Genomic DNA, 57,671 nt, shown 5'->3' with positions numbered 1-57,671 from the left:
GATAGCCATCGAGGATGGCAAACAGGATATCCTCTTTGCTGCCGTAATAGTGATAGATATTCGCCTTAGAAATATCGCACGCACCCGCCAACTGGTTAAGCGAGGCCCGGTCGTACCCGTGTTCGGCAAACACCTGTGCGGCGGTCTTAAGAATAAGCGCGCGTTTTGCGTTATAATCTGGCGCAATTTTGCGGGCCATTACGCATCCTTCATCCTGTTATCGACAACGCGCTTTGCCTTCCCTTCGGAGCGCGCGATGCCGCCCGGATCAGCCACGATGATTTCCGTGCTGATGCCCACTGTCTCTTTTATCTGGCGCGCCAAACGCGCGGCGGCGGCGGCCCTGCTTTCGGCATCTGCGGCGGCGGGCGTGGCCTCTACGTGGACGCGCATCGCATCCATTCGCCCGGCCTGCAACAGCTCTATCTGGAAATGAGGCGAAAGGCCGGGCACAGACAGAAGCTGCTCTTCGATCTGGGTGGGAAAGACGTTGACGCCCCGCAGGATGATCATGTCATCGCACCGACCGGTGATCTTTTCCATCCGCCGCATGCTGCGCGCAGTGCCGGGCAGCAAACGGGTCAGATCGCGGGTACGATAGCGGATCATCGGCAGCCCTTCTTTGGTCAGGGTGGTGAACACCAGTTCACCCTGTTCGCCGTCCGCAACGGGTTCGCCTGTGTCGGGGTTTATCACCTCGGGGTAGAAATGGTCTTCCCAGATGTGCAGGCCATCTTTGGTTTCAACGCATTCATTGGCGACGCCGGGGCCCATGATTTCGCTTAGCCCATAGATATCGACCGCGTGCATATCGAACGCCTCTTCGACCTCGGCGCGCATGGCGTTGGTCCACGGCTCTGCCCCGAACACCCCCACCTGCAACGAGCTTTCGCGCGGGTCCACACCTTGGGCCCGAAACTCATCAAGGATGTTCAGCATATAGGACGGCGTGACCATGATCGCGTCCGGTTTGAAGTCGTCGATCAGGGTCACTTGGCGCGGGGTCATGCCCCCCGAAACCGGCACCACCGTCGCGCCAAGCCGTTCGATGCCGTAATGCGCGCCAAGCCCCCCGGTAAACAGGCCATAGCCATAGGCGTTGTGGACCATCTGGCCGGGGCGAATGCCCGACGCACGCAGGCTGCGCGCCACCATGTTGGCAAACATGTCGATGTCGTTTCGGGTGTACCCCACCACTGTCGCCTTGCCCGTGGTGCCCGATGACGCGTGCAACCGCACGATCTGATCGCGCGGCACCGCAAACAAGCCGAACGGATAATTGTCGCGCAAGTCGTTTTTTTCCGTGAAGGGAAACTTGGCCAGATCAGCCAGCGATTTCAGATCATCGGGGTGGACGCCAACGTCATCGAACCGCTTTTTATACATTGGCACGTTTTCATACGCATGGCGCAACGACCATTTCAGGCGCTCAAGCTGGAGCGCTTGAATTTCATCCCTCGAAGCAACTTCGATCGGGTCCAGTTCCGATTTTCGCGGCGTCAAATCTTTCATCTTATCCTCCCTCCCGGCCTACTCTTCGAACAGAGCGCCGCCGATTGTGCGTGAAAGCCCACGAAAGCTTGCAATAAGCTTTTCCTCGGGGTCGTGGACGGACACGTCGTAAATACCGCTGCGCCCTGTGCGCGAAACTTCGGTTGCCGTGGCGATCAACCTGTCACCGACGCGGCCGGGCGCGATATAGGTGATCGAATTGTGCTGGGCGACGGTCACCTGATTGTAGCTGTTACAGGCAAAGGCGAACGCGCTGTCGGCAAGGGTGAAAATCACGCCGCCGTGGCACATCCCGTGGCCATTCGCGTGATGCGCCTGAACGACGAGTGCGATACGCGCGAACCCTTCGTCCACCCCCAGTAATTCCAACCCAACCCATTGCGATGCCCCGTCATCACGCCACATCGCTTCGGCACTGCGTTCGGCGCGTTCCTTTGCAGAAATCCCCATCACGCTTTCCCCGTGAACACAGGCGCGCGTTTTTCCAGAAACGCGCTTACCCCTTCGGCGTAATCCGGTGTTTCACCACAGAGCTTTTGCACAGCGGCCTCCCGCTCCAAATGCGTATCCAGGGGTTCGCCCCCCGCCGCCTGAATAAGCTGTTTGGTTTGCCCAAGGCCCACGGTTGGGCCAACTGAAAGGCGCGACGCCAAGGCCCGCGCCTCCTCCATCAACGCGTCATCTGGCACTGCTTTCCAGATCAGACCCCAATCCGCCGCTTTTTGTGCGCCAAGCGGTTCAGCAGTCAGGGCAAGCGCCTTTGCCCGCGCTTCGCCCAACAGCCGGGTCAGCATCCAGCTGCCTCCAGCGTCGGGGATCAAGCCCACCTTGGCAAACGATTGAATGAACTTGGCACTTTCACCCGCCAGCACGATGTCACACGCCAGCGCAAGGTTGGCCCCCGCCCCCGCAGCCACACCGTTCACGGCACAGACAACTGGAATGTTCAGCGCACGGATCTGGCGGACCAGCGGGTTATAGAACTCTGCCAGCGTGCGACCCAAATTAGGCGGGCCATCCATTTTCGAAGGGTCACGGTCGCCCAAATCCTGCCCCGCGCAAAACCCACGCCCTGCGCCCGTCAACAGGATCGCCCGCGCGCCATTTTTTTCAGCCTCTGAAATCGCATCACGCAGCAACAGGTGCATCGCATCCGTAAAGCTGTTCAACCGGTCGGGGCGGTTCAGCGTAAGTTCCACCCAGGTTTCGTGCGTTTGCACCCTAATCGTGTTTTCCAAGATGCCCTCCCACAGCCATCGTAAAAAATTGTTGCATAGACCGCCCGGTCGGTCAATTAATTGTAAAGATAATTTCCGCTGCAAGGATCATCGCCATGACTGTCCAACAAATCAAATCCTTTGCTGCGGGCCAGTGGATTGAACCGGGCACCGGCGCGCGCGCAATCGCTAGTGCGATAAACGGCCAGATCATTGCCCAAGCTGGCAACACTGCGCTGGACGTTGACGCGATGCTGGACAATGCCCGCACCGTTGGCGGGCCAAACCTGCGAAAGATGACCTTCCATGACCGCGCCCGCATGATAAAGGTGCTGGCGGCCCATCTGAACAGTCACAAACAAGCGCTTTACGATCTGTCTTTTGACACGGGAGCCACGCAATCCGACCACCTGATCGATATTGATGGGGGTATAGGCACGATGTTCGTCTATGCCTCTAAGGGGCGGCGCGAAATGCCTGATGCGCATGTTTATCTGGACGCAGAGGTTGAACAGCTAAGCCGCAACGGCACCTTTCTGGGGCAGCATATCTGCTCCCCCCTGCTGGGGGTCGCGGTTCATATCAATGCCTTCAACTTTCCCGTCTGGGGCATGTTGGAAAAGCTGGCCCCCACGCTGTTGGCGGGCGTGCCCGCCATCGTAAAACCCGCCACGGCATCGTGTTATGTGACCGAAGCCTGCGTGCGCTTAATGCTGGACAGTGGGCTCTTGCCAAAAGGCGCGCTGCAGCTCGTTTCGGGCGGTTTGGGCGATATGCTTGATCGGTTGGACGCGCAGGATGTGGTCAGCTTCACCGGGTCCGCCGACACCGCGCTTAAGCTGAGATCTGCGCCGCATATCCAGCGAAACTCCATCCGGTTTATCGCGGAACAAGACAGCCTTAACGCCTCTGTCCTTGGGCCTGACGCCGCCCCCGGCACGCCAGAATTTAACCTGTTCGTCAAAGAGGTTCACCGCGAAATGACGACCAAAGCGGGCCAGAAATGCACCGCAATTCGGCGGATTCTGGTTCCCGAAAATCACGTGCAACCCGTGATCGAAGCGCTAAACGCCCGGCTGGAAAAAACCGTGATCGGCGATCCCCGGCTTGAAACCACGCGCATGGGGGCGCTGGTTTCGGCCGCGCAGAAACAGGATGTGCTGGAAAAGGCCGCGATCCTTGGCCAACAGGCCGAACGCGTTTACGGCGACCCCGATAATTTCACCCTAAACGGCGCGGGGTTAGAGGCGGGCGCATTTGTGCCCCCTATGCTGTTCCACTGCGCCGACCCCGACACCGCCACCCGTATCCACGATACCGAAGCCTTTGGGCCAATCAGCACCATCATGGGGTACCAAGATCTGGACCATGCCATCGCCCTGACCAACAAAGGACGGGGCAGCCTTGTTGCGTCGGTCTTTACCCATGATGGCGATGTCGCGCGGCAGGTGGCCTTGGGCGCTGCGGCGTGGCACGGGCGGCTTTATTTCAACAACCGTGACAGCGCGACGGAAAGCACCGGGCACGGATCCCCCCTGCCCCACATGGTGCATGGCGGTCCGGGTCGCGCGGGCGGCGGCGAGGAACTGGGCGGCATTCGCGGCGTGATGCATTACATGCAGCGCACAGCCATTCAGGGCAGCCCCGACATTCTAACAGCGATTGGCGGTCGCTGGGTGCCCGGCGCGCGCGAAATCACCGCCCCCGCGCACCCATTCACACGCAGTTTTAACGCGTTAGAGATTGGTGAAACGATCCACACCGAAACCCGCCAAGTAACGGTCGAAGACATCGAACATTTCGCGGAATTCACCGGCGACACGTTCTATGCCCATATGGATGAAGACGCTGCCGCCGCGAACCCGTTCTTTCCGGGGCGCGTCGCGCATGGCTATCTGTTGCTGTCCTTTGCCGCCGGCCTGTTTGTTGAACCCAACCCCGGCCCCGTTCTGGCCAACACCGGCTTGGATAACTTACGTTTCATGGCCCCGCTATCACCCGGCGAAACCCTTGGCGTGCGGCTGACCGTAAAGCAGAAAACCAAACGCAATGATGAGTACGGAGAGGTCCGCTGGCACGTCACCCTGACCAACCAGAACGACGAACGTGTGGCGGAATATGAGCTGCTGACGATGAACGCCTATTAACGTGGCGGTGCGGCCCGCGCTTTAGTATACCGCCTGTATGGATGCGCAAACGACGACGGATACCGACCACCTGATCGCGACCTTTTTCGGTGGCAGCGAAATAAAGGTCTGGTCCTACCTGACAACGATCCTTGGCGACATGGCCCCCAATCCCGGCGACGAGGTCAGCGGGCTTGTCCTTTCAGCGTTGACGGAACGGATCGGTATCAAACCTCAGGCGATGCGGGTGGCGTTGCACCGGCTTAAGAACGACGGCTGGATCACGGCCCGCCGCGAAGGGCGGCAAAGCCGGTACAGCCTAAGTGAAACCGGGCTGCGCCAAACCCATGCAGCCAGTCACAGAATTTACGCCCCGCAGATTGATCCGGTATCACGGTGGCATGTGATCATCGCCAAACAGCCGGGCATACCATCCCAAGATCAGCTGCCGCTGGCCCCGAACATATTTCTTGGCTCGGGCCATGCGCCACAGGGTGACGCGACCTTCTGTATTGAGTTCAACCGTGACACCATCCCCCCGTGGGTCGTGGATGCCACAGAACTTGACGGGCTGAAACAGGCCTACGCGAACCTGAAACGCTTCCTTTCTGCGATGCAGCCTCTGCTGGAAAACGCAGACAGGTTACCGCCGCTAGACGCAGCCACGATAAGGTTGTTGACGGTCCATGAATGGCGCCGCGTTTTGCTGCGCCACGCGCCATTGGTCGAAACCCTGTTCGGTCAGGACTGGGGCATCACCCAATGCCGCAACGAATGCGCCGCAGTGTTCAAGCATCTGCCCCGGCACACCGGAGCAGAGCTGGCACAAGCAATCAGCACCTAACCTTATCGGCCAAACCCAGCCGCATACGGCAGCCACGTGGCAAGGCCGGGCACCATCAAAAGCGCAAGCAAGCCGATCAACATCAACACCACATAAGGCGCGGCCCCTTGGATGACCTCGGACAGGGGGGCGGGCGTTATGCCCTTGATGACAAACAGGTTCATACCGACGGGCGGCGTGATCATCGCCAATTCTAGGTTGATCATCAGCAATACGCCGTACCAGACCAGATCAATGTCCATCGCATGCATCGTGGGCAGCAAAATCGGTGTCGTGATCAGGATAATCGCGATGGATTCAAAGAACATCCCCATCACAAAAATCATGGCCATAACCGCCAGCATAAAGCCCATCGGGCCCCAGCCCAGTTGGCTAACCATTTCCGTTACACCCACGGGCAATCGGATGATTGTAATCGCGTGGCCGAACATTGCGGCACCCGCGATAATCATAAACACCATCATCGACGTACGCATCGCGGCATAGGTGCAATCCCACAAGTCGCGCAGGCCGAAATTTCGATAAACAACGACCGCAACCACCAAGGCATAGGCCGACCCAACGGCCGCGGCCTCGGACGCGGTGAAAACACCGAAATAGATCCCGCCCATCACCACAGGCGGGGCCATCACCGCCCAGATGGATTTGCGGATCGCGGCAAAGACCTGATTAGACCCCGCAAACGGGGGCCTGTCGCCACCACGCAATGACGCGCTGACAATCGAATAACCTGCAAAGATCAGCGCCAGTAAAAGGCCCGGGATGATGCCCGCCAAGAACAACGCCCCGATCGAGGCTTCGGACACGATCGCATAAAGGATCATCGGCCCGGACGGCGGAATAAGGATGCCCAATGTGCCACCTGCGGCAACCACGCCAAGCGCTTCGCGCCGGGGGAAGCCGTACTTTTCCATCTGCGGTATCGCGCTTGACCCGATGGACAAGGCAGTCGCCACGGAAGACCCTGAAATGGCCGCGAAAATGGTGCAGGCCAGAACCGTCGCCACCCCCAGCCCGCCGCGAATGTGCCCGATCAACGTATGGGCCATTGCGTAAAGGTCATCGATGACTTTGGCACGGATCATGACCTGTGCCATGAACACAAACAGCGGGATTGTGGCCAGGATCGGTTTGTTCAGATGCGAAAAAACCGTATCCGCAACAGAGCCTATTCCGCCTTCAAACAGCAACAATATGACCGTCGCACTAAGCCCCAACGCCGCAAAAATCGGCACGCCTGTCAGCAGCAACAAGATCAGCCCGGAAAACACCAAGAACGCAGTCATGTTTGCCGCTCCTTTGAAAAGCGGCCAATCAGGCGGGCAATCGCAAACGCACCAAGCAAGGTTGCGGCAATCAGCATCGGCACCTGCGGAATCCATGTTTGAATCTCGATCGCGCCAGAGGAGTAAGAACCGAACATGTGCGCAAATTCGATCGCCTCCCAACTGCTGACCCCCAGCACCAGCGCAAAGGCAAACACGCAAATGTCGCTCCAGACACCTTTTGCGAAACGCCCGCGGCGCCCAAGTTTGGCAGTGACCAGGTCAATCGCGATATGATCGCGTTGGCGGTAGGCTTCGGCCACGCCACACATGATCAACGCGACCAGAAGGTAGCCGATGAATTCGTCGATCCAAACCGGCGGGCGCGAAAAGACATAGCGCATAACGATGGAATAAAGCGTCAAAAACAGAGTTGTTAGGATCAACAGCGAACTCACCGCGCCGAACACTCTGACAACTGGCGACACCAATCGCTCTGAGCGGGGGGCGACAATCGCCGCCCCCGTCTGTTCATCATTTTGGATCATGCTTAAGACTCGCTGCGCTGCAGGTCGATCAGTTCCAACAACTTCTTGCTGTCGGCATCATCAGACCCGAATACCGCATCGAATGCGGGGCGCATCACACCTTCTAATGCTGCGTTTTCTTCGGCTGTCAAAGTGTAAACATTGACGCCCTTCGCGGCCAATTCTTCGGGCGCGGATTTCGCGTTTTCCTCGGCTGCGTCAATCGCCCAAAGCGCGGCTTTGCGCCCGGCATCGTCAAGCGCCGCCTTCGCTGTATCCGACAGGCCGGCGTAAAATTTCGGGTTCAGGTATCCGTGGAAATAAACCGAAATCACCGGAACGACGGAAAAATGATCCTGTACCTCGTAATATTTGCGCGAAATAGCCGCGTCCACGCCCGTTAGGCCGCCATCAATCACGCCAGTCGCCAAGCCCTGATACACTTCGGATCCCGACATCGAAACCGGCGCGGCCCCAAGCGCATCAAGCGAAGCGTTGAAAGCAGGCACAAGGCCACGAATTTTCATGCCCTTAAAATCGTCCGGGGTTTTCAGGAATTTGTCATTGGACGTGAAAACAGAACTGTTGGTTTGGAACATCCATACAACGTTCTTCACACCCTTCTGTTCCAGCTTTTCACCCAAGAACGCTGCAGCCTCGGAATCGTGCCAATTGCGCCAGATGTTCATATCAGCAAACGCATAGGGCGCGGTTGTGACCGTCATGATCGGAAGCGTCTTACCCCACTGAAACTGTACCGAAAACGCGCATTCGACATCACCTTTGGCCGTGGCGATGATGTTTTCCTTGGCGCCGACCAAACTGTCTGCCCCAAAATCTGAACGTCGATCTCGTTATTCGAAAGCGTCTCTACTTCTGCGGCCCAGCGGTCAACGACCTGAGCGATGGCATGTGACGGCGGCAGTTGGTGACTGCATCGCATTGGCGTTGCCGCCGCCGCGCCGGATACGGACAGAACAGTCGCAAGCGCTGCGGACATTACTGTGTGTTTCATTGGTTTCCTCCCATTGGTATCGCGTGTTTCGTGGCGCGTTAAGCGCGCCAGCCAGAGGTTCTTGGCACCCCTGATTGGGCAATCGCCCCGTGCAGCGCTTCGTCCGGCATCTCCTCTTGCAGGATGGCGCGCGCTTTGACGACCGTGTTCAGGTCGATCCCCGTGGCGAACCCCTTGGTTTCCGCCAAAAATATCAAATCTTCTAAAACGATGTTTCCGGTCGCACCCGGCGCAAAGGGGCACCCGCCCAAACCCGCAAGCGAGGCGTCGAACACCCGGCACCCCGCATCCAACGCCGCCGACGCATTGGCCAAGCCAAGCCCGCGCGTGTCGTGCAAATGCATCACATAGGGCGCATCCCCGAACCGGGAGGCCATGCGTTTACACAGCCTCTCTATCTGGCGCGGCCCTGCGTATCCCACCGTATCGGCAAGCCCCACCATATCAGCGCCTGCGCCCATACATTGATCGACCAAACGCATCACGTCGTCTTCGGCCACATCACCGGAAATCGAACAGCCAAACGCCATCGCAATCCCGACGTTGATAATCGGGTCACGGTCGCTTTCATCGCGCAGGCGCACAACATTCGCGATTTCGTGCAAACTTTGTTCCTGCGACCGGCGCACGTTGGCTTCGTTATGGGCCGCAGAGGCCGAGATCACGACCGTGATTTCCTGCACCTCCGTAGCCAAGGCATCCGTTGCGCCCCGTTCGTTCAGCGCCAGTGCAACACCGTGTGCTTGGGGGTGTGAATTCACCGCATCGATGACGTCGCGCACATCAGCGAACTGAGGCGTCCGGGATGGCGGAAGGAACGAGCCCACCTCAAAATGGCGCAAACCCGCGGCGTATTCTTGTGCGATCCAGTCCCTTTTTGCCGCCGTCGAAGGATAAGACTTTGTCAGCTGCAACCCGTCACGCAGGCCGACCTCTCGCAACGCGATTGTGCCGGTCGGGTATGGCTTAAACACACCGCCCATCGTCACACCGCCTTTGTCAGCAATGCGCCAAGTATTTCATCCGTGTGCTGGCCAACACTGGGCAGATCCACGTTTTCCGCCACCATCGGACGGCCATTCATTTCGATGGGAAGCCCCGGTGCGCGGAAATCCTTCTTATCCGCGTAATGCGAGGTGAACAGCCCGCCTTCGCGGTTCACATGCGGGTCGTCATACATCTCTTTCGGGCGGGCGATGGGGGAAAACGGAATGCCGGTTTGTTCAAACGCGTCAAGCAGGTCGTCATAACCACGCCCAGCGACCGCTTTTTCAATGATTGGAAGGGTCCAATCGCGCGCCGCAATCTGATCAACTCGCGTCTGAAGGCGCGCATCAGCCAACAATTGATCCAAGCCCAACACATCGCAAAGCTTGGCCCACTGCCCCTCTGTCACCGCGCCAATAAAAATTGGGCGACCTTCAGCGGTTTTGAAGATGTCATAGACGGGCCAGGAAAATTCACGCTCTGGCATGGGAGGCGCTTCGGTTCCTTCGATATCAAACTGCACCATGTGCTGCGCAACCAGCAGCAGACAGTTCTCAAACAGGCCAACCCTAAGGGCCGCGCCTTCGCGTGTGCGCTGTCGCTGTATCAACGCCGCCAAAACCGAAAACGCACCGAACAGGCCGCCCATGATGTCATTTGCAGATGACCCAATGCGCAGCGGTCGCCCCGTTGGGCCCGTCATATGCGCCATACCGGTCATCATCTGGACGACCTCGTCCATTGCTGTCCGGTTTTCATATGGGCCGTGAAGGAACCCCTTGCAGGACGCCACAATCAAACTTGGAAATGCTTGGCGCAGCTTGTCCGGGGCAAAGCCCATCTTCGCCAACGAAATGTCGCGGAAGTTTTCAACAAACACGTCTGCCGTCGCCAACAATGCCTTCAGCGTGTCGCGCCCTTCGTCGGCTTTCAAATCAAGCGTGACGGATTTTTTGCCCCGGTTGAAAGTCGGAAAAAACCCCGCGCCCATGCCGGTTAAGTTACGCGTTTTGTCACCCTCTGGCGGTTCTACCTTGATCACCTCGGCGCCCAGAAACCCAAGGAACATCCCACAAGACGGCCCCATGATCATATGGCTCATCTCAACCACACGGACACCGGAAAGCGGTAAATCAACGGGCATGTTTTCCCCCTCAGAATTCTTGTTGGGGCGATCCTGCTTGATTCACAGCGGACATAAAATTACAACATATTGAAAATATCATTCTAAAATTTCGAAAGCAAAATGGACGCCAGACAGCTTAGATATTTCGCGACCGTTTGCCGGTTCAAAAACCTGTCGCACGCGGCTGATCACTGTAACGTCGCGACGTCAGCAATCAGTCATCACATCGCCAATCTGGAAGCAGAGTTAGAGACAAAACTCTTTGTACGAAAACCGCGCGGGATGGTGCCAACGGCGGCCGGGATCAAGCTGTTGGATCATGCGAACGGGATACTAAGTGCCGTGGATGCCGCGATCAGCGATGTCAAATATGGGCAATCTGAAATCTCGGGTCATTTTGCAATCGGGATGCCCTATTCCGTGATCAAGGTCATCGGCGCCAGCCTGATGCGCAGCGTGTCAGAGCAATATCCAAAGGTTCGCCTGTTGTTGCGCGAAGGGCTTTCAGGTGTCACCTATGCCACCCTGACCAATCGTGAAATCCAACTCGCGCTTATCTTTAACCCACCCCAAGACCCCCGCACAGAACGCGTAGCCCTGTTAGAGGAAGAGCTGTTTTGCATGGGCCATCAGTCGATCATCGGGGCCACTCAGTCGCCAATCACGTGGGATGAGATGACCCAGCTACCGCTCTTTATTCTGCAAAGTGGCGTGCTGTCGCGGGCCTTGGTCGACAAGCCCGGCATTTTGGCAACGTTAGAGGAAAAGGCGCAAATCCAAGTGGCATCAATCGCCGCCACGCAAAGCGCGCTGACCGAACGGCTGGGGTGCACCTTGGCACCCAAAGTATTGGTATCGGAACTGTTGGAAAGCGGCCAATTGAACGCCCGCCCTATTCTAGACCCGCGCCCCTTGCGCACCTTGTACATGGTCACCCCCGCAGGGGCAGAGCCAACCCAGCTAAGCGAAACGATAACCGAGCTGACCCAAAGGCTGGTGACCGATGCCGTAAACAACGGCCAGTGGCACGCCGCCAAGACAATCAACAGCCGCTAAGCGATGACCACCTGATCATCGACCACCGCAACCGGCACCGCGTCCAGCCCACAATCGGCCCCCGCGACGGGCGCGCCATCCTCTTTGTCGAACACCGCGCCATGAGCGGTACACAACAGTTTCGTTCCATCCGCCGAAAGAAGCTGATTACCCCGGTAATCCAGCGGCAGATATTGGTGGGGGCAAGCGTTGACATAGGCCTTTATCCCCTGCCCCACGCGCACCAACAGAACGGGAAATTCACCGCGCGGCGTTGTGACGGTCCGGGTGATCGCGCCGTTCACGTCGTCCGCGCTGCAAACCACGGTCCCTGCAGGAGGGGCCGTGGAATAATCTGTCCAACTCATTCTGCGGGTTCGGCTTTCAGCACGCCGCGCCTGATCTGATCTTCTTCGATCGATTCAAACAGCGCGCGGAAGTTACCTTCGCCAAAACCATCATCGCCTTTGCGCTGAATGAATTCGAAAAAGATCGGGCCGATGACGGTTTTAGAGAATATCTGAAGCAGAATCCGCGTTTCACCACCACCAACGACGCCTTCGCCATCAATCAGGATGCCCCGCTTTTTCATGCGGTCGATAGGCTCTTCATGGCCCTTCACGCGCTTATGGCTCATCTCGTAATAGGTGGCGGGAGGGCCGGGCATAAATTCCATGCCCGCATCCGCAATCCGGTCGGTTGAGCCATAGATGTCATTGGAGGCCACCGCGATATGCTGAATCCCCTCGCCCTTATATTCGCGCAGGTACTCTTCGATCTGGCTGTGATCGTCGGTGCTTTCGTTGATCGGAATACGGATTTTCCCATCCGGCGAGGTCAGCGCACGTGACACAAGGCCGGTCTGTTTGCCCTTGATGTCGAAATACTTGATCTCGCGGAAATTGAAGGTTTCGGAATAGAACTTGTACCAGGTGTCCATGTTCCCGCGGATCACGTTATGCGTCAGGTGATCGAGGTAATAGAACCCAAAGCCAACCGGGCGGGGGTTCGGTTCGCCCAGCCACTCAAAATCATTTTCATAGCAGGACTCGTCACCGCCATAGGTGTCGATGAAATACAAAAGCGACCCGCCGATCCCGACCACCGCAGGGGCGTCGATGGATTTGCCGGGGCCGGTGTATTCCGTCGCGCCCAGATCGACCGCGCGTTTCAGTGCAACCTGTGCATCCACCACACGCCACGCCATCGCCGGGGCGCAGGGGCCGTGATCTTCGACAAATTGCGCACCGTGAGAGTCAGGCTCGGCATTCAGCAAATAGTTGATGTCGCCCTGCCGATACAGCGTGATGTCTTTGGACTTGTGCTTGGCCACGGGAACATAACCCATCTGGCGGAATAGCGTATCCAAGACCCTGGGGTCGGGATGCGCGAATTCGACAAATTCGAAGCCGTCGGTGCCGGCGGGGTTCGCGTCGCTGATCTGCGCCTTTGGGGCGTTGTGCGGGAACGGGCCCATGTCTTTCCTCCGTGTTCGTGCGTTTTTTGCTTTATCGCAGTAAAGGACTGCACGGGGGTTGCAAAGCAAGGCGCGCGGGCCGCATATTTGCACGATATTTTCAGCAAACACCCACAGGATGCACAAAATGCGCATAGATAGCTTTGACCACGCGATTCTGGACGCACTTCAACGTGACGGGTCAATGACCAACGCCGCCTTGGCCGAGGTGGTGAACCTGTCCGCCTCTCAATGCTCGCGCCGTCGGACCGCGCTTGAGGACGCCGGGCTGATCGAAGGGTACTCTGCCCGATTAAGCGCCACCAAACTGGGCTTTGGCCTGCGCGCAATCACCCGCGTGAACCTGCGCAGCCATGGGCAAGAAGATGACTTTTCCCAGTTCATCCAAGCCCACCCGCAAGTCAGGTCCGCGTTTTCGGTGGCGGGGGATGCCGACTATGTGTTGGACATCCGTGTCCGTGATTTGGAGGCTTTCGCCGACTTCATCCACAAAAAACTGCTGCCCCACCCGCAGGTCGCGCATGTCCGGTCTGAAATCGTCCTGCAAACCCTTAAGGATCGTAAGGGGCTGGATTTGATGGCGTAACCGGCGCCCGACCACCCAGGGTATCGGTCAATTCCTGCGCCGCTTGGGCCACGTGCAGACCGATGGCGTCAATGCGATCATCCGTAAGCCGCGCGGTCAGGCCCGACACGGAAATCGCGCACGCCGCCTCTGCCTGCGCAGACCAGACGACCGCCGCGATACAGCGCAGGCCGATCACGTGTTCCTCGTCATCAATGGCGTAGCCCCGGCTGCGGGTCAGGGCGATATCGGCCAGCGCATCGTCCACCGTCCGCAGGCTTTTTGACGTCATCGCGGGCATGCCAACGCGGCTGGCCAACGCGCGAATATCCGCATCCTCCCACGTGGCCAGAATGGCCTTGCCCATGCCCGAACAGAACACCGGAACCCGCCCCCCGGGCGGCGAGATGGCACGCATAATCTCGCGGCTTTCCACCTGGCTTATGGTGACAAGCTGATCGTGATCCAAGATTCCAAGGTTCGCGGTTTCGCGGGTCACATCCCGCAATCGGCGCAGGAATGGCAGGGCGGGTGCCACGAAATTGCGCCGCCGCCCGAAAGCCGCGCCAACGGCAAATGCCTCGCGCCCGACATGCCACAGGGCGGTGTCGGGCTCAAACTGCGCAAAACCATGCATTTCCAACGTGGTAAGCAACCGATGCGCCGTCGAAACCGCAAGCCCCGAGGATCGCGCAATATCACTGACCCGCATCCCATCATCGGCCTGCGACAGCATCTTTAACAGGGTTAGCGCCCGCGCAACGGATTGTACGCCTTCGGTTTGTGCCATGGTGCCTCAGCTTTCCACATCGTGAAAAACATTTTTCCAAAAGTGACGTTCCTTGTGCCATCACGCTAAGACACCGTCAAATGAAGGAGGATTCCATGACCCAATATGTGAATCGCAGCGGCCTGTCAGTGGCCGCCCCGCTGGCCGCGTTGATCGAAAACGAGATGCTGATTGATGTCAGCCCCGATGCATTCTGGGATGGCTACGCCGCGCTGTTGCGCGACCTGATGCCGGTGAACGCAGCGCTGCTGAAAAAGCGTGAAACCCTTCAGGGCCAAATTGATGCTTGGCATCTGGACCGTAAGGGCCAACCGTTCGACGCCGCCGCCTACCGCAGTTTCCTGACGGAAATTGGCTATCTGGTACCCGATCCGGCCCCATTCACAATCGACACCCAAAACGTAGATGCCGAGATTGCCACCATCGCCGGCCCGCAGCTTGTTGTGCCCGTGATGAACGCGCGCTTTGCGTTGAACGCGACCAACGCGCGGTGGGGTTCCCTTTACGACGCGCTATACGGCACCGACGCGATCGAGGGCAGCGCAACCGGCCCCGGCTATGACGCCGCGCGCGGCGCAAAAGTTATCGCATGGGCGCGCGCGCATCTGGATAAGGTCGCTCCTTTGGCCGGTGGCAGCTGGTCCGGCGTTACCGAAATGGCTGTACGCAACGGTGCGCTATTCGTCACCACCGCCGGGTTAGAGACTGGTTTGGCCAACCCCGCGCAGCTTGCCGGCTATACCGAGGGCGGCAACATCATGCTGCGCGTCCACGATCTGTTGATTGAGGTTGTGGTTGACCGCAGCTCGGCAATTGGCAAGGACGATCCGGCGGGCATTTCCGACATTCGCCTGGAAAGCGCACTGACCGCGATCCAAGACTGCGAAGATTCCGTAGCTGCCGTCGATGCCGAAGACAAATGCACGGTTTATGCCAACTGGCTTGGCCTGATGAAAGGCGACCTGACAGAGACATTCATCAAGGGCGGCAAGACCATGACCCGCCGCCTGAACCCCGATGTCAGCTATCTTGACCCACAGGGGCAGCCTGTTACCCACCCCGGCCGCGCCGTTCTGTTGGCCCGCAATGTTGGCCACCTGATGACGACAGACGCCGTGCTGTTGGACGGTCAGGAAACGCCCGAAGGGATGCTGGACGCCGCCGTCACGGTCGCCGCCGCGATGCATGATCTGAAACGGGCTGAAAACCGCAACTCCCGTGCGGGGTCGATCTATATCGTGAAGCCAAAGATGCACGGCCCCGAAGAAGTCGCCTTCGCTGACACGCTTTATGGCCGGGTCGAAGATATTCTTGGCCTGCCTCGTTATACCGTCAAACTTGGCGTGATGGACGAAGAGCGTCGCACCTCGGCCAACCTGTTGGCTTGTATCGCCGCCGTTAAGAACCGCTGTGTGTTCATCAACACCGGCTTCCTTGATCGCACGGGGGATGAAATCCACACTTCGATGCAAGCAGGCCCGGTGAACCCGAAGGGAGAGATGAAGGACGCCGTGTGGCTGTCTGCCTATGAGGATGGCAATGTCGATGCCGGTCTTGCCGCCGGGATGGCGGGCAAGGGGCAGATCGGCAAAGGCATGTGGGCCAAACCCGATGACATGGCCGAAATGCTGGACGTTAAGATCGGCCACCCGAACGCTGGTGCGAACACGGCTTGGGTCCCTTCTCCTACGGCCGCCACGCTGCACGCCACGCATTACCACCACGTTGATGTGCCCGCCCTGCAGGAAAAGCTGAAAACCCGCGAGGTGGCATCGCGTGATGCGCTGTTGACCCCGCCCCTGATGTTCGGGCGCAACCTGTCGGATGAGGAGGTGCAGCGAGAGTTGGATAACTCTTGCCAATCCATCCTTGGCTATGTGGTGCGTTGGGTCGATCAAGGCGTCGGCTGTTCCAAGGTACCTGACATCAATGATGTCGCCCTGATGGAAGACCGCGCCACCCTGCGCATTTCATCGCAATATCTGGCGAACTGGTTGCTTCACGGCATCTGTTCCGCCGACGAGATCGAGGCAAGCCTGCGCCGCATGGCCCCCAAGGTCGATGCGCAAAACGCCGGTGATCCGGAATACACGCCCATGGCCCCCGGCTTTGATGGCGTTGCGTTTCAGGCCGCGCGGGATCTGATCTTCAAGGGGGCCGAACAGCCCTCGGGCTATACCGAACCATTGCTGCACGCCGCACGCCGCGCCGCCAAAGCATCTTAAGGAGACGACAGTGATTACAATCAAACGGCTCGACGTCGCGGATGCCCGTGTTCTGATCGCAGGGGCCCGCGTGAAGGCCGATGAGATTGGCGTGCCGATGTGCATCGCCATCACCGACGAGGGCGGCAACCTGATTGCATTTGAACGGATGGACGGGGGCAAAGTCACCTCTTCCACCATCGCGATTGATAAAAGCTTCACCGCGTCGGGCGCGAAAAAGGCGACCCACGAATATGGTGCCGCCAGCCAGCCGGGCGCGCCCGCCTATGGCATTGCCGCGGCCATTGGCGGGCGGCTGATGGTGGTGGGCGGTGGCCTGCCTGTGATCGTTGAGGGCGACGTCGTGGGCGGCATCGGCGTCAGTTCTGGCACACCGGGGCAGGATCAAGAGGTCGCGCAAGCGGGCATTGATGCGTTTCTTGGGGGGCTTTGATGGCGCTCTATGAACTTGGCGACAAAGTCCCGAACACACCCCAAAACGGCGATTTCTGGGTGGCACCGGCGGCGCATGTCGTCGGTGATGTTCATCTGGGCGAAGGTGTCGGCATATGGTTTGGCGCCGTCCTTCGTGGCGACAATGAACGTTTAACGATCGGCGCGCGTACCAATGTGCAGGAACACGCGATGGTACACGCCGATCCCGGCTTTCCAGCCCAGATCGGCGAAAACGTCACCATTGGGCATCGTGCCATCGTCCACGGCTGCACGATTGGCGACAATACATTGATCGGCATGGGCGCAACCGTTCTGAACGGCGCAAAGATCGGGCGGAACTGCCTGATCGGCGCGGGCGCGTTGGTGACCGAAGGGAAAGAGATTCCCGACGGCTCGCTTGTTATCGGCTCTCCGGCCAAGGTTGTGCGGGCACTTGATGACGCAGCGATTGCCGGGCTGAAAGCATCCGCCACAAATTATGTGGCGAATGCAAAGCGGTTCACGAACGAACTTAAGCGGATCGACTAGTCACAGGCGTCGGCATGGATTTGAGGGATTAAAAATCCAGACCCAAGTCGATGCAGCCCGCCGAATGGGTCAACGCCCCGGACGAGATATAGCTGACCCCCGTCGCCGCGACTTCGGCAATGCGGGTTAGGGTGATGTTGCCCGACGCTTCCAGCACCACGCTGCCGTCGTTCATCGCGACGGCCTCGCGCATCTGATCGCAGCTCATGTTGTCCAACAGCACCACGTCGGCACCGCCGATTTTCAGAACCTCGGCCAATTGGTCCAGCCGATCGACCTCAATCTCGACCCGCATCATGTGCGAGGCTTTGGCCTTCACCGCAGCCAGTGCAGGGGCAATGCCGCCCGCCGCCGCGATGTGGTTGTCTTTGATCATGATCGCGTCAGACAGCGAAAAGCGGTGATTGAACCCACCGCCATGCAGCACAGCCTGTTTTTCCACGATCCGCAGCCCCGGCGTCGTTTTGCGGGTGCAGGTCACGCGGGCATCGGTGCCCTTGGTCAGTTCCACGTATTGGGCCGTCAGGCTGGCGATACCCGTCAAACGCCCGGCAAAGTTCAACGCCACCCGTTCGGCCGACAGGATCGAGGCGGCGGAGCCTTCGATCGTCATCAACACATCACCGGGCTTGCAGGGTTCGCCATCGTCGATAAGCGTTTCCAGCTTTAGCGACGCATCCATCAAATGAAACGCAATCCGCGCGATTTGCATGCCCGATACAACGCCAGCCTCGCGCGCGTTGATGCGGGCCTTGTATTGCGTGTCACCGGGAATAACCGTGCGGGTCGTGATGTCACCATAGGTGCCCAGATCCTCGGCCAAGGCGTTGCGAACCATAGGTTCCAGCACCAGATCAGGAAGACGAGAGTTCATGGATTACTCCTGTGCAAATCGTGTGCGGATGGCCAGCGCTTCGTCCAAGGTCAGGCGCGAACGTTCGCCTTCTTCGCCGTTCAGGTCGGGAAAATCAGCGCGGTAATGGGCGCCACGGCTTTCTTCGCGCACCAAGGCGGCGGCGGTGATCAGCGTTGCGGTGGCCGTCATGTTCAACAGGTTCTGGCAATCAGGCTGTGCGGCCTCAATCGCCGTGATCCGGGCCAGTGCTTTTTTCAGGCCGGTTGCATCCCGCACAACGCCAACGCAGTTGGTCATCGTCTGGCGCAGCTCTGCCACCAGATCGGCACGCGGAGCGATACCGCCGGGCGCGTCGGTATAGGCAACCATTGCCGCGTCCGTTATCGGGCCCAAACCTTCCGCAATCGAAATCGCCGCGCGGCGGGCATAGACCAGCGCCTCTAGCAGGCCGTTCGACGCAAGCCGGTTCGCCCCATGCAACCCGGTCGAGGCTGCCTCGCCACAGACCCAAAGATTGCCAAGGCTCGCACGCCCTTCGCCATCGGTAGCAATGCCGCCCATGTGGTAATGCGCAGCCGCTGCAACCGGGATCGTCTGTGTCACCGGGTCGATCCCCGCTTTGGCGCACGACTGCGCCACAGATGGGAAATCTGTCAAAATCGCCGCGCCGATTGCGTCGCGCGTATCAAGCGCTGGCGCATTGCCAGCCTGCGTTTGGGCATAGATGCTGCGCGCAACGATATCGCGTGGGGCAAGTTCGGCGTCGGGGTGGACCTCTGTCATGAAGCGCACGCCATCGCCGTTGACCAAGGTCGCGCCTTCGCCGCGCAATGCTTCGGTCGCCAAGGGGGCCGGGTCATCGCCGGTGGCCATGGCTGTCGGGTGAAACTGTACAAATTCGGCATCGGCAATCACAGCACCGGCGCGCGCGGCCATGCCGATCACCTGACCGCGTATCCGCAACGGGTTCGTGGTCAGCGCGTAAAGCCCCCCAGAACCACCACCGGCCAGCAGATATGCCGCCCCGCGCAGCATAAAGGGGGCTGATCGTTCGTCGCCGGAACTGGCAACCTTCACCCCGGTGATCTTACCGTCCGCAACATCCAGCCCAACGGCCATCGTGCCTTCCAGCACTTGGATCGAAGGCGTTTCGCGCACTTGGGCAATCAACGCCCGCATGATTTCAGCACCGGCCTGATCGCCCTGCACCCGCACGACACGGGCAAAGCTGTGCGCCGCTTCGCGCGACATCACGTATTGCCCATCATCGGTACGATCAAACGGGGTGCCAAGCGTCGTCAGATTAAGGATATGCGCGCGCGCTTCGGATGTGACTGCTTCGGCCACGACGGGATTAACCGTTCCGGCCCCGGCGATCACTGTGTCACGGGCGTGCGCCTCATGGCTGTCGCGTTCATCCATCGCGGCTGCAACGCCACCTTGTGCCCAAGCGGAGCTTGCCCCTTCGCCCAGCAATTCGGGCGAGATCATAACGACGGGACGTGGCGCAAGCGACAGCGCCGCATAAAGCGCGCCAAGGCCCGCGCCAACAATCACCACCCGGTCGGTGGTCTGTTCTTGCATGATGCTCTTACAGCCCCAGCTTTTTGGAAAGGTCGATCATACGCCGCACGGAAAGCCGGGCTTTTTCGGCAACCGCCGCGTCCACTTCGACCTGACCGGTCATGGTGTGCAGGGAATACAGCACCTTTTCCAGCGTGATCTTTTTCATGTACGGGCACATGTTGCATGGACCGACAAAATCGACCTGCGGCAAAGCATCCGCGATATTTGAGGCCATCGAACATTCGGTCACCAACATCGCCTTTTCAGGCAGTTCGTCGGTTACGTATTTGATGATCCCACTGGTAGAGCCGGAAAAGTCAGCCTCGGCCACGACATCGGGCGGGCATTCGGGGTGTGCGATGATACGCGTGCCGGGGTTCCATTCGCGGAATTCGCGCAAATCTTGGGGGGTGTATTGTTCGTGCACGATGCACGAGCCTTCCCACCAAACCACGCGCTTTTGCGGAACGTCCTTGGCCACGTTTTGCGCCAGATACTGATCCGGGGTCATGATCACGGTATCGCTTTCCTGCGCCGCAACGATCTGCGCCGCGTTGGACGACGTGCAACAAATGTCAGACGCGGCTTTCACCTCGGCCGTGGTGTTCACATAGGACACAACCGGCGCGCCGGGGTATTTCGCGCGCATCTCGGCGATCCCGTCGGCGGTGATGCTTTCAGCCAGCGAACAGCCCGCATCCATATCTGGCATCAGAACTGTTTTCGACGGGTTCAGAATCTTGGAGGTTTCGGCCATGAAATGCACACCGCATTGCACGATGATGTCCGCCTCGACCTCGGTCGCTTTGATGGCCAGCTGCAAGCTGTCGCCGGCGACATCCGAAATCCCGTGATAGATTTCCGGCGTCATGTAGTTATGCGCCAGAATGGCCGCGCCACGTTCTTTCTTCAGCTTATTGATCGCAGCAATATAGGGGGCATACAGGGCAAAATCCGGTGGCGTCACCACACGGTTCATGCGCGCATATATATCCGACATGCTTTCAGCCAACTTTGTGGATGGCGTAAGGTCATACGCGTCTTCCAACGCAGAGCGAACAAGTGTCAAATCAAGCAAGAAGGGTCCTCCCCCATGGCTGCAAGGGCCGTACACTGAATACGATGCCCGTATCAGAGTTCATCGTTCTACATCCTAAAGATCAGGGGTCAATGGCGGGAATTCAACGCTGACATTCCCCATAAGGGCCACAAACGACGCCAGAGCCGCCTTTTGCGACACTTACAAGGCCGATAAGAAATGCGCGAATATCGCCACCATTGGGCACGGTCATAACCTTCTAATAATCTGTTTTCATTGAAATTATTTCGCCCAACAACAGCCTTTGACTGTGTGGCCCTGCACGAAAAATCCAAGTCGCTAGGTATTCAAACGGCCGTTTCAACGGTCAAGCACACGCGATCATTTTCCTTAAAAAACCGCGACATATCGGCTTGTTATCCATCGATAAGCTGCCGTGGGCAGCGCCTTTTAGCTCTGGCCGCAGCTCTAGGCGACCCCTTTGATCAGCTCCTGCATCATCTCAACCTCTTCGTCAGTCAGATCAGTCAGCGGGCTGCGCACTGGACCAGTTTCAAAGCCTCGCAACCGAACGCCCGCCTTAATCGCGGAAACGGCATAACCCGTTTTGCGGTCGCGAATTTCCGCGAATGGATAATAGAAATCTGCCAGCATTTTTTCGCAGGTTGCATCATCGCTTTCGGTGAAAGCCTTGTGAAACTTCAACGCCGTTTCGGGCACAAAGTTGAACACCGCCGACGAATAGGTGGGCATCCCTGCCCCGCGATACGCCTGAGCGAACAATTCGTGCGTCGGCATTCCGCCGATATACGACAACCGATCACCCATCTTCAGCGTCACCCGGCGCACGGTATCGATGTCACCTGTGCCATCCTTAAACCCGATCAGGTTCGGGCAATCGTCGGCCAAACGCGCGATGGTCTGTGCCGAAACCCGGGACTGGCCACGGTTATAAACGATCACGCCCATCCGGGTGGCGTTACAGACGGCGCGGATGTGCGCCTCTATTCCGTCTTGGGGCGCACCGACCAGATAGTGGGGAAGCAACAAGATACCGTCACCGCCTGCTGCCTCAATCTCTTGGGCCAACTCGCACGCCATTTGGGTGCCATAGCCACAGCCCGAGATTATCGGCTGACCAGGGCAGGCCGCTTTGGCAGTTTTCACGACATCAACGATTTCTGAAGGGGTAAGCGAAAACATCTCGCCGGTTCCGCCTGCGACGATCAACCCGGCGACAGGATAGGCAGACAACCACTCTAGATGTGCGGCAAACGGGCCGGGTGCAAAGCGGCCATCGGAACCGAATGGTGTCACCGGAAAAGACAAAAGCCCGTTACGAATACGCGCCTGCAGGTCGTTATTTTCGATCATCTATGGTGTCCCTTTTTGAGCTGGCCTGATCAGCCGGATGCCCTCGCCCTTACATCTTATACGCTAATATATTAGATTACCGATGCTTGCAACTTTTCCCGCCAATGGTCAAAATAAGCCTTGCCCAAAAAGGATGCGTACCAAGATGCCGATCCAAGAAAACTTCGCGGATGTCCTTAACCGTTTGGGCGCGCCGGTCGCTTCGGGCAATCAATCGGCTTCTGCACGCACGTTGGATTCACTGCGCCGACGCATCATTTCACTAGAGCTACCACCAGAAACGGTCTTGTCACGTAGTGAACTGGCCCGTGAATACAAAATCAGCCAAACGCCACTGCGCGACGCCCTGCAAAAGCTAGAGGCCGAAGGGCTGGTTGATATCTATCCGCAATCCAAAACGCTGGTCACGCGTATCGACTCCGGGCAAATCCACGAAGCACATTTCCTGCGCCTCGCGGTTGAGGTTGAGGTTGTGCGCATTCTGGCGAAAACCGCTGACGACGCGACGATTGCCCGCCTTCGTACCATCGTGGCCATGCAAGAAGCCCTTGCCGAAAACCCCGACGAAATGGGCGCCTTCCAAGATCTTGATGAGGTGTTCCACCAAGCCATGATGTCGGCCGCAGGTCAGGCGGGGCTGCATGGGTTGATCCGCGCGCAATCGGGCCACCTGAACCGGGTTCGTCGGCTTGATATGCCAGACAACCAAAAGATCAGGCGCATTCTGGACGGCCACAAACGCATCATCGCCGCGCTAGAGGCCCATGACCCCGACGAAGCTGTGGCAGCGATACGCGAACACCTAAGCCAGACCGTCAGCCGCATCGAGATATTGCGCGCGCAATACCCTGAATATTTCCGCCCCGTTGCACAGGCAGACTAAAGGCGCGTTTTGGGCTGGTGGGCACCGGGCCCCAGCTGACTCTCTAAATACGCATAAATTACGTGCGTATATTTCGGATTGCTCTTGCAGGCGTATCCCGTACCCAGTGCTCAGGTTTTAGAGGATACCCACAATGCCCCTTTCCAACACCAATGAGCGGTTCGGCTCTGTCTCCAAGGCATTTCATTGGCTGACTGCACTGTTGATCATCACGCTGATCCCGCTGGGGATCATTGCCAACGATATGGGCTTTGACACATCCGAAGCACTTGCACGCAAGGCGTTCCTCTTTTCCCTGCACAAGACGCTTGGTGTCACCGTATTTTTTGTCGCGCTGCTGCGCATTCTCTGGGCTTTTACGCAGACGCGCCCGGGGTTTTTAAACACCGACAAACCCGCAGAAACCTTTATGGCAGAGATGGTGCATTGGCTGCTTTATGCGGCGTTGGTTCTGGTTCCGCTGACTGGATGGATACACCACGCCGCCACAACGGGGTTCGCGCCGATTTGGTGGCCCTTCGGCCAAGAATTACCTTTTGTCCCCAAATCCGAAAACCTTGCCGAAACGTTTTCGGCGCTGCACATCATCTTTGAACGCGTGCTTTTGGTGTCTATCCTGCTGCATGTGGCAGGGGCACTTAAGCATCATTTTGTTGATCGTGACGCGACACTGAAACGTATGTGGTTCGCCACCAAAGAAGCGCCGCAGACATCACCCCACACCACGCATCACGCCCCGCGTATCGCCGCCGTTTTTGTCTATGTTCTGGCAATTGGGATCGGCGCCGCGATGGGCCTCCTCTCGCACCATGATGATCCAGTTACCGCACAGCCACAACTGGCAAGCGTTGACAGCGGATGGACGGTTCAGGACGGCACGCTGGGCATTCAGATACACCAATTCGGAAGCACCGTTGACGGGTCGTTCACCGACTGGACCGCCGCGATCAATTTTACCGAACAGGCCACCAACGGCGTGCACGGCGATGTAACGGTGGAAATTTCGATCCCAAGCCTGACACTGGGGTCTGTCACCTCGCAGGCGCTTGGCCCCGATTTCTTTGATGCGGCCACCTTCGCCACAGCCACCTTTAACGCAACAATAGAACCGCACGAGGCGGGCTATGCCGCCGATGGAACGCTTACCCTGAAAGGGCAAGAAATGCCTGTGACCTTGCTGTTTGACTTAACCATCGAAGGTGACACCGCAACCATGTCAGGGAAAACCACGCTGGATCGGCGCGACTTTGCTATCGGTAATAACTATGCCGACGAAAGCTCGCTCGCTTTCCCGGTAGAGGTAACCGTGAACCTTACCGCAGTGCGCACCCAATAGGCCGCACCTAACAAAAAAAGCCGCCCGTAATGGGCGGCTTTCATGCTGTTTGGTTACTGCGGGTTTAGTCGGCCAGACCAGCTTCGATCGAAATCATCACCTCAACTTCGTCGCTTACCGCTGGTGCAAATGCGCCAAGGTTGAAATCTGAACGCTTCAGCGTCGTCGTCGCGTCAAAGCCAGCCCAAGGTTTTTGCTGCATTGGGTGATCGGCGCTGCCGTTCAGCTTGGCGTCCAGAACGACCGATTTCACCACATCGTTCATCGACAGATCGCCGGTGATTTTGGCGGTATTGTCGCCTGTCACTTCGATGCTGGTCGATGTGAAAGTAACCAGATCAGTATCTTCCGCGCCGAAAAAGTCTTCGGACATAAAGTGACCGTCGCGCTGTTCCCAACCGGTAAACATGGATTTCACAGGCATGGAAACCGTAACGGACGATGCCGCTGGATCTTCCTGATCGAACATGATTTCGCCCTCAAAGCCCGAGAACATGCCGTGAGTGGTCGAAAACCCAAAGTGATTGTAAGAAAAGATCACTTGGCTGTGGCTTGCGTCCAGAACGTATTTCTGAGGCGCTGCAAGGGCGGAAGTGGCCGTCGCGGCGACAAGCGCTGCGGCAAGGGCGAGGTGTTTCATAACGTTAAACTCCGTAAGGGGATAATTTCATGGCCTTAAAGTGCTTAAATTCCCCCAATCGGCAACTGGGGAAAAATGAACATATTGTGTTCGCAAACACCTAAGCCCCCTCTTTGGTGCGCCTTATTCTTCTGTCAGGAGCCCCAATAAGGTCGTGGCGGTATAGTCGCGGCGGAACAATCCCAGATCGCTTAGGGCGGGTATGACCTCGTCCAGCGACAGGTGCATTGATGTCACTGACCCGCCGGGCACACAGACAAACCCGTCAATCGCGCCTGCCTCGGCCCATTGGCGGATCGCATCGACAGCATCACCAACAGTCCCGATAACCTGCCAATGGGCCGAACCGATGACCTCTGGCCGTTCCAACAGTGCATCGGGCGTGGGCGCGTCACGCTCTATCATCCGGCGCAGCAGGTTCGAATGGGTCCGGCTGCGCGGGTTTTCCGGGGCGGGCGGCAGGTCCTTGGCGGTGATCGGGCGATCACCCGGCCATTCGGTTAGATCAAGCCCCGTCATTGCCAACACATTCGCAATCCGCTGTGCACGGGTGTTGCGCGCATGCGTGTCCAGAAACAATTCGCGCGCCTCTTTCCGGGTGGGGGCCAGATACAGGCTAAGGCCGGGTAACAGCCGAATATCCCCTGCACTTCGGCCAATGCCCGCGGCGCGGTCGCGCAAATCTTTGCGCAGATCAATGGCGGCCTGCATATCAGGGGTCGACGCAAAGATCGCATCCGAAACTGAGGCCGCGAAATCACGCCCAGGCCCGGATGCCCCTGCCTGAACCAACGGAACGCGCGCGTCTTTATAGCTGGGCAAGTTCAGCGGCCCTTCGACGGTGAAATGGGCGCCCTGATGGTTGATCGGCTGAACTTGCGCTGGGTCGGCAAAACGCCCCGCCGCGCGATCAATCCGCAGCGCATCGTTGGGGAAACTGTCCCACAGGGCGCGCACCACTTCGGTGAATTCTGCCGCGCGGGCATATCGCTGATCGGCGGGCGGCATGTGTTGTTGTCCGAAATTGCGATTACCGTCCAGCGCGGTGACAATATTCCACCCCGCGCGCCCGCCGCTAAGCCAATGCAGCGACATCAACTGCCGCGCCACCACGTAAGGCGGCAAAAAGGTCGTAGAGACGGTCGAAAGCAGCCCGATATGCGATGTTTCTTTCGCGATGGCGGCCAACAGCAGCGTCGGGTCAAGGCTGGCAAATCCGGGACCCGTTTCCAGCGCGGCCGGGTTCAGGAACAGCGTGTCTGGCCGAAACACGAAATCTAATTTCGCCGCCTCTGCCCGTTGGGCGATATCCACGTAAAACTCTGGTGAAAACAGATTGTTGACCCCGCTATCGGGGCGGCGCCATGCCTCTCCGCTTAGCCAAGTTGGCGACAGGGACATACCGATCCGAAGTTTGCCAGTCATTAGGGCACCTTTTCACCTGTCATGGGGCCGCAGCGGCTCATTTTCGAATTGCTGACCTTTTTACTATGATTTACCGTGCAGGCAAGTTTTAACGTAGGGAACGCGCGGTGTTGGATGTAAACGAAGTCACCGTCTCGTACGGAGCGACCCCGGTTCTGGACGGCGTGTCGGCGCGGTTTAAGGCCGGACGTTTCACCGCCATCGCAGGCCCCAACGGCTGTGGGAAATCAACGCTGCTAAGCGCGGTCATGGGTTTGATCCCCGTTGACGGCGGAATCGTAAATTTGGACGGCACGCCGATACATACACTTCCTCGGCGCACCTTGGCGCGGCGCGCGGCCTACTTGCCGCAGGAAAACCATTGCCCTGATTACATGACCGTGGGCGAGGTCATCGAACTTGCCGGGCACGCCCGATATGGCCTGATGGGCGGCCCTTCGGACGATGACCGCAGCCTGTTTCAAGACGCGTTAAAGGCCGTGGGTCTGGAAGACATGGCCCATCGCCGGATGAGCGTGCTGTCTGGCGGCCAGCGTCAGCGGGCGTGGATCGCGATGTTGCTGGCGCAGGATGCCCCCTGCATCTTGATGGACGAGCCAGTGAACCACATCGACATGACCCACCAATACGCCGTGCTTTCGTTGATGTCCGATCTGGCACGCCAACAAGGGCGCACCGTCATCTGCGTCCTGCACGACCTGAATTTGGCGGCAACCTTTGCCGATGACATTGTGCTGATGCGCGACGGGCGCGTGTCCGCGTCGGGGCCTGTGGACGAGACGATCACCCCCGACAACGTGGCGCGGGTTTTCGGCATGCAGGCCGACATTTTCACACGCAACGGACGGCTTGTTTGCCTTCCTGACTCGGCTCCCGCGCAGCCATGAACCGACCGCTCCCCATGCGATTTGTCGGTTTGGCCGCCGCAATGCTGGCCTTGTTCGGCGCATTGGCCGCGCATCTTGCCATTGGGGTCAGCTTGATCCCCCTGCCGGATATTGCCGCCGCCCTGTTTCGGTTTGATCCGGACTCTTACGACCACACAGTGCTGCGGCTGCAACGACTGCCGCGCGCGCTGATTGCGGCATACGCTGGCGCGGCGATGGCTGTGGCGGGTGTCGTGCTGCAAGGGCTAACACGAAATCCGCTGGCCGCACCTGCAACACTGGGTATCAATGCTGGCGCCGCGCTGGCCGTCGTTCTGGGCAGTCAACTGTTTGGGCTTGGCCTTTGGGCGCAGGGCCTGGCGGCCTTTGCTGGTGGGGCGGCTGGGTTTTGGCTTAGCTTTGGCGTGGCCCGCCTGACCGGTTTGTCACGCGATCCGCGCGGGCTGGCATTGATCCTGTCGGGGGCCTTGGTTTCAATGCTGTTGGTGGGTGTTACCAACGCCGTGCTTCTGGCCGATCCGCAACGTCGGTCGGACCTGCTGGGATGGATCGCGGGCAATATCAACCACGTTTATGCCGACAGGCTGTATGCGTTTTGGTGGGCTGGCGCGTTTGCATTTTTGCTGCTTATGGTGCTGGCGCGCCCCCTGACGCTGATCCAGCTTGGCCATGACAAGGCGGCCTCGGCCGGGGTGCGTGTGGCGTTGGTCACACGTGCCGCACTTGGGGCGGTTGCGCTGGCGGCGGCTTCGGCGGTGGCGATCTGCGGGCCGGTGGGTTTTGTCGGATTGGTGGTGCCCCATATCGCCCGCCCGCTGGTGGGCGCATCAATGCGGATGTTGTTGCCAGTCTGCGCGCTGATGGGTGCAACGCTTTGCCTGTTGGCTGACCTTGGCGCGCGGACGTTGTTCCTCCCTTATATCCTTCACACAGGTATTGTGCTGGACCTGCTGGGCGGCGTGGTCTTTGCGGTGATCGTAAAGCGGGTCTATCTGCGCCCCGGCGCGGAGCGGCCAGTATGAAGGCCGCACGCGCCCTTGATGGTCGCCGTATCCTGCGGCTGAACAGCGGGTTGCAAATACGGCTGGGCAACCTAATCGCGGCGGTTGGTTTGGCTGTCACGGCGGCGATGCTGGCAATTGCCGCGCTGATGCTGGGCCATGCGCAGATTTCCACTGGCGATCTGGTCCGCGCACTTTCCGGTGGCGAGTTATCGGGGGACCAACTGTTTGCGATAATTGAGGTCCGCGCCCCACGCATTGCGATCGGGTTCATGGCCGGGTGGTGCGTGGCGGTGACCGGCGCGATGTTGCAATCGCTGGCCCGCAATCCGCTGGCCGATCCCGGGCTGCTGGGGCTAAGTCAGGGCGCGATGGTCACGATCATGCTGGTGCTGGTCTTTGCCCCCAATGCCCCAACGGGATTCATCCCACTGGCCGCGTTGGTCGGCGGGTTGGGCGTTGCAGCCATTCTTGGCCTGCTTGCCGGAACTGACAGATCCGGCGGCTTGGCCATCCTGTTGATCGGGATTGCGGTGGAAACCGTCCTGTCGTCGGTGTCGTCAATCCTGATCCTTTATGCGCCGCCCGAAACCTCTTACGCGCTCGCAAGCTGGATGTCGGGATCGCTGTTCAGCGCAAGTTGGCCGCGCACCGCTGCCATCCTGCCATGGTGCGCGCTTAGCTTGCCGGTGATCTGGCTGGCCGGGCCGGTTTTGCGGGCGCTGGATCTGGGGGCGCCGCGGGCCTTATCGCTTGGCGTGGGTCTGTCGCGGGCACAGCCTGCAATTTTGGTGGCCGCCGTGCTGCTGAATTCAGCTGCGGTTACGGCGGTGGGGCCGCTGATCTTTCTGGGCGTCATGGCCCCGCATCTGGCCAGCTTTCTGTCACCGGCCAGCGGCCGCGCGCGGTTGCTGCTATCGGGTATGACCGGCGGGTTGCTTGTTATAAGCGCCGATATCCTGACCCGCGCCGGGCTGGTGCAGGCCGCGCTGCCAATCGGGCTAAGCCTAACAATCCTTGGCGTTCCCCTGTTCATCATCGCCCTGCGCCTAAGGGCGCTGCGCATCCATTCCTTGTCGACATGAAAGGCACCGCAATGCGACTTTTCCCCTTGCTCTGCGCCTTGCTAATGGCGCTTCCCGCCGCAGCTGATCCTCAACAGCACGACGTGACCGATGCCACTGGCCGGACGGTCACAATCCCCGATACGTCCACGCGGATCGTGGTGTTGCACGAACCAATGCTGGGCCTACCCTTGTTCGATCTGGGGATTGAGGTTCTGGGCAGCTATGGGCGAAGCGACGATGGCCAAGTGATGACAGCAGTGAATTTTCCGCAAACCGTTCTGGGGGAACGTGCCCCCGCGCATCCGCCCGCCGGGATCGGGCCGTTCGGCAATATCGACCTTGAAAAGCTGCGCGCCCTGAAGCCCGATCTTATTCTTGGCACCGAATACGATGCCGACAAGGCAGCGCGCCTGTCTTCGGTCGCGCCGGTGTACCTTCAAAATACTGGCACCGGACGGGTGCGCGGCATCGAAACCCAAGCGGCGCTGGCGGCACTTTTGGGCCATCAGGATGCGTTTGAGACCCGTCGGTCGCAATACGACGCGCGGCTGGAACGCACCCGCGAAGCACTCCCATTCGACCCAAAGGGCAAATCCTATCTGGCGGTCATCATCCACGACCAGATCAACCTTGTCGGAGAGATGTCGGGCATGGTCCAAGCGATCGAAGATCTGGGCCTGCACCGCGATACCCTGACAGGCGCGGGGGCGATCAACGGGTTGGGCTCTAACTTCGCCGCACCCATCAGTGCCGAGTCTTTTATGCGATTGAACCCCGACGTGCTGATCGTGATGAACAGCTATATGAACGAAGCCCGCGACGCCCCCGCGATCCGCGACCGGTTGGATAAAATCGCGCCGGGGTGGGCGCGTTTCCTGAAACCCGCGCGCGAAGGTCGTGTGCTGTTCCTTGATTCCGCGCGGGTGACCACGCCCACATTGGCCAGCGCCGAACACACGCTGGATGCTGTGGCCGATTGGGTCGCCCAGAAATGAAAACAGCGGGCCGTTTCTGGCCCGCCGTCATTTGCTTCATGGCTGTTAAGGTCAGAAGTTGACCTTAAGCCCAAGACCGAATTCACGCGGGGTCACGGTGGTCGCTTCGTAATAGCTTGCCGGGCGTGCGCGTGTCAGACGAATATAGGTTTCGGAATGATCGTCGAAAATGTTGTTCACATACCCGAACAGTTCCAAATTATCGCGCGGTGAATAGGCAATCCGCGCATTGGCGACAGTGAACGCATCGATCTGCGTCGTCTCGTCATTCGTGTCGTCGGAATAGTACCCGTCCGTATGTTTCACCTGAGCGCTGAACCGCAGATCCGGCGTGATGTCCCATTCGGCGCCAACACTTAGCGTAAAGTCCGGGGAACGCCCGAATTCGTTACCCTGATAATCGGCGGCGGCACTGCGGAACTTGTTAATCTCGGTCTTCAACAGACCCAAACCACCCGTCAGACGCAGATTATCGCGCGCCATGTAATCCGCGCTGAATTCCATCCCATAGGCACGGGCCTTTTCAGCGTTAACCGTAACCGCATAACCAAGGTTTTCAGGAAGGTTTGTGACGACATACCGCTGCGCGTCGGAATAGTCCGTGTAGAAAAGGTTGGCATTCAGGAACAGCCGATCCTCTAGCAAATGCGCCCGGCCGAACAGCTCATAGTTCAACGCGGTTTCTTTCTCAAAGGTCACGTATTCCATCGACGCAATATTGAGGGTAACGCCGCCCGGGGTATAACCCTTGCTGACCTGCGCACCGATGGTGGTGTTGTCAGACAGTTCATATGCAAGCGCCAGTTTCGGCAGCCATTCTTCGAACGTCTGGTCATAGTTCAGATCATTGTTCGCAAGGCTAGAGACACCGTCGCGTTGAATCCGGTCACGCTGATACCGCAGACCACCTGTCAGGGTCCAACGATCGGCAAAGCGCCAGTTCATTTCTGTAAACAGGCCCAGGCTGGTCTTGGTGTCGTCATAGATAGACATCGCACCCAGATTCAGCATTTCGTCCGACTCTGTCTCAGACATGTACAGACCGGCAACCCCACTAAACACCGACACGTCATCACCAAAGGTCACGCGGGTTTCGTTGGACAAATTGGTCTGATCGATCTGCGCTGTGCCACTGGTTACCGGTTCGGTCACGCGGTCGGTCAGCATCTCGGAATATTGCAGCTTGTTGGTGATCGTCACGGCACCGGTCAGGTCATAGCTGACATCGGCAATCGCGGTGTCGGTACGCTGCCGCCAGCTGGGGTTCGCGCTTGCGATACTTTCCAGATCTTCGAACGGTTCGGTCGCGGCCTCCCATGTGGGGCGGTTTGTGTCGGTGTGCGAAAAGGTCAGCTTGGCTTCCAGCTCTGGCATGTCGGTCGGCTGCCACAGCAGCTTAAACCGCGCTGTCTTGGCCTCTTGGTCCAGATTGGTCGCGCCTTCGACGAAGCTTGGGTTGGTATAGTCGATGTAATTCGAGCGGCCGTAATAATCCAACGACAGGCGTGCAGCGACCTGATCCGACAGCGGGCCCGAAACGGCCAATGACGCACGTTTCATGTCGTTAGAGCCGAACTGAAGCTGCGCCGCACCTTCGCGCACGAAGGTCGGGTCTTTGGTGTTCACCACGATGGCACCCGCGATGCTGTTCGCACCCTGCGCACTATTCTGCGGGCCGCGGAACACCTCTATGCTGTCGACATCCCATGCCGAGGTCGAGCTGAAGACCAGCTCGTTATAGCTGAGGTAGTGACCATCCACGTTAACCGCCGCGCGGGGCGAGGTGCCGCCCAAAAACGCGTTGGCACCCGAATTCGGCCCCTCTGCGTCTTGACCACGGATCGTTGGCGCACCCCCCTGCCCGCCAGTGGCGGAATACAGCACGTTGGGCACGTCCAAAATCGCATCTGCTATAGAGTCGTTTTCAACCTCGTTCTCAAGCTCGTCTTCCGTCACCACGGTGACCGACGTCGCCGTCTTATCCAGATTGCGCGTGAAAACTTCGCCCGTCACGACGATCGGGGCAAGTTCGATTGTTTCGGGGTTTTCGACGGCTTGTGCAAAAGCCAGTGGCGCAAGTGTTGATGCGATGCAGGCACCGCCCAACAGCTTCGCGATTGCACGCTTTTTCATTTTCTCACCTAACCAGTTTTAAAGGCTGGCTGGCGTGTTCCGCTTGCTGCCGGTGTTTGTCCCACCATCACAGAAAAAGGAACGTGTTCCGATGCCTGTTGGCGGCGCGATTCCACTATACAGAATGCTTTCCACTTTACAACCAGTCAGCGGGTTTCTTAGGTTACTGTGACCCTATTATTCAGTGACTTGCTCGTTAGCAGCGCATAGCCGTCCCCAATCCTCAACCCGAGGCTGCACATGAACGCCAAGAAGACCACGCCAGACCACAGCCAGCCGGCCGAAAAACGCACTGGTATGATCCAGTCGGTCGCCATCGCGGCGCGCTTCTTGAACGTCCTCGCCAATGCAGAAGAACCGCTGGCCCTTGGTGTGATCGCGCGCCGGACCGATACCGGTGCCTCCAGCGCGCACCGCTATCTGCAAAGTTTGGTGAAGGAACAGCTGGCCGCGCAAGATCCTGTTAGCGGGCTGTACGATCTAGGCCCCGCCGCCCTAAACGTTGGGATCGCCGCCCTGCGCCGCATCGACCCCGTTGAAATTGCTGCCGCCCATATGAAAAGCTTGACGGGCAACAGTGCTGCCAGTGGCGGCGTCGCTATCTGGACAGAGCGCGGCCCCACGCTGGTCCGCTGGTATCGCAGCGCCTTTTTCTCGGTCAACTCTGTCGCGCTGGGGGATGTTCTGCCGCTGGACAACACCGCATGCGGGCTGGTGTTTCAGGCCTTTTTGCCAGCCGCTCGCGTGGATGCGGCGCGGCAAATGCAGCCGGAACATTTTCGCGGAGCGCCCCCGCATGACGACGTGCTGGCTAACATCCGCGCCACTGGCCACGCCGAAATGTCGAACCACCTGTTGCCCCATGTGACCGGGCAGGCTGTCCCGGTATTCGACGCCCAGCAAGAGATTGCGTGCGTGATGACCACCGTCGCCAATCTGGGCCAAAACGCTGGCGACCAGAAGGCGCTCCTTCAGGCCGCGTTAGCGGTGGCACAAGAAACCGGCGGAACGACCCCGTTTCAAGGTTTTGATGCCAACTGACCACCCGGCCTTCTTCTGCATGGCTGATGCCTTAATGGCGGCTTGATGTCAGGGGGGCACCAATGCATTATCCGACAAAAATATTCAGGAAAGGGCTGCCGTGTACGCCGCTAAGTCAGTTTACAAGACATCGAATGGGTCCAAATACCTACAACAACTGTGCAAACATTTCTCTCACAAGGTGGATGTCACCTATGACGCACAGCAGGGCGAATGCGAATTGTCATCGGGTCCTGCGCTGATAAAGGCTGACGCTGAAGGCATTTCTTTTCACCTGACTGGACAAGACCCCGAAGGAATAATCTTGGCCAAATACGTCATCGACTCTCACCTTGTGACCTTCGCCCACCGCGAGAACTTTACCGGCCTAAGCTGGACTGTCACCCAGGAAAACACCTGAGGTCTGGATTGAAAGCCGCCATGCCTTGTCACCAAGTTGGCTGAGGCTGTCGCCGACGTTGGCGAAGCCGTGGCTTACCCACGGAACCCATAAATTGGAGCCGTTATTTATGAGAAATACGCGCAATCCATTGGGTGTGTTCCCGAGAGAACGCAGATTCTGCTTCGGCTACGAACTCCGCAAGCTCCCGTGCGTTGGAAACTTCTTCGAACTGGCTCTTTAGCTTTTGAATCTCTAGGGCGGTCAAACTGTAAGACGCTGAAAGCTCTGAATACCGCTTTGCCTGCGCATAGCCCAAAAGGCTTGCAGCAAGAACAAGGAGTGGCTCGGACGCCCATAAGATGGTTTTGCCCACAACCGGAAAGGCCAATTGTCCGACTGCCGAAAGGATGGCCAAGCCATAACCAGTGCCGATCATTACAACAAAAATGCGCGAAACGCTTTTGTTGCTTCGTGCCTTATAGGCATACCAGCTTAGCTGGTTGTCGATCCTTTCGTTCAGGTAAATTTTTTGTCGTACTAAACAACGCTCTACCCCCAGAGGATCAAGCGGCACATCATCTACCGGCAGCGGTCCCTCTCCTGACAAAAACACGACGCAATCAAACGCTTGCCCCCCGAGGGGTGATCCGACGCCGCAATCGGTTGGTGCCCAAAGTTTCCCGCAGTTTTGGCGGTCGTATTCGCGCGAACTCCGCCAAACACTAGCGGCGCTTGTGAGTAAATATAGGCGTATAACCGCCGCACATATCTGCAGATATTTATGTCCAATAACTTTGCATTATCGGACGCAACAGGATTATATATGAAGATATGGCCCAAAAGACCGACAAGTCACACCCTGACACCTCCCACGTTGCCACGGAAGGCGACAACGCCGTAACAGTTCCCGCAGACCTAGCGGGCTCCGGCACGCTGGACCGCCTTGTGGAAACCGCCCGTGATTATGCTCAACAATCGACGGCCGAAAACACCAACAAAGCCTACAAGAAAGACTGGGCTCATTTTGCCAGTTGGTGCCGCAGGCGCGGCGCAAATGCTCTGCCACCCTCGCCCGAACTGATCGGGCTTTATATTGCCAACTGTGCGGCGCCGGCCGATGGCTCTGCTGCTCTTTCAGTTGCGACAATCGAGCGGCGACTGTCCGGCCTTTCTTGGCATTATCAACAGCGCGGGTTCACTCTGAACCGCAAGGATCGCCACATCGCCACGATACTTGCCGGTATTCGTCGCAAGCATGCCCGCCCGCCCCTGCAAAAAGAGGCCGTGATGACCGAAGACATTCTTGCGATGGTGGCCACCCTGACCTTCGACCTACGCGGATTGCGCGACCGAGCTATTTTGTTGGTTGGCTACGCAGGGGGGCTGCGCCGTTCGGAAATTGTCAGCTTGGATCATGGGCGCGACGACACGCCAGAGAGCGGCGGTTGGATGGCGATCGAAGACAACGGAGCGCTGCTTACGTTGCGGGGTAAAACCGGCTGGCGCGAGGTTGAAATCGGGCGGGGCAGCAGCGACCAATCTTGCCCGGTGCGTGCATTGGAACAATGGCTGCACTTTTCCAAAATCGACTTTGGCCCGATATTCCGCCGCACATCACGCGACAACAAACACGTGCTGGACGCCCGCCTGTCGGACAAGCACGTCGCGCGGCTTATCAAACAAACGGTCTTGGACGCGGGCCTACGGCCTGATCTGCCCGAAAAAGAACGCCTTGCACTGTATTCGGGGCATTCTTTGCGCGCCGGTCTGGCAAGCAGCGCGGAAGTAGACGAACGTTACGTTCAGAAACAGCTTGGCCATGCGTCCGCCGAAATGACCCGGAAATATCAACGCCGCCGCGACAAGTTTCGCGTAAACCTGACCAAAGCAGCCGGGTTATAGCGCGGCTAGTCAAATGCTCCGGGGATAAGCTCTTCCCAGAACGCGAAGATTGCTGAGGCATTCAATGCAGATGTCCAGCCAAAGGTGCGAAACTCTGCCCGCGAAAGCTCGTCATCTAACGAGGCGACAAACAGGCGCTTGTCGGCATCCCTTTGCGTTGGGTTTCGCTGCGCGACCAGATCAGCAACGATAGCAAACTTGCGGGCGCGTTCGACACGTTCGGCTTGGCGCGCGTCGAACTCTTGATCTTCGATTTGCTGCTCTACCCACCGCTTTTCAGCCTGTTCAATCGCCTCTGGGCTGGGTTCCGGGTCCACACGCGGTTTATAATCCTCACGGATTGCCACCGACAGGTAATTTGCGGGCGATTTCACGTCTTTTTGCTGAGACACATAAGTCAGCTTTTCGGCGACATAGTCTTCGCCATGCTCGGCAATCCACTGCCGTACAAGCCGGTCCGACACCCCCTGCCCTATCAACGATTTGTAGACATCGGAATTCCGCAACCCGTCGCTGTCATCAATGTTGAACATGGCCAGCTGCGGGTTTTCAGATATCAGAAAGCGGATGTCAGACACCGCCCTGCCCTTCTTGCGCACCTCTGGTGTGATCAGAATGTCGGAGTTCTTGTTAACCTCGGCCACCGCTGGCTTAATGATCTTGGCGTTAAGTTGCTTGTAGCTTTCGTAATAGCTGCTGCCCTCAACACCCATCAGCTTGCGAAACACCTCTAAGGTCCACCAGCCCGTCGAACCAGTCCGCACAAAGCGATAGCAGTTCTCATACAGCGCCAGCCCGTGGCCCGAGGTAAAATTGCGCTGAATATGCACATTGATCAGCGCGTAAATCTTGGGGTCATGCAGTTTTTGCGCCAAAGCCGGCGAATACGCATATTCGCAGACGCCCGCCTTCAGCTTGGCAAATGACAGCAACGAAGAAACGCCCCATTCCTGTCGGCCGTCCTCATCCAACATATCCCATTCGGCCACGGTTTCGGCCAAGGCGCGCAGGCTGGCCCGCAATGTGTCCATGTCGTTAGAGTTATAGCCGACCATCATCGCCAAGGTCCGCGCGTCGATCGTGTGGCTGGCGGCGCTGGTGAGCGTGTCATAGGCATTCAGCAACAGCACATTAGACAGCTTGCGCTGAAGCAATGTCAGCTTGCCACTTATGTGGATCGCGGCGACATTCTTTCGCACGGTATCGCGACGCAACGCGCCGGTAAGCTGATCTGGATCTATGGTCGCCTGGGCCATTGTGTTTTCTTGTCTGCTCTGGGTGCGAGTCATCGCACAAAAGGTACCTTTATGAAAGTTTTTTCGGGTTCCATTCGGCATCCTGTAACTGGGTACCTAAGCGACGGTTTGCACAGGTTCATGCCCAAAACGGGGCGCGAAACGATGGTTTTCAGGGGTAAAAGCAGCCGAAATCGACATGAAACAGCGGAAATTCGGACGGTTTTAGGCCTACTGCGAATCGGTTCCCTCAATCCTGCTTACAGGTACCTTTGCCCCTGTAAGCAGGTACCATTAAGACCGTATATTGGCACCCAACCGCCTGTATTCAGGTCCCCAATAGCACGTAACCTATTGAAAAAAAATATTTTTTCTAAGCCAAATTCTTGAAAGATAACTAAATAAATAAAACAGTTTATGGGTGTGTCTTATTTCATCTGAGATACAGTTTCGCGGCGAAACCCAATCTGTTCACGCTCCGAATTCAAAAACTGCATCAGTCAGAGTAGAATTAGAAAGTGATGTTCGCTATTCATAGCCATATCACAGAATTCGCCACACATATCATAAGGCGCCGGAAATGAGCAAACCGCCCACCCCTACCCTTCCGCCATATCTGAACCTTGATCCAGAAGCTGCCGCTGCGCGTTTGCCTGACCCTATCGATACTGGGCGATTCGCTAAAGCCGCGGCGTTTTGTGCAAAGGGCCGGGACGATCTGACCAAACGTGGCTACGCACCCGACGGGAAAAAACGTCTGCGCAAATTCTCGACTTGGGAGATTACGAAATACCTGATCCCTGTCGCGCCTGCCCACCTTCGGCGTGTTTTGAAATCAAACCCCGACCTTCCTCAGGGCGAAGGCGACGGTCGTTCGAAGTGGTTCACTCTGGAAGAGGTTTTGATCCTGCGCCATCACTTCGCCAGTGAGGGTGTCAGCACGAAAGAATATCTGCCCTATCGCCCCAAAGACGCCCAAGCAAAGGTCGTGGCCGTCGCGAACTTCAAAGGCGGCGTGGGCAAAACCAGCACCGCCGCACATTTGGCGATGTCCGCGGCGTTGGACGGGTACAAGGTGCTGGTAATCGACCTTGATAGCCAGGGCTCTATGACCTCGATCATGGGTGGTCAGGTGCCAGATGAATGGTCCACAGTCTTTCCGCTGATCGCCAAGGATTACGCGAAAGCCGTCACCGCCGAGAACGAGGTGCGCCGCGCCGGCGGTCAGACCGAACTGCCGCTGGATGAAACCCTTCAAGAGGCGCTTCAGGTTTCGTCGCGAAACGTCATTCAGAAAACCCACTGGCCCAATATTGATCTGATCGGCGCGCAGCTGAACCTTTACTGGGCGGAATTCCAGATACCCGTTTGGCGGATGGGTCTGCGCAGTTGGCCGCTGTGGGATGGGTTGACCAACTTCTTGAACGACGAAGGGCTGTTGGACGAATACGACATCGTTCTGTTGGATACGCCCCCTGCCCTTGGTTACCTGACAATCAACGCGCTGGCCGCCGCCGATATTCTGTTGGTGCCCCTTGGCGCGTCGTACCTGGAGTTCGACTCCACCGGCCGGTTTTTCGACATGCTCTATACCACCTTCGCCTCGATCGAAGATGGTGAAAACGCGGCCCTGCGCGCGGCGGGTTTGCCTGAAATGAAGTTCGAGTGGGATGTAGTGCGCGCCATTGTCACCCGGTTCGACGCCGCCCAACAAACCGACATGGCCAACGTTATACAGGCCTATTTCGGTGATTTCATGAACGCCTATCGTCAGGAATACACCGCGCTGGTCGGTCAGGCGGGCGAACAAGTGAACGGCATTTACGAAGCGGATTATCGCGATTTTAACCGCGATACATACGTCCGTGGGCGCGAAACTTTTGATCGCACCTATGCTGAATTCAAAGAGCTTTTGATCGGCTGCTGGTGGCGCGATGTGAATATGGAAGGGTCTGAAGATGGCTAAACGCAAAAGACTTACCGCCCCAGATGCGCAGGTTCTGCAGGATCTAGAGGAAGGTTTCGCCGCGAAACCGTTGGAAACGAAGTCCATGAAGCCGCCCATCGCCCAAGTCGCGGGCGAGGCTGCGGCCCTTGCTGGCATGGCAAACGTGACCGACCGCGCCGAAGCTGCGCGTGACAAGGCGGATGCCGATCTTTACCGCGCGGCCAGTACCGCCGGGATGGTGGCGCAGCCTGTGGCGCTCGATCAGATCGATGCCGATTACATCCGCCGCGACCGGATCGTTGAAGATGCCGAAGCGATGGCCGAACTTGTGGCCTCAATCAAACAACGCGGTTTGCGCAGCCCGATCGAGGTGACGCAGACAGACGAAGGTTTTGGACTAATCTCGGGCTTCCGGCGGGTTCAGGCGTTTCGCCAGCTGGCGGCTACCAATCCAGAGTTCGCTAATATCCCGGCGTTCCTCCGCGAAGCTGGTGCAGGGGCCGCGGCCTATGTTTCGATGGTCGAAGAGAATGAGGTGCGCGCGAACCTAAGCCATTATGAACGCGGGCGGATCGCGGTTCTGTCCGTCGGGCAGGGGGTGTTCCCATCTGTCGAGGCTGCGGTTGATACGTTGTTCCAAGCTGCGTCAAAGGCAAAACGGTCAAAAGTGCGCAGCTTTGCCGTGGTCCACGAAGGGCTGGGCGATTTGTTGCGGTTTCCCGCTGCGTTGACTGAACGGGCGGGCCTGAAGCTGGCCGGTGCGTTGAGGGCCGGGGAGCAGCCCCGCTTACGCGCGGCACTGGACGAGGGCGACCCACAGGACCCCACAGCCGAATGGCGGCTTCTGGAGGCCGCTCTGACGGGCGTAACGCCTGACCGTGACCCATCGAAGGGTGGGCGCCCTCAGCAGGTGACAACGCTGGACGAGGTGGCGTTGAAAAAGGGCGGTACGCTTGGCGCTCAGATCTCGGGTGACAAGCTGCGGATCGACCTGAAGGGCAGGGTGGTTAACCCCGACACGGCCCGTCGCATCATGCAGCATATTGAAAGGTTGCTAGGGTAGGGGAGTTTCGCGGCGAAACCCGCTTGGGCGTGCGCAGGGCTTTGAAATGGGTGCGCCAGCACCGGGCTGAAAGTCAAACTGCAAGCGCAGCTTTTGCATTGGGCATGCGTTCCAAACTGGCTGCGATCCTTTCGCGCCATTTTGGGCCCCGGCTTTGGGCGTCTTCATATGCGTCTTGCAGATCGTCGGGGCGATCTTCGGCAAGGACAGAGATCAGGAAGCCAGCCTGCCGCCGGTCTTTGGAGGCTTTCAGCGCATCCCGCCCCTTGCGCCGGTCGGCCACGATCAGCTTGTGGATGGCGAACCGTTCGGGCCGGGGGATTTGGACCATGACGCCGCTGCGATACAGGATCGCGGCCTTGATGGGTTCCGCAATCAGATAGTTCAGGTGATGTAGCGCCTGCGCCTCGACACCCAAGGCGGGCAGGGGGCGGCGGCCTTCGTCTGCGCCAAACGATGGGGTCAGGAATTCGACCAACGTATCGCCGCGTGATTGCCGCCAGCGCCAGGTTTTCCCCGGCTCTAACCCCGGAACCGGGTCAAAGGAAAAATCTGTCAGGACATCACTGACCGTCGGCGCGGTGACGTCCCCCAAGGCAAGGGACAGGCGTTCAAAGCTGGCAATGTCGATGTCATCGGTTTGTGCGGCCTGATCAGCGCCAAAGCGCACGCCAAGCTCCCCCTCGTACAGGCGAAAAGCGTGGGTGCCGACGATGGTTCCCCCCAGACGAAACACGCCCGCTGCGGCCATGGCTGACAGCAGGCTGCCGGTGGCGGCATCAAGGCTCATGAATCCTTCGGCGCGTAGCAGGCGTACCAGACGTGCGCGGCTTCTGCGCCGCGTTTCAAGGTTGGCCTTTAGCGCGGCATGACGGGACAGGCGGTCGCGCAATGCGTCACTATCTTCGCCGATATAGTGTTTTCGGACATCCGAGCCGACGCGATAGCTGTCGTACCAATAAACCCTGCCGTTGCGTTCGACCCGCGTTGGGGTTCCGCGCAGATCGGCGACGGCGTCATCCATCAGCGAGCGAAGTAGGTCGTGATAGGCCGCATGGGCAATGGCAGAGTGGCGGGCGATGGTCATGTTCAACACATTTAAGTTTTGTTGAACATAGCGCAATGTTCAACAAAATTCAACGTTGTTGAACACCATCGGTTATTCGGGGTTTGAAAAATACTCTGGAAACTCGGCCCGCAGGCTGGAAATACGCATGATCGTGCCGCTGATATGGTCCCGCATCGCGTTCCCCGCCTGATCGGGATCACCTTTTTCGATGCCATCAATGATCGCCATGTGGCTTTTTACGATGTCCTGCATCTTACCCTCGCGAGGGAGCTCTAGCCGCTGACACCGCGCAAGATGCCCCAACCGGCCAATCAGCATTTCGTGCAAACCTTCCATTCCGAGAGAGTTGAACAGAGTGGCGTGAAAGGCCCGGTCTAGCTGATTGAACATTGCCATTTGCGTCGTGTCACCGGCCAACGCGCCCTGCATTTTTACGAACGTGCGGGCCCGCGTGATGACCGCTTTGTCGCATTCTTCGGCGGCGCGCTTTACGATTTCTGTTTCGATGGCGACGCGCAGCAGGTGGGTTTCCTTCAGTTGTTTTTCGTCAATCCGTGCCACGACGGTTTTGGATTGCGGAAAGATTTCGATCAGGCCATCGCGCTCCAATTTTTGAAGCGCCTCGCGGATGGGGGTTTGGCTGACGGAATATGTCTTCGTCAGATCGCTGCGCGAAATCATGGTGTCTGGCGGCATCTCTAGGTCGATGATCCGGCGGCGCAGATCATCATACACCCGCGAAGCGGCGGACCGTCCCGAAGGCGTGGCCACCAAATTTCCGATTGTCAGCACGGTATGCGCGTTGGTGTTTTCCATTGTGTCCACGCTTTCAAGGGCGGGGTGAGATTCGCAAGTTTAAAAAAGAAACTCCACGATTGCCACAACTTCTCCACTAATATATTAGTTGGATATGCGCAGAATTTGCCCACGATAAAAACGGGCGGGCTTCGCTGTTTCGAAATGGGAGGATACAATGAATTTCAATAATTTAGGTGGTGCATTCAAAGCCATCTCACTTGCCGCGGCGTTGGGAATCACTGGTGGGGTGGTTAATGCTGCGGACAAAACTCTGAAAATTCAGACCAGCTCAAACGCTAGCCATTTCACGCTGGCGTTTTTGAATGAAAACTGGGTGCCCAAGCTTGAAGAGATGACCGGGGGCAGCTTGGCGATTGAGCTTTTGCCGATCGAATCCGTGGTTCCACGGCGTGAAACACCCGAGGCTATTGCCGTGGGAATTCTGGACGGCGACCTGACGTCGATCAACTATTTTGCGGGTATCGATCCAGGTTTTGCGCTGATGGGCGACTTGATCGCGGGTTATGACAGTGCCGATCAGATTCAGACCTTCTGTTCGCAGGGTGGCGGCAAGGAAATGCTGCAAAAACTGCATGACACGCACTTCCCCGGTGTTCATGTGGTGGGCTGTGGCGCATATGCGCGCGAAGCGTTCGTTTCATCGGTGCCGATCAATGGCGTGGCTGACATGGCCGGCCTGAAAATCCGTTCGCCCGAAGGTCTGGCATCGGACGTCTTCAAACGCGCAGGCGCTGCGCCGGTATCGCTTCCCGGTTCTGAAACCTATGGTGCGCTTGAAAAAGGCGTGATCGATGCGGCTGATAACTCGGCCTACGCGAATAACGATGCGAACGGCATGCACAAGATTGCCAAGTACCCGATCTTTCCTGGCATCCATTCGACCCCGATCTTGCAATTCACCGTCAGCCAGTTGGCGTGGGACGACATGACCCCAGCCGAGCGCACGATTTTGGAAGTCTGGTACGAGGCTGCCTATAACGACATGCGCCGCGCCGTCGATCTGGTGGATCGCAAGCTGGTGGCACGTGACCGCGCCGCAGGTGAGATCACGATCATCGACTGGTCTCAGGAAGAGCGCGACAAGCTGCGCGTCATCGCAGAGGCCGCGTGGGTGGATTTCGCAGCAGGCTCTGAGTTGGCGAAAGAGACCTATGAGGCGCACATCAGCTTCATGAAAGAAGCAGGTCTGTTCTGATCTAAGAAGGGCGTGCCGGGCGGGTTTGTCCGGCATGCAGGCCGCAGCCTTTAAGGCGAAGGTAGATCAGTAAAATTCGCCAAATCAGGCGCGGGTGCGCAACCTGAACGGAACGCAAATGTTTCGACGGGGCAGGGGGAAATTGCCATGTCAAAAAGTTATGAAACCGGGCTGGAAGACGCCCCGTTAGAGGTCGCTGGCGCAGAACCTATGGGGGACGACAACGACCTTTCACGGGAAAATTACACCGCAGTCGATCATGTTAGCCACACCTTGGGCATCGCCATTTCGGCGTTCTATCTGGTCGCGGCCGTGATCACCCTGTTCGAGGTTTTTTCGCGCTATGTCTTCAACGCGCCCACCTATTGGGCCTTCGAAGTTGTGATGGTGTTGTGCGCGGCCACGTGGATGCTTTCCTCGGGGTATATCACGCTTAAGAACCGGCACATCGGCATTACGGTTATTCACAACATGGTATCCGCAGCCGCCCGGTGGCGGCTTGACCTGTTTGCGATGATCGTTGGCGTTATCGCCCTGTATATGCTGCTAACCGACGCGTCGATCCGCGCTTATGACAGTATTGGGCGACTTGAAAAGGCGGGCAGCGCGTTCAATTCGCCAATGCCGCTGGTTTTGAAAACGCTGATGGTGCTGGGTGGTTTTCTGTACTTGGCGCAGCTGATGACCAACTTGCACCGCCACCTGAACGCCGCTTGGGCAAAGATGACGGTGAAATTGGTGGCCGTTTATATGGTCATCTATTTCGGCGCCGCATTGTTGGGGCACGCGTTTGATGTTTCGTTTGCCGCCGCCATCTCGGACTTTTTTACGGGTATCGGCAAAGCGATGGATCCGTCCAAAGCGCTGAATATGCGGTCCTATGACCTTGGAACGATCTCTCTCATCATGGTGGTGTTGCTGATTGCGCTGATGATGACGGGGATGCCATTGGGCGTCGTGACGCTGATCGTTTCGGTCATCATGGCGGTGACATTCTTCGGCCCGCGCGGGCTGTTTCTTGTGTCTTCCAACGCTGTTGGGTTGCTGGAAAAATACACGCTGGTGGCCATTCCGTTCTTTGTTCTTATGGCCTCCATCCTTGAACGCGCGGGGATTGCAGAAGACCTGTTCGACGCAATGTCGATCTTTGCTGGCAACCTGCGCGGCGGCGTGGCTGTGCAGACCGTGGTGGTTGCGGTGATCCTTGCCGCGATGTCTGGTGTTATGGGCGGCGAAATTGTGATGCTGGGCCTTGTGGCGCTGCCGCAGATGTTCCGACTGGGATATGACCGCAAGCTGACGATCGGCCTTATCTGTGCGTCGGGGGCTTTGGCCACGCTTATTCCGCCCTCGATCATCATGATCGTTTATGGCCTGTCGGCCGAGGTTGGCATTGGCGATCTGTTCATGGCGGGCGCGACGCCGGGGATCATGCTGGCGTTTTTCTATGCGTCCTATGTGCTGATCCGCGTGAACATAAACCCTTCGTTGGCCCCCACAGCGGCAGAGGTGGCAGAGATCACCGGGACGGATCAAAAGCTGTCCAAGGATCGCTTGATTGCCGTGCTTCTGTGTATCCTGCTGATCGCGGCCGTTATGGGCTCCATCTATGGCGGCATTGCCAGCGTGACAGAGGCCGCGGCGGTTGGCTGTATCGGGTCTTTGTTCGTGGCCGCCGTGCGCAATCAGTTCAAGTGGGAGGTCATCTCGGCCGCGCTGCTTGGGTCGATGACGACCGTTGGGACGATCATCTGGCTGGTGCTGGGTGCGGTGTCGTTCGTGGGTATCTTCAACTTGGTCGGCGGTGGCGATTTTATGCGCTCCATGTTCCTTGACCTTGGCTTGTCGGCGATGGGCACGATCCTTGTGATGATGCTGATCCTGATGGTTTTGGGCACGTTCATGGAATGGATCGCGATTGTGTTCATCACCGTGCCGGTGTTCGCACCAGTCGTTATGACCTTGGCCCCCGAACTTGGCCTGACAGAGGATCAGGCGAAGGTTTGGTTCGGCATCCTGTTTGTCATGAACATTCAGATCTATTTCCTGTCACCGCCCTTTGGCCCGGCCTGTTTCTGGCTGAAATCTGTGGCGCCTAAGGACGTGACTCTTCAGGAAATCTTTCTGTCCGTTCTTCCGTTCATCGCGCTTCAGATCATCGGTCTGATCCTTGTGATGGTGTTCCCCCACATCGCGCTATGGTTGCCCGAAGCGCTGAATTGAGAAGGTTTGACCAATGATTGGACGTGATTCACGGGAAGACATTGATGGTTACGGTATTTGGCCTTGGATCGCTGGGGTGGCCCTTGCCGGGGGGGTGATCTGGCTGATGTTTGCCTTCGCCGCCCCAATTTCCTGATCGGAGGGCACAGTGACAAAACGCAAGTCATATGACGAACTGCGCTCTGCTCGATGGATGGCTCCTGATGACCTTCGCTCTTTTGGGCACAGGTCGCGGACCATGCAGATGGGGTACAGCCACGAAGACTGGGAAGGGCGCCCGATTATCGCGGTGATCAACACCTGGTCCGAGGCGCAGCCGTGCCACATGCATTTCAAGGACCGTGCAGAATGGGTCAAACGTGGCATCCTGCAGGCCGGCGGTATGCCGATGGAGCTTCCGGCGCTGTCGCTGTCCGAGAACTACGTCAAACCGACCACGATGCTGTACCGCAACATGCTGGCGATGGAGGTGGAGGAGCTTTTGCGCAGTCACCCCATCGACGGCGCCGTCTTGATGGGCGGGTGCGATAAAACCACCCCCGGCCTGACCATGGGTGCGGTTTCGATGGGTATCCCGTTCATCTATCTGCCTGCCGGGCCGATGTTGCGCGGGAATTACGCGGGTAAGGTTCTGGGGTCGGGCACTGACGGTTTCAAATACTGGGATGAACGCCGCGCGGGCACGATTTCCAAGGAAGAATGGCAAGGCGTCGAAGGGGGCATTGCCCGGTCGTATGGCCATTGCATGACGATGGGCACGGCCAGCACCATGACCGCCATCGCCGAAGGGTTTGGCCTGTGCCTGCCCGGCGCGTCCTCGATCCCGGCGGCGGATGCGAACCACCAGCGGATGTCGGCATCATGCGGGCGGCGCATCGTCGATATGGTGTGGGAAGATTTGACCCCCGACAAAATCATCACCGAAACCGCCACACGCAATGCTGTGACTGTGGCGATGGCCACGGGCTGTTCCACCAACGCCATCATCCACCTGATCGCCATGGCACGGCGCGCTGGTATTCCGCTGGAGCTGGACGATCTGGACCGGATCGGGCGGACGACGCCGGTGATCGCGAACATCCGGCCTTCGGGCAAAGAATACCTGATGGAGGATTTCTTTTACGCCGGTGGTTTGCGCGGGTTGATGAAACAGCTTGGAGACAAGCTGGATCTGTCGGCCATGACGGTCACGGGCAAAACCCTTGGTGAAGGCTTGGAAGGGGCGCAGGTTTACAACGACGATGTAATCCGCCCGCTGTCAAACCCAGTCTATCACGAAGGCAGCCTTGCCGTGCTGAAAGGCAATCTTGCCCCTGACGGCGCGGTGATCAAACCTGCCGCATGTGACAAGAAATTCCACACCCATTCCGGGCCAGCGATTGTCGCCAATTCCTATGCTGAAATGCGGGCTATCATTGATGAACCTGACTATCCGATGACGCCTGATCATGTGCTGGTCTTGCGCAACGCGGGGCCGCAGGGTGGGCCGGGGATGCCCGAATGGGGGATGATCCCAATGCCCAAAGCCCTGTTGAAAGACGGGCACCGTGACATGGTGCGCCTGTCCGATGCGCGGATGTCTGGCACATCGTTTGGGGCATGTGTTCTGCATGTCTCTCCAGAGGCATTTACGGGTGGGCCGCTGGCCTTGATCGAAACCGGCGATATCATCGAATTGGATATTCCCAACCGCGCCCTGAATGTGCGCCTTTCTAACGAAGAATTGGATCGGCGCCGCGCCAGATGGACAGCGCCAACGCCGAAATACGAACGCGGCTATGGTTATATGTTCACCAAACACATCGAACAGGCCGACAAGGGCTGCGACTTCGATTTTCTTAAGACCGAATTTGGCGGGCCGACACCAGAGCCCGAGATCAACTGATGTCCCTCGATCTTTCATCGCGATTGATCCCTGCGCGTCCGCCCTTGGCGGGTGCACCATCGGGCAAGGCCAAATCGGATGCCATCAGCGGCATGCGGCTGTCGCGGATCGTTATCCCGCTGGCTCAACCCATTTCCGACGCCAAAGTTCTGACCGGCCGCCAGCGCCCACTGACCGAGATCGCAATCTTGATGGTCGAAATGACCAGCGAGGGCGGCCACAGCGGCGTTGGGTTCAGCTATACGTTGCGCGCCGGTGGGCCGGGCATGTTCGCCACCGCGGTGGAGCTTGCCCCCCTGCTGATCAGCGAAGACCCCAATGATATTTCCCGGCTGTGGGATAAGATGGCGTGGCAGGCGATCTCTTTGGGGCGTGGGGGGATGTCTTATCAGACGATCTGTGCATTTGACGTGGCCCTTTGGGACATGAAAGCAAAGCGGGCGGGCCTTCCACTGGCCAAGCTGTTCGGGGCGCAGCGCGACAGTGTGCGTGTCTATAATACGTCGGGGCAGTATCTGCAGGCGTCCATCGATCAGATGAAGGTTTCGGCCAGCGCGTCCGTGTCCAAAGGGATCGGCGGGATCAAGATGAAGGTGGGCCAGCCTGACGGGCAAGAGGATCTGAAACGCATCGACGCAATGCGCACGCATCTGGCCGGTGACGTCGCGCTGATGATCGACGCGAACCAGCAGTGGGACAGGCCCTATGCATTGCAGTTTGGTCGCGTGGTCGATGCGATGGGCCTTGCCTTTATCGAAGAGCCGCTGGACGCGTGGGATTTCGAAGGCCACGCCGAACTTGCGCGCAATCTGGCCACACCAATCGCAACCGGCGAAATGCTGACCAGCCCGGCCGAGCATTTTCAGCTGATCGGGGCAGGGGGCTGTGACATCACGCAGGCCGATGCGCCTCGTATCGGCGGGGTGACCCCGTTCCTGCGCGTAATGGCAATGGCCGAAGCCAACCAGATCGGTCTTGTCCCGCATATGGTGATGGAGCTGCACCTGCATCTGGCCGCTGCCTTTCCCACCGAACCCTGGGTCGAACATTTTGAATGGTTCGAGCCACTGTTTGATGAAAGGCTAGAGATTTCGGGGGGGGCGCATGCACGTTCCTGATAGGCTGGGTCTGGGCCTGACCCCGTCGTCGCAGGCACGTGATTGGACCCAAGACACATGGGAAACGGGCACCTCGGTGACGGTTTAAGACAGAAGGAAGTTAATCAGATGAGCCCTGACACGATTGAAAAGCTGCGCCATGTTTCGGTGGCGACTTTGGCGACCGCGTTGTTCAAACGCGGCTTTCGCAATCAGGTTATACAGGATGTGCGCCCTATCGCTCAGAAGGGGCGCAATATGGTTGGCCCGGCTTTTACCCTGCGCTACATGCCAGCCCGCGAAGACCGCAACACGCTGGCCGAATTTCGCAACCCCAATCATCCGCAGCGCCAAGCGATTGAACAATGCCCCAAGGGTGCCGTCCTTGTCATGGATAGCCGCAAGGACGCCCGCGCGGCCAGTTCCGGTGACATCCTGATTACCCGGTTGATGGTGCGCGGGGGCGAAGGTGTCGTGACAGATGGGGGCTTTCGCGACTCTGTCACCATCGGAGAGTTGGACATTCCGGCGTATCACGCGCGCCCGTCCAGCCCTACGAACCTAACGCTCCATGAAGCAATTGAAATCAATGGGCCGATTGGCTGTGGTGATGTTGCGGTGTTTCCCGGTGATATCATGGTGGGGGATGATGACAGCGTGATCGTCATTCCCGCGCATATCGCGGACGAGGTCGCCACTGAAGCAACCGAAATGACCGCCTATGAGGATTTCGTCGTAGAGCGGGTAAAGGCCGGGGAAACGATCATCGGCCTTTATCCCGCAACCAATGAAAAGCACCTTGAGGCCTTCGCAAAGTGGCGCAAGGCCAATGGGCGGTAACATCTGATCTGACCCCGGCGCGCAAACGTCTTTCTTTGCTATACAAAGGGGCTGCCTTGGGCAGCGTGGCTATGGAAAAATCACCTACTATTCGTCTGGACGAAGCCGACAACGTTGTTGTTGCACGTGTCGAAATAGCTGCGGGAACGGCGCTTTCGGCAGAAGGGGTCACAACCCATCACGATGTTCCGATCGGCCACAAAATTTGCACGCGCCCCATTCGCAAGGGCGACCCGGTTTTGAAATACAACACCATCATCGGGTTTGCGGGCGAAGACATTGAACCGGGCGACTGGATGCACAGCCACAACGTGTTGGTGGACAACATCCAAAAAGACTATCGCCATGGCAAAGACTACGTTCCAACCGAACTGCTGCCCGAAGACCAGCGCGCCACGTTCATGGGATTCAAGCGGGCAGATGGGCGTGTCGGCACGCGGAACATGATTGGCCTGTTCATCACGGTAAACTGCGCCGCGACGGTGGCGCGTAAAATCAGCCAGTATTTTGATGAAGAACGGCTGGCCGATTATCCGAACGTCGACGGCGTGGTTGCCTTTGTGCACCAACAAGGCTGCGGGATGGAGATGACGGGCGAACCGATGGACCTGTTGCGCCGCACCTTGGGGGGCTACATCCGCCATCCCAACACTGCCGGGGCCGTCGTTTGTTCGCTTGGCTGCGAACGAAACAACCTTGGCGTCTTCTTCGAAGAACAAAGCATCGAAACCGGTAAGATGTTGCGTAGCATCACGATGCAACATGTCGGTGGCACCGCCGCCGCCATCGAAGAGGGCAAGCGCGTCATCCGCGAAATGTTGGAAGAGGCCAATAAAATCACGCGCGAACCATGCAGCGCGGAACATATCACCATCGGGCTGCAATGTGGCGGGTCCGACGGGTTTTCCGGGCTGTCAGCCAACCCTGCCTTGGGCAAGGCCGTGGATATTCTGGTGCGCCACGGCGGCACCGCTGTTCTGTCTGAAACGCCGGAACTTTACGGGGTGGAACATACCCTGACCGCGCGCGCCAAAACCCCTGAGATTGGGCAGAAGTTCGTTGATCGCATCAACTGGTGGTTGGAATATAACAAAGGCCGCGACACGCAGATTAACGGCCGCGTCAGCCCGGGCAATAACGCAGGCGGCTTGGCCAACATCATCGAAAAATCCCTGGGCGGGTCAAAGAAGGGCGGTTCGACCGGGATCAACGCTGTTTACGAATACGCGCACCCGATTACCGAAAAGGGTTTGGTCATCATGGATACACCCGGCTATGACCCCGTGTCTGCGACGGGGCAGATTGCTGGTGGCGCGAACCTTGTCTGCTTTACCACGGGGCGGGGCAGTTGCTTTGGCTCTTACCCTGCGCCAACGATCAAGCTGGCCACCAACAGCCCGATGTTCGCGCGAATGGGTGGCGATATGGATGTGAACTGCGGCCAGGTTATCGACGGCGACAAAACGCTGGATGAAATGGGCGAAGAGATTTTCCAGAAAGCCTTGGCCATCGCCAGCGGCGAAAAATCCAAATCTGAACAGCTGGGCGTGGGCGAAGAAGAATTCGCGCCTTGGCAAATCGGCGTCTTGGCATGATCCGGGCCGCTGAACGAACCCCTTACCGCTTAGCAATGCGGCGGCTGCGTTAATCCAATGTCCGCGCTGACTTTTCAGGAGCTTACCGATGCTTGATGACACCCCCTTCACCCCTCATGGGAAACACTTAATAGCTGGCGAATGGATCGCCGGGGCCGCCACGTTCACCTCTGATCCGGCGCATGGCCCGGCGCATGACTTTAGCGTTGGAACGCCCGATCTGGTGGATCAGGCCGTGCGTGCAGCCGAAGATGCGTTTTGGTCTTACGGCTATTCCACCCGCGCCGAACGCGCCGCGTTTCTGAACGCCATCGCGGACGAGATTGAGGCCCGCGCCGATGCCATTACACAGATCGGCATGCAGGAAACCGGTTTGCCCGAGGGGCGGCTTCAAGGTGAACGCGGTCGGACCACCGGCCAGTTGCGCCTGTTCGCACAACACATCCTGCAGGGTGATTACCTTGACCGCCGTCATGATGCGGCGCTGCCGGATCGTGCCCCGCTTCCGCGCCCCGATATGAGGATGATCCAACGCCCGATTGGCCCCGTTGCGGTGTTCGGTGCGTCGAACTTCCCTCTCGCGTTTTCCACGGCGGGCGGGGATACAGCCGCCGCCCTTGCTGCGGGGTGCCCGGTTGTCGTCAAAGGCCATTCCGCCCATCCCGGAACCGGCGAAATCGTGGCCGAGGCAATACATGCAGCGATTGCGAAATGCGGTATGCATCCCGGTGTGTTCAGCCTGATCCAAGGCGGTAAGCGCGATGTCGGCACCGCATTGGTGACACACCCGTTGATCAAGGCAGTTGGCTTTACCGGTTCGCTTGCCGGGGGGCGTGCTTTGTTTGATCTTTGCGCCGCGCGGCCCGAACCCATCCCGTTCTTTGGCGAACTTGGCAGCGTGAACCCAATGTTCATCCTTCCCGGTGCGGCGTCCGCCCGCGGGGCAGAGATTGGCAAAGGTTGGGCCGGGTCGTTGACCATGGGCGCGGGGCAATTCTGTACGAACCCTGGTATCGCCATCGTGATCGAAGGCCCCGAGGCCGAGGCTTTTGCCGAAGCTGCCCGCGCCGCCCTTTCAGAAGTGGGCCCTCAGGTCATGCTGACGGATGGGATCGCGGCGGCTTATCGTCAAGGGCGCGACCGCGTGGCGGCTGACACCAGTGTTCAGCAGGTGTTGACCACCACGTGTGATCTGCGCAACGCGACGCCCTATCTGTTCTGCACCACCGGCGCGGAATGGTTGGCGAACGAAGAATTGGGCGAAGAAGTCTTTGGCCCGCTTGGTTTGATCGTTACGGTCAACGATGTCGCTGAAATGGCCGTGATCGCGAAATCCTTGCAGGGTCAGTTGACTTGTACCTTGCATATGGACGGAGCCGACACGGCTGATGCGAAGACGCTGATGCCGATCCTAGAACGTAAAGCAGGGCGTGTGTTGGCCAACGGTTTTCCGACCGGGGTCGAAGTAAGCGACACAATGGTTCACGGCGGCCCTTACCCGGCATCGACCAACTTTGGCGCGACATCTGTGGGTACGATGGCGATCCGCAGGTTCTTGCGGCCGGTTTGCTATCAGAACATCCCCGATGAATTGCTGGATGCCGATTTAGCGTAAACAGGACTTGCGGCGGCTTGGGAAACTGGGTCGCCGTTATCCCAAGGCCGCAGGCATCAGCCCGCGCAGTGAATTGCCGACGTAAAGCGTGGCGCGCTGCAAATCCTCGGGCCGAAGGATGCCTTCGACAGCTTTGCCGTGATCCAGCAACTCTTCGCGCAGAACACCGGGCAGCAAGCCACTGCTTTGCGGCGGTGTGATCAGCTGACCGTCAATTTCCGCGAAGATGTTGGTTATCGTGCCCTCGCATACCTCGTTGCGTTCGTTCAGGAACAGCAGCTCGTCCACATGGTCGGGCAGGGCGGCGCGGGCGGCATCGTAGTGTTGGCGTTGCGTGGTTTTCACCCGAAGCCACGGGTCATCCGAGGCCAAGCGCGTTTCGGCCCAGTGAAGCTTCCACACATGGGTCTGCACGGTGAACGCCGCGTGGGTCACGCTGACACCACCATCGGCACCCACCAAGATGCGCACGCGCTGTGGGGCGTCATCGCGGATCTGATGCAACGCCGTGTGAACATCTTCCAGATTCAGCGGCACGCGCAGTTTTTCACAGGTCCGTGCCAGTCGCGCCATGTGCCGATCCAGCCGCTGAAACACGCCCGCGCCATCGCGCAGCAGCGTTTCGATCACGCCTAAATCTGCGGGGTGGTTTTCAGGTAGCGCGTCTTCCATAGGGCCTCTTGGAATTCTTCGGTGCCGGTACTGTCGTAGACGATGCCGCCCCCTGCGTTTACCTGCAAGTCGCCGTTGGCCTGCATAAGCAGTGTGCGGATCGCCACGTTGAACCGCATCTGCCCACTTGGCGCGACCCAACCGATCGCGCCGCAATAGGCATCGCGGGGGGTATCTTCTAGCTCGCGGATAATTTCCATCGCGCGCAGCTTTGGCGCGCCAGTGATCGACCCGCAGGGAAAGATCGCCTTTAGGATATCGACCAAGCCGACATTGGGCAAAAGCTGAGCCTGCACCTTTGAAACCATCTGATGCACGGTTGTGTAAGTCTCTATCTGAAACAGATCCGGCACCTTGACCGATCCAACCTGACTGATCCGCGACAGATCGTTGCGCAGCAGATCTACGATCATCAGGTTTTCAGCTTGGTTCTTTTCCGAACGCGCCAGCCATTCGCGTGCTTCTACATCCTCGGCTTCGGATTTGCCGCGGGCGGCGGTGCCTTTCATAGGCCGTGTTTCGATCAGCCGATCTGTGTTCACCTGAAAGAACAACTCTGGCGAACGGGACAGAAGGATGGGACCGCCCAGATCGACATATGCGCCATAGGCGACCGGCTGTGCCTGTTGCAACGCCGCATACAGCGCCGGGGCAGTGGCCGTGGACCGTAGCGTTAGCGGGAAGGTCAGGTTCACCTGATACGCATCGCCAGCACACAGGTAATCATGCACGGCTTGGAATTTTTCCAGATAGTCCGCCTGACCCAACGCAGGGGTCAGGCCTGAAAGCGGCATGTCGTCGTGCGGGTTGGGAATAGGGGCGGCGGGGTAACAGCCATCATAGACCCCCATCAGGATCAGCGGCGTCTTGCGCCCGTCTGGTATCAGATGAGTCAATCGCGGCTCTAGGCAGTATCCCAACTCATAGCTGAAATACCCGGCCAACCACTTGCCAGCCTTTGTCGCAGCGTTCAGGCGTTCGAACGCCTGATGGACCTGTTCAGGACTGTCGGCGCGGATGACATCAACCGGATCGCTAAACGCGGTTGCGCCGTTCAGTGGGCCGTGATCGAATGAAACAAGACCTTCGGTCACGCGCGCACCACAGCGGCATAGCAGTTGGGGTTAGGGACGTGGGTTGTCATGTTGTCCGTGTATCCATCCGTAGGATCCGATTAAAGCGCTCTTTAAGCAGATAAGCACAAGTGGACAAATCCAAGATGGCGCGTGCCACATTCTGGGGGGCTGTTGGGCAGATCGCGGATCTGGCGCTGAATTTACGACCCGTTTCGTAAACTTTGGCGTTGGATTTACGCAAGTTTTACGAAGCTGCTTTGCGGCACACAACCTATGGGTTTATGCCCTGCGAAGTTGCCGAAGGATGCTGCCGGAAACGTTGAAAGCATCAGCTGCGACAAAGATACACGTTCGTTCTGGCTGTCGCGACTGCGCCCGCCGGGCTGATTTGATTCGTTTTGGATCATTTGAGGGCGTCAGATGTTCAATAAAACATAGATTTTTTTGAACAATCGGTCCAGTTTTGGGGTTTTTCGAAAAACGTCGAAGTTCGTTGGCATATCGGGAGCTATACGAAAGGATATCTCGCCTGTGCTAAAAGGGCGCGGAATTTGGCGCACAACCTAAGGTAGTTTTTGCATATGAGGTAATGAAGCCGACAATTGTCCCTTTTTTTTTAAGGAGTTCGCCTTCGCACAGGGGGAATCCGACTAAATCTGTCGATAATTTTGCGAAAAATCTGCCACATTCTTGCCTTATTTCGCCTCGGAATGGCCCCTTGTGGTGAGCCCATGCGCTGCTTTACGCCTAGTTCATCACCCGAGCATTCACTCACGGCTTGGGCAAATTCAACGATCAAGGATGGCTTTGTTAGCCATTTGACCCGGCCTTCTGGACGTTCTCAAGACGTGGGTAACAGAGGTGTCCGGTGTCACCAAATTTAAGCGTGCTTGCTTGCTTACGCAGGCATGGTTGTAACGAGTTTGAAGGGAACGACGATTGTTTGCAGAAGTATCAAACAGCGCCGGAATGCGGGCCAAGTTGGTTCAACCGCGTGATGATCTCAAAGAATCTTCCGTACAGCTAAAAGCCGGCCTGCCGGCCAATTCGCGTTTGGTTGTCCTTCGTGACCTTCCCCAGAACGTCCACCTCCGATCAGAAAGTTGGCGACTTCGATTGTGCGAACTACCGCTGATCGAACACCTCTTTTCACTGTCAAATAACGATAAAACCGAATGTTGCGAGGCCCCGTCATGAACCAGTTCAGTCAGACGAACATGTTTCTCCTCTCCCGTGCTTTTCTAGTGCGGACGGGCCTTGCAACCCTGTTGGCGGTTGTCGGGGTGCTGTCGCTTTTGACGGTGATTTTCTCGTCGCCAGCAAATGCGCAGACAGCGCAAACGATTTTTGAGAATGACTTCAACTCAATCCCGACTTTGGACACGCCACTTGTCAATGACGGCTCCGAAGGTTTCACAACGGACTTGTTCCATCGCGACAGTGATGACGACATCTATTGGGATACCGCATCGCCATCGGGTTCAGAGTATGTTGTGGCTTCGGATGCGCTGCAGCCATCTGTCGGTTGGGGCGTCGTAACCAATGGTACTGACCCAAACCCTCTGCCGTTAGGACAAACAGAGCCTGACGGGAATTTCTTGGTGATTAACTCGTTCACGACTGTGAATGACGTAAACCAAAGGTCCGGCGGTATTGCTGTTGATGACAATGACGGCGATGGGATTACTGGTGAACTTCTAAGTTCAGACAACATTGTTCTTAAGTACGATGGAACATACCAGTTTGGTGTGTTCCTTTCCGACGCTACAAACGTCGGGAACAATGACAACTTTTACAACTTCGACATCCGGGATTCCGTCTCTGGTGCGTTGATTGCTTCTGGCTCCAACGGTCTGCTTCCCGCGGATGATATCTGGCATCTTGTTCAGTTTTCATTCGCGGTTGATGGCACGACATTTGCACCGGGAAATACAGGTCGCCAAGTTGACCTGATCCTGCGCCAGAATACCAACCTGGACAACGGTGCCGATATCGTCGTGGACAACTTCACGCTGGTCTTCATTGAAGATCCGAAGCTGGATCTGAACATGACGGTCGCATCGGTATCGACCGCGAATGGCGACAGCACGACATTGACGGATTTGGGTGACACGATCACCTACAACTACACGATCCAAAACACCGGTAACGTGACAATCGAGGATGTGGCTGTCGACAACCCATTGCCGGTTATCAACGGCGTTACGGGTACAGGCACGTTCAGCAGCTTTACTGTCACCTCCGGCCCAGACGCTGACCTTGACGGGCGCGCTGACTCTTTGGCGCCTGGGCAAACTGCGACCTACACGGCTACGTATACGCTCTCGCAAACCGATATCGACAACACTGCCACGGCGGGCGCAGGCGCTTTGACAGCGATTGATAACACCGCAAGCCCAACTGGCGTGTCTGTCGATGCTTTCAACACTCCAACCGGCGTGGCTCCGGCGACAACTTCTGATACGACCGAAACCGGCTTCACCATTGCTCCCTCGATCGAGATGGAACTGGTGGATGACACCTCGGCCTTGTCGACCCCGGTCGTTCCGAATGATGTTGTGTCCTACACCTATACGGTCGAGAACACCGGTAACGTGACGCTTGCGCTGGATACGATTGCGCCGATCACGCCGACGCTGACCGATGCGGATGGCACTTCGCTGACGCTGACGACGGCCCCTGCCTTTGAGGGCCCGGCCAGCAGCCTTGGGTCTGCCGAAGGCACGCTTCTGCCAGGCGAAGTTGCAACCTATACCGCGACTTACACGCTGACGCAGTCTGACATCGATGCCGGTGGTCTCAGCCAGACCGCGACAGTTGACGGCACCGATCCGAACGCGACCGTTGTCACGGCCACGTCTGACGATCCAGCGGATCTGACGGGCGCGGCTGATGCGACTGTAACGCCGCTTGCGCCAGCACCTGCTGTGTCGATGGAACTGGTGGATGACACCTCGGCCTTGTCGACCCCGGTCGCTGAGGGTGATGTTGTGACCTATACCTATACGGTCACCAACGACGGGAACGTGACGCTTGCGCTGGATACGATTGCGCCGATCACACCGACGCTGACCGATGCGGATGGCACGGCGCTGACGCTGACGACGGCCCCTGCCTTTGAGGGCCCGGCCAGCAGCC

52 protein-coding genes (1 of these 52 running past the window's edge) are annotated in these 57,671 nt (G+C 58.1%); 27 read left to right on the top strand and 25 right to left on the bottom strand.

The features are described from left to right. The 4 genes in view from COL8621_RS17885 to paaG are tightly spaced (at most 18 nt apart) and all read right to left on the bottom strand, a layout consistent with a single transcriptional unit that may run on beyond the window. On the bottom strand, nucleotides 1-199 hold the 5' portion of the coding sequence (locus tag COL8621_RS17885; RefSeq protein WP_093968791.1) for a TetR/AcrR family transcriptional regulator. Its footprint begins 398 nt before the window's first position; the window shows 199 of its 597 coding nt (coding positions 1-199); its start codon is at nucleotides 197-199; its stop codon lies off the left edge, out of view. Beyond that, nucleotides 199-1,512 (bottom strand): phenylacetate--CoA ligase PaaK, encoded by a 1,314-nt coding sequence (gene paaK, locus COL8621_RS17880; protein WP_093968790.1) that lies wholly within the window; start codon nucleotides 1,510-1,512, stop codon nucleotides 199-201. Before paaK ends, COL8621_RS17885 begins: the two co-directional genes overlap by 1 nt. 18 nt (nucleotides 1,513-1,530) lie before the next feature. Next, nucleotides 1,531-1,962 carry a hydroxyphenylacetyl-CoA thioesterase PaaI gene (gene paaI, locus COL8621_RS17875; protein ID WP_093968789.1) on the bottom strand — a complete coding sequence of 144 codons (432 nt, stop codon included), beginning with the start codon at nucleotides 1,960-1,962 and terminating at the stop codon, nucleotides 1,531-1,533. Continuing rightward, nucleotides 1,962-2,750, bottom strand: coding sequence for a 2-(1,2-epoxy-1,2-dihydrophenyl)acetyl-CoA isomerase PaaG (gene paaG, locus COL8621_RS17870; protein ID WP_093968788.1), 789 nt, complete (start codon nucleotides 2,748-2,750; stop codon nucleotides 1,962-1,964). The genes paaI and paaG overlap by 1 nt, the downstream gene beginning before the upstream one ends. A 95-nt stretch (nucleotides 2,751-2,845) precedes the next feature. On the opposite strand from paaG, the gene paaZ reads away from it, so the two are divergent. Together paaZ and COL8621_RS17860 are read left to right on the top strand one after the other, a co-directional pair. Continuing rightward, the gene (gene paaZ / locus COL8621_RS17865) at nucleotides 2,846-4,876 is read left to right on the top strand and encodes a phenylacetic acid degradation bifunctional protein PaaZ (protein WP_093968787.1); all 2,031 of its coding nucleotides are present in this window, start codon (nucleotides 2,846-2,848) and stop codon (nucleotides 4,874-4,876) included. A 37-nt stretch (nucleotides 4,877-4,913) separates the two neighbouring features. Next, nucleotides 4,914-5,699, top strand: a complete 786-nt coding sequence (locus tag COL8621_RS17860; RefSeq protein WP_093968786.1) for a PaaX family transcriptional regulator C-terminal domain-containing protein — start codon at nucleotides 4,914-4,916, stop codon at nucleotides 5,697-5,699. 2 nt (nucleotides 5,700-5,701) lie between these two features. On the opposite strand, the gene COL8621_RS17855 is transcribed toward COL8621_RS17860, so the two are convergent. The 5 genes from COL8621_RS17855 to COL8621_RS17835 all read right to left on the bottom strand — a co-directional run bounded on the left by COL8621_RS17855 (nucleotide 5,702) and on the right by COL8621_RS17835 (nucleotide 10,637). Further along, nucleotides 5,702-6,985 (bottom strand): TRAP transporter large permease, encoded by a 1,284-nt coding sequence (locus COL8621_RS17855; protein ID WP_093968785.1) that lies wholly within the window; start codon nucleotides 6,983-6,985, stop codon nucleotides 5,702-5,704. Beyond that, nucleotides 6,982-7,512: a TRAP transporter small permease gene (locus tag COL8621_RS17850; protein ID WP_093968784.1), complete on the bottom strand. Its 531-nt coding sequence runs from the start codon at nucleotides 7,510-7,512 to the stop codon at nucleotides 6,982-6,984. Before COL8621_RS17850 ends, COL8621_RS17855 begins: the two co-directional genes overlap by 4 nt. A 2-nt stretch (nucleotides 7,513-7,514) precedes the next feature. Next, nucleotides 7,515-8,312, bottom strand: coding sequence for a TRAP transporter substrate-binding protein DctP (dctP, locus tag COL8621_RS17845; RefSeq protein ID WP_235823943.1), 798 nt, complete (start codon nucleotides 8,310-8,312; stop codon nucleotides 7,515-7,517). Nucleotides 8,313-8,544: 232 nt separating this feature from the next. Further along, the gene (locus COL8621_RS17840) at nucleotides 8,545-9,489 is read right to left on the bottom strand and encodes a hydroxymethylglutaryl-CoA lyase (RefSeq protein WP_093968783.1); all 945 of its coding nucleotides are present in this window, start codon (nucleotides 9,487-9,489) and stop codon (nucleotides 8,545-8,547) included. A gap of 2 nt (nucleotides 9,490-9,491) precedes the next feature. Further along, complete coding sequence (locus COL8621_RS17835; protein WP_093968782.1) at nucleotides 9,492-10,637, bottom strand: CaiB/BaiF CoA transferase family protein; 1,146 nt, start codon at nucleotides 10,635-10,637, stop codon at nucleotides 9,492-9,494. Between the two features lie 102 nt (nucleotides 10,638-10,739). Here COL8621_RS17835 and COL8621_RS17830 point away from each other — a divergent pair, with 102 nt between their 5' ends. Beyond that, entirely contained in the window at nucleotides 10,740-11,675 is a 936-nt protein-coding gene (locus COL8621_RS17830; protein WP_093968781.1) for a LysR family transcriptional regulator, read from the top strand. Here COL8621_RS17830 and COL8621_RS17825 read toward each other — a convergent pair. Both COL8621_RS17825 and hppD read right to left on the bottom strand, forming a co-directional pair. Continuing rightward, entirely contained in the window at nucleotides 11,672-12,022 is a 351-nt protein-coding gene (locus tag COL8621_RS17825; RefSeq protein ID WP_093968780.1) for a Rieske (2Fe-2S) protein, read from the bottom strand. The genes COL8621_RS17830 and COL8621_RS17825 overlap by 4 nt on opposite strands. Next, nucleotides 12,019-13,131, bottom strand: coding sequence for a 4-hydroxyphenylpyruvate dioxygenase (gene hppD / locus COL8621_RS17820; protein WP_093968847.1), 1,113 nt, complete (start codon nucleotides 13,129-13,131; stop codon nucleotides 12,019-12,021). Before hppD ends, COL8621_RS17825 begins: the two co-directional genes overlap by 4 nt. Nucleotides 13,132-13,258: 127 nt before the next feature. On the opposite strand from hppD, the gene COL8621_RS17815 reads away from it, so the two are divergent. Next, entirely contained in the window at nucleotides 13,259-13,717 is a 459-nt protein-coding gene (locus COL8621_RS17815; protein WP_235823942.1) for an Lrp/AsnC family transcriptional regulator, read from the top strand. On the opposite strand, the gene COL8621_RS17810 is transcribed toward COL8621_RS17815, so the two are convergent. Next, nucleotides 13,683-14,486, bottom strand: a complete 804-nt coding sequence (locus COL8621_RS17810) for an IclR family transcriptional regulator (RefSeq protein ID WP_093968778.1) — start codon at nucleotides 14,484-14,486, stop codon at nucleotides 13,683-13,685. The two genes, COL8621_RS17815 and COL8621_RS17810, sit on opposite strands and share 35 nt — an antisense overlap. A 95-nt stretch (nucleotides 14,487-14,581) precedes the next feature. Here COL8621_RS17810 and COL8621_RS17805 point away from each other — a divergent pair, with 95 nt between their 5' ends. Genes COL8621_RS17805 through COL8621_RS17795 form a run of 3 tightly spaced genes read left to right on the top strand, consistent with a single transcriptional unit; the run spans nucleotide 14,582 to nucleotide 17,674 of the window. After that, the gene (locus tag COL8621_RS17805) at nucleotides 14,582-16,711 is read left to right on the top strand and encodes a malate synthase G (protein WP_093968846.1); all 2,130 of its coding nucleotides are present in this window, start codon (nucleotides 14,582-14,584) and stop codon (nucleotides 16,709-16,711) included. 10 nt (nucleotides 16,712-16,721) lie between these two features. Further along, nucleotides 16,722-17,144, top strand: coding sequence for a GlcG/HbpS family heme-binding protein (locus COL8621_RS17800; RefSeq protein WP_093968777.1), 423 nt, complete (start codon nucleotides 16,722-16,724; stop codon nucleotides 17,142-17,144). Beyond that, nucleotides 17,144-17,674 (top strand): gamma carbonic anhydrase family protein, encoded by a 531-nt coding sequence (locus COL8621_RS17795; protein WP_093968776.1) that lies wholly within the window; start codon nucleotides 17,144-17,146, stop codon nucleotides 17,672-17,674. Before COL8621_RS17800 ends, COL8621_RS17795 begins: the two co-directional genes overlap by 1 nt. A 28-nt stretch (nucleotides 17,675-17,702) precedes the next feature. On the opposite strand, the gene nadC is transcribed toward COL8621_RS17795, so the two are convergent. From nadC to COL8621_RS17775, 4 genes are all read right to left on the bottom strand, one after another. Then, nucleotides 17,703-18,548 (bottom strand): carboxylating nicotinate-nucleotide diphosphorylase, encoded by an 846-nt coding sequence (nadC, locus tag COL8621_RS17790; protein ID WP_093968775.1) that lies wholly within the window; start codon nucleotides 18,546-18,548, stop codon nucleotides 17,703-17,705. Between the two features lie 3 nt (nucleotides 18,549-18,551). Continuing rightward, nucleotides 18,552-20,114: an L-aspartate oxidase gene (locus COL8621_RS17785; RefSeq protein ID WP_093968774.1), complete on the bottom strand. Its 1,563-nt coding sequence runs from the start codon at nucleotides 20,112-20,114 to the stop codon at nucleotides 18,552-18,554. 7 nt (nucleotides 20,115-20,121) lie between these two features. Beyond that, nucleotides 20,122-21,174 carry a quinolinate synthase NadA gene (gene nadA, locus COL8621_RS17780; protein WP_093968773.1) on the bottom strand — a complete coding sequence of 351 codons (1,053 nt, stop codon included), beginning with the start codon at nucleotides 21,172-21,174 and terminating at the stop codon, nucleotides 20,122-20,124. A gap of 429 nt (nucleotides 21,175-21,603) precedes the next feature. Continuing rightward, nucleotides 21,604-22,506 carry a 5-dehydro-4-deoxyglucarate dehydratase gene (locus COL8621_RS17775; RefSeq protein WP_207652101.1) on the bottom strand — a complete coding sequence of 301 codons (903 nt, stop codon included), beginning with the start codon at nucleotides 22,504-22,506 and terminating at the stop codon, nucleotides 21,604-21,606. Between the two features lie 148 nt (nucleotides 22,507-22,654). Between COL8621_RS17775 and COL8621_RS17770 the strand changes: the two genes are divergently transcribed. After that, nucleotides 22,655-23,392, top strand: a complete 738-nt coding sequence (locus COL8621_RS17770) for a GntR family transcriptional regulator (protein WP_093968845.1) — start codon at nucleotides 22,655-22,657, stop codon at nucleotides 23,390-23,392. 133 nt (nucleotides 23,393-23,525) lie between these two features. Continuing rightward, nucleotides 23,526-24,728, top strand: a complete 1,203-nt coding sequence (locus COL8621_RS17765; RefSeq protein WP_093968771.1) for a cytochrome b/b6 domain-containing protein — start codon at nucleotides 23,526-23,528, stop codon at nucleotides 24,726-24,728. Nucleotides 24,729-24,792: 64 nt separating this feature from the next. Here the strand turns inward: COL8621_RS17765 and COL8621_RS17760 are convergent, their stop codons facing one another. Both COL8621_RS17760 and COL8621_RS17755 read right to left on the bottom strand, forming a co-directional pair. Then, nucleotides 24,793-25,368 (bottom strand): YceI family protein, encoded by a 576-nt coding sequence (locus COL8621_RS17760; RefSeq protein ID WP_093968770.1) that lies wholly within the window; start codon nucleotides 25,366-25,368, stop codon nucleotides 24,793-24,795. 123 nt (nucleotides 25,369-25,491) lie between these two features. Beyond that, nucleotides 25,492-26,793, bottom strand: coding sequence for an NtaA/DmoA family FMN-dependent monooxygenase (locus COL8621_RS17755; protein ID WP_093968769.1), 1,302 nt, complete (start codon nucleotides 26,791-26,793; stop codon nucleotides 25,492-25,494). A gap of 107 nt (nucleotides 26,794-26,900) precedes the next feature. On the opposite strand from COL8621_RS17755, the gene COL8621_RS17750 reads away from it, so the two are divergent. The 4 genes from COL8621_RS17750 to COL8621_RS17735 are packed head-to-tail and all read left to right on the top strand — an operon-like array spanning nucleotide 26,901 to nucleotide 30,743. Beyond that, nucleotides 26,901-27,680 (top strand): ABC transporter ATP-binding protein, encoded by a 780-nt coding sequence (locus tag COL8621_RS17750; protein ID WP_093968768.1) that lies wholly within the window; start codon nucleotides 26,901-26,903, stop codon nucleotides 27,678-27,680. Next, the gene (locus tag COL8621_RS17745; protein ID WP_235823941.1) at nucleotides 27,677-28,702 is read left to right on the top strand and encodes a FecCD family ABC transporter permease; all 1,026 of its coding nucleotides are present in this window, start codon (nucleotides 27,677-27,679) and stop codon (nucleotides 28,700-28,702) included. Before COL8621_RS17750 ends, COL8621_RS17745 begins: the two co-directional genes overlap by 4 nt. Continuing rightward, a complete protein-coding gene (locus tag COL8621_RS17740) occupies nucleotides 28,699-29,766 on the top strand; it encodes a FecCD family ABC transporter permease (protein ID WP_093968767.1) in 1,068 nt (355 codons plus the stop codon). Before COL8621_RS17745 ends, COL8621_RS17740 begins: the two co-directional genes overlap by 4 nt. 11 nt (nucleotides 29,767-29,777) lie before the next feature. Continuing rightward, nucleotides 29,778-30,743 carry an ABC transporter substrate-binding protein gene (locus COL8621_RS17735; protein WP_093968843.1) on the top strand — a complete coding sequence of 322 codons (966 nt, stop codon included), beginning with the start codon at nucleotides 29,778-29,780 and terminating at the stop codon, nucleotides 30,741-30,743. A gap of 51 nt (nucleotides 30,744-30,794) precedes the next feature. On the opposite strand, the gene COL8621_RS17730 is transcribed toward COL8621_RS17735, so the two are convergent. Beyond that, nucleotides 30,795-32,876: a TonB-dependent receptor gene (locus COL8621_RS17730; RefSeq protein WP_093968766.1), complete on the bottom strand. Its 2,082-nt coding sequence runs from the start codon at nucleotides 32,874-32,876 to the stop codon at nucleotides 30,795-30,797. 240 nt (nucleotides 32,877-33,116) lie between these two features. Between COL8621_RS17730 and COL8621_RS17725 the strand changes: the two genes are divergently transcribed. Both COL8621_RS17725 and COL8621_RS17720 read left to right on the top strand, forming a co-directional pair. After that, entirely contained in the window at nucleotides 33,117-33,917 is an 801-nt protein-coding gene (locus tag COL8621_RS17725; RefSeq protein ID WP_093968765.1) for an IclR family transcriptional regulator, read from the top strand. 100 nt (nucleotides 33,918-34,017) lie between these two features. Further along, nucleotides 34,018-34,317, top strand: a complete 300-nt coding sequence (locus COL8621_RS17720) for a DUF2218 domain-containing protein (protein WP_093968764.1) — start codon at nucleotides 34,018-34,020, stop codon at nucleotides 34,315-34,317. A 103-nt stretch (nucleotides 34,318-34,420) separates the two neighbouring features. On the opposite strand, the gene COL8621_RS17715 is transcribed toward COL8621_RS17720, so the two are convergent. Continuing rightward, complete coding sequence (locus tag COL8621_RS17715; RefSeq protein WP_176438539.1) at nucleotides 34,421-34,912, bottom strand: SLATT domain-containing protein; 492 nt, start codon at nucleotides 34,910-34,912, stop codon at nucleotides 34,421-34,423. Between the two features lie 218 nt (nucleotides 34,913-35,130). On the opposite strand from COL8621_RS17715, the gene COL8621_RS17710 reads away from it, so the two are divergent. Then, nucleotides 35,131-36,201 (top strand): tyrosine-type recombinase/integrase, encoded by a 1,071-nt coding sequence (locus tag COL8621_RS17710; protein ID WP_093968762.1) that lies wholly within the window; start codon nucleotides 35,131-35,133, stop codon nucleotides 36,199-36,201. A 5-nt stretch (nucleotides 36,202-36,206) separates the two neighbouring features. Here COL8621_RS17710 and COL8621_RS17705 read toward each other — a convergent pair whose 3' ends face one another. Continuing rightward, entirely contained in the window at nucleotides 36,207-37,457 is a 1,251-nt protein-coding gene (locus COL8621_RS17705; RefSeq protein ID WP_093968761.1) for a replication initiation protein, read from the bottom strand. A gap of 559 nt (nucleotides 37,458-38,016) precedes the next feature. On the opposite strand from COL8621_RS17705, the gene COL8621_RS17700 reads away from it, so the two are divergent. Together COL8621_RS17700 and COL8621_RS17695 are read left to right on the top strand one after the other, a co-directional pair. Further along, the gene (locus COL8621_RS17700; RefSeq protein WP_093968760.1) at nucleotides 38,017-39,402 is read left to right on the top strand and encodes an AAA family ATPase; all 1,386 of its coding nucleotides are present in this window, start codon (nucleotides 38,017-38,019) and stop codon (nucleotides 39,400-39,402) included. Beyond that, the gene (locus COL8621_RS17695; protein ID WP_093968759.1) at nucleotides 39,395-40,447 is read left to right on the top strand and encodes a ParB/RepB/Spo0J family partition protein; all 1,053 of its coding nucleotides are present in this window, start codon (nucleotides 39,395-39,397) and stop codon (nucleotides 40,445-40,447) included. Before COL8621_RS17700 ends, COL8621_RS17695 begins: the two co-directional genes overlap by 8 nt. A gap of 73 nt (nucleotides 40,448-40,520) precedes the next feature. Here the strand turns inward: COL8621_RS17695 and COL8621_RS17690 are convergent, their stop codons facing one another. Further along, the gene (locus COL8621_RS17690) at nucleotides 40,521-41,534 is read right to left on the bottom strand and encodes a nucleotidyltransferase family protein (RefSeq protein WP_093968758.1); all 1,014 of its coding nucleotides are present in this window, start codon (nucleotides 41,532-41,534) and stop codon (nucleotides 40,521-40,523) included. 72 nt (nucleotides 41,535-41,606) lie between these two features. Further along, entirely contained in the window at nucleotides 41,607-42,332 is a 726-nt protein-coding gene (locus COL8621_RS17685; protein WP_093968757.1) for a GntR family transcriptional regulator, read from the bottom strand. Nucleotides 42,333-42,489: 157 nt separating this feature from the next. Between COL8621_RS17685 and COL8621_RS17680 the strand changes: the two genes are divergently transcribed. The 8 genes from COL8621_RS17680 (at nucleotide 42,490) to COL8621_RS17645 (ending at nucleotide 52,785) form a co-directional block, all read left to right on the top strand. Next, nucleotides 42,490-43,530, top strand: coding sequence for a TRAP transporter substrate-binding protein (locus tag COL8621_RS17680; RefSeq protein WP_093968756.1), 1,041 nt, complete (start codon nucleotides 42,490-42,492; stop codon nucleotides 43,528-43,530). Between the two features lie 147 nt (nucleotides 43,531-43,677). Next, a complete protein-coding gene (locus COL8621_RS17675) occupies nucleotides 43,678-45,753 on the top strand; it encodes a TRAP transporter large permease subunit (RefSeq protein ID WP_093968755.1) in 2,076 nt (691 codons plus the stop codon). A gap of 13 nt (nucleotides 45,754-45,766) precedes the next feature. Continuing rightward, nucleotides 45,767-45,889: a dihydroxy-acid dehydratase gene (locus COL8621_RS17670; RefSeq protein ID WP_093968754.1), complete on the top strand. Its 123-nt coding sequence runs from the start codon at nucleotides 45,767-45,769 to the stop codon at nucleotides 45,887-45,889. A 12-nt stretch (nucleotides 45,890-45,901) separates the two neighbouring features. Then, nucleotides 45,902-47,638, top strand: a complete 1,737-nt coding sequence (araD, locus tag COL8621_RS17665) for an L-arabinonate dehydratase (protein ID WP_093968753.1) — start codon at nucleotides 45,902-45,904, stop codon at nucleotides 47,636-47,638. Continuing rightward, nucleotides 47,638-48,756 (top strand): L-talarate/galactarate dehydratase, encoded by a 1,119-nt coding sequence (locus tag COL8621_RS17660; protein WP_207652099.1) that lies wholly within the window; start codon nucleotides 47,638-47,640, stop codon nucleotides 48,754-48,756. Before araD ends, COL8621_RS17660 begins: the two co-directional genes overlap by 1 nt. A 108-nt stretch (nucleotides 48,757-48,864) precedes the next feature. Next, the gene (locus COL8621_RS17655) at nucleotides 48,865-49,575 is read left to right on the top strand and encodes a ribonuclease activity regulator RraA (RefSeq protein WP_093968752.1); all 711 of its coding nucleotides are present in this window, start codon (nucleotides 48,865-48,867) and stop codon (nucleotides 49,573-49,575) included. A gap of 71 nt (nucleotides 49,576-49,646) precedes the next feature. Beyond that, entirely contained in the window at nucleotides 49,647-51,170 is a 1,524-nt protein-coding gene (locus COL8621_RS17650; protein WP_093968842.1) for a UxaA family hydrolase, read from the top strand. A gap of 88 nt (nucleotides 51,171-51,258) precedes the next feature. Further along, nucleotides 51,259-52,785, top strand: a complete 1,527-nt coding sequence (locus tag COL8621_RS17645; RefSeq protein WP_093968751.1) for an aldehyde dehydrogenase (NADP(+)) — start codon at nucleotides 51,259-51,261, stop codon at nucleotides 52,783-52,785. A 36-nt stretch (nucleotides 52,786-52,821) separates the two neighbouring features. Here COL8621_RS17645 and COL8621_RS17640 read toward each other — a convergent pair whose 3' ends face one another. Further along, nucleotides 52,822-53,457: an aminotransferase class IV family protein gene (locus tag COL8621_RS17640; RefSeq protein ID WP_093968750.1), complete on the bottom strand. Its 636-nt coding sequence runs from the start codon at nucleotides 53,455-53,457 to the stop codon at nucleotides 52,822-52,824. Next, nucleotides 53,418-54,551, bottom strand: a complete 1,134-nt coding sequence (locus COL8621_RS17635; protein WP_093968749.1) for an aminodeoxychorismate synthase component I — start codon at nucleotides 54,549-54,551, stop codon at nucleotides 53,418-53,420. Before COL8621_RS17635 ends, COL8621_RS17640 begins: the two co-directional genes overlap by 40 nt. Nucleotides 54,552-55,726: 1,175 nt before the next feature. Between COL8621_RS17635 and COL8621_RS17630 the strand changes: the two genes are divergently transcribed. Next, on the top strand, nucleotides 55,727-57,671 hold a 1,945-nt coding region (locus COL8621_RS17630; protein ID WP_442316372.1), incomplete at its 3' end, for a CLIPPER-2 domain-containing protein.

Source organism: Actibacterium lipolyticum, from assembly GCF_900184935.1.
Lineage (GTDB): Bacteria > Pseudomonadota > Alphaproteobacteria > Rhodobacterales > Rhodobacteraceae > Actibacterium_A > Actibacterium_A lipolyticum.
This window is presented reverse-complemented; position numbering and strand designations above follow the sequence as displayed.

Bases quoted from the DNA above. Each gene is read 5' to 3' on its own strand.
- COL8621_RS17700 (WP_093968760.1), top strand. From the start codon at position 38,017: ATGAGCAAACCGCCCACCCCTACCCTTCCGCCATATCTGAACCTTGAT.
- COL8621_RS17680 (WP_093968756.1), top strand. From the start codon at position 42,490: ATGAATTTCAATAATTTAGGTGGTGCATTCAAAGCCATCTCACTTGCC.
- COL8621_RS17860 (WP_093968786.1), top strand. From the start codon at position 4,914: ATGGATGCGCAAACGACGACGGATACCGACCACCTGATCGCGACCTTT.
- paaI (WP_093968789.1), bottom strand. From the start codon at position 1,962: ATGGGGATTTCTGCAAAGGAACGCGCCGAACGCAGTGCCGAAGCGATG.
- COL8621_RS17735 (WP_093968843.1), top strand. From the start codon at position 29,778: ATGCGACTTTTCCCCTTGCTCTGCGCCTTGCTAATGGCGCTTCCCGCC.
- COL8621_RS17805 (WP_093968846.1), top strand. From the start codon at position 14,582: ATGACCCAATATGTGAATCGCAGCGGCCTGTCAGTGGCCGCCCCGCTG.
- COL8621_RS17855 (WP_093968785.1), bottom strand. From the start codon at position 6,985: ATGACTGCGTTCTTGGTGTTTTCCGGGCTGATCTTGTTGCTGCTGACA.
- COL8621_RS17785 (WP_093968774.1), bottom strand. From the start codon at position 20,114: ATGCAAGAACAGACCACCGACCGGGTGGTGATTGTTGGCGCGGGCCTT.
- COL8621_RS17765 (WP_093968771.1), top strand. From the start codon at position 23,526: ATGCCCCTTTCCAACACCAATGAGCGGTTCGGCTCTGTCTCCAAGGCA.
- COL8621_RS17810 (WP_093968778.1), bottom strand. From the start codon at position 14,486: ATGGCACAAACCGAAGGCGTACAATCCGTTGCGCGGGCGCTAACCCTG.
- COL8621_RS17640 (WP_093968750.1), bottom strand. From the start codon at position 53,457: ATGGAAGACGCGCTACCTGAAAACCACCCCGCAGATTTAGGCGTGATC.
- COL8621_RS17660 (WP_207652099.1), top strand. From the start codon at position 47,638: ATGTCCCTCGATCTTTCATCGCGATTGATCCCTGCGCGTCCGCCCTTG.
- COL8621_RS17690 (WP_093968758.1), bottom strand. From the start codon at position 41,534: ATGACCATCGCCCGCCACTCTGCCATTGCCCATGCGGCCTATCACGAC.
- paaK (WP_093968790.1), bottom strand. From the start codon at position 1,512: ATGAAAGATTTGACGCCGCGAAAATCGGAACTGGACCCGATCGAAGTT.
- COL8621_RS17760 (WP_093968770.1), bottom strand. From the start codon at position 25,368: ATGAAACACCTCGCCCTTGCCGCAGCGCTTGTCGCCGCGACGGCCACT.
- COL8621_RS17670 (WP_093968754.1), top strand. From the start codon at position 45,767: ATGATTGGACGTGATTCACGGGAAGACATTGATGGTTACGGTATTTGG.
- COL8621_RS17835 (WP_093968782.1), bottom strand. From the start codon at position 10,637: ATGCCCGTTGATTTACCGCTTTCCGGTGTCCGTGTGGTTGAGATGAGC.
- COL8621_RS17825 (WP_093968780.1), bottom strand. From the start codon at position 12,022: ATGAGTTGGACAGATTATTCCACGGCCCCTCCTGCAGGGACCGTGGTT.
- hppD (WP_093968847.1), bottom strand. From the start codon at position 13,131: ATGGGCCCGTTCCCGCACAACGCCCCAAAGGCGCAGATCAGCGACGCG.
- COL8621_RS17725 (WP_093968765.1), top strand. From the start codon at position 33,117: ATGAACGCCAAGAAGACCACGCCAGACCACAGCCAGCCGGCCGAAAAA.
- COL8621_RS17695 (WP_093968759.1), top strand. From the start codon at position 39,395: ATGGCTAAACGCAAAAGACTTACCGCCCCAGATGCGCAGGTTCTGCAG.
- COL8621_RS17755 (WP_093968769.1), bottom strand. From the start codon at position 26,793: ATGACTGGCAAACTTCGGATCGGTATGTCCCTGTCGCCAACTTGGCTA.
- COL8621_RS17745 (WP_235823941.1), top strand. From the start codon at position 27,677: ATGAACCGACCGCTCCCCATGCGATTTGTCGGTTTGGCCGCCGCAATG.
- COL8621_RS17850 (WP_093968784.1), bottom strand. From the start codon at position 7,512: ATGATCCAAAATGATGAACAGACGGGGGCGGCGATTGTCGCCCCCCGC.
- COL8621_RS17675 (WP_093968755.1), top strand. From the start codon at position 43,678: ATGTCAAAAAGTTATGAAACCGGGCTGGAAGACGCCCCGTTAGAGGTC.
- nadC (WP_093968775.1), bottom strand. From the start codon at position 18,548: ATGAACTCTCGTCTTCCTGATCTGGTGCTGGAACCTATGGTTCGCAAC.
- COL8621_RS17830 (WP_093968781.1), top strand. From the start codon at position 10,740: ATGGACGCCAGACAGCTTAGATATTTCGCGACCGTTTGCCGGTTCAAA.
- COL8621_RS17705 (WP_093968761.1), bottom strand. From the start codon at position 37,457: ATGGCCCAGGCGACCATAGATCCAGATCAGCTTACCGGCGCGTTGCGT.
- COL8621_RS17770 (WP_093968845.1), top strand. From the start codon at position 22,655: ATGCCGATCCAAGAAAACTTCGCGGATGTCCTTAACCGTTTGGGCGCG.
- COL8621_RS17815 (WP_235823942.1), top strand. From the start codon at position 13,259: ATGCGCATAGATAGCTTTGACCACGCGATTCTGGACGCACTTCAACGT.
- COL8621_RS17650 (WP_093968842.1), top strand. From the start codon at position 49,647: ATGGAAAAATCACCTACTATTCGTCTGGACGAAGCCGACAACGTTGTT.
- COL8621_RS17840 (WP_093968783.1), bottom strand. From the start codon at position 9,489: ATGGGCGGTGTGTTTAAGCCATACCCGACCGGCACAATCGCGTTGCGA.
- COL8621_RS17655 (WP_093968752.1), top strand. From the start codon at position 48,865: ATGAGCCCTGACACGATTGAAAAGCTGCGCCATGTTTCGGTGGCGACT.
- COL8621_RS17740 (WP_093968767.1), top strand. From the start codon at position 28,699: ATGAAGGCCGCACGCGCCCTTGATGGTCGCCGTATCCTGCGGCTGAAC.
- COL8621_RS17685 (WP_093968757.1), bottom strand. From the start codon at position 42,332: ATGGAAAACACCAACGCGCATACCGTGCTGACAATCGGAAATTTGGTG.
- COL8621_RS17645 (WP_093968751.1), top strand. From the start codon at position 51,259: ATGCTTGATGACACCCCCTTCACCCCTCATGGGAAACACTTAATAGCT.
- paaZ (WP_093968787.1), top strand. From the start codon at position 2,846: ATGACTGTCCAACAAATCAAATCCTTTGCTGCGGGCCAGTGGATTGAA.
- COL8621_RS17795 (WP_093968776.1), top strand. From the start codon at position 17,144: ATGGCGCTCTATGAACTTGGCGACAAAGTCCCGAACACACCCCAAAAC.
- COL8621_RS17710 (WP_093968762.1), top strand. From the start codon at position 35,131: ATGGCCCAAAAGACCGACAAGTCACACCCTGACACCTCCCACGTTGCC.
- COL8621_RS17730 (WP_093968766.1), bottom strand. From the start codon at position 32,876: ATGAAAAAGCGTGCAATCGCGAAGCTGTTGGGCGGTGCCTGCATCGCA.